General features: G+C 71.0%; 51 protein-coding genes and 1 pseudogene (1 of these 52 running past the window's edge). 24 read left to right on the top strand and 28 right to left on the bottom strand.

Translation table 11 applies throughout. The features are described 5' to 3' along the window. Window positions 1-311 precede the first annotated feature (311 nt). The 4 genes and pseudogenes from ABZZ74_RS00005 to ABZZ74_RS00020 form a co-directional block, all read left to right on the top strand. Window positions 312-548: pseudogene (locus ABZZ74_RS00005) on the top strand (hypothetical protein); the annotation flags it as partial. Between the two features lie 113 nt (window positions 549-661). Further along, a complete protein-coding gene (locus tag ABZZ74_RS00010; RefSeq protein ID WP_356760496.1) occupies window positions 662-1,735 on the top strand; it encodes an aromatic ring-hydroxylating dioxygenase subunit alpha in 1,074 nt (357 codons plus the stop codon). Further along, on the top strand, window positions 1,732-1,908 hold the full coding sequence (locus tag ABZZ74_RS00015) for a hypothetical protein (protein ID WP_356760498.1): 177 nt from the start codon (window positions 1,732-1,734) through the stop codon (window positions 1,906-1,908). The genes ABZZ74_RS00010 and ABZZ74_RS00015 overlap by 4 nt, the downstream gene beginning before the upstream one ends. Then, window positions 1,905-2,840 (top strand): PDR/VanB family oxidoreductase, encoded by a 936-nt coding sequence (locus ABZZ74_RS00020; RefSeq protein ID WP_356760499.1) that lies wholly within the window; start codon window positions 1,905-1,907, stop codon window positions 2,838-2,840. Before ABZZ74_RS00015 ends, ABZZ74_RS00020 begins: the two co-directional genes overlap by 4 nt. A 104-nt stretch (window positions 2,841-2,944) precedes the next feature. On the opposite strand, the gene ABZZ74_RS00025 is transcribed toward ABZZ74_RS00020, so the two are convergent. From ABZZ74_RS00025 to ABZZ74_RS00100, 16 genes are all read right to left on the bottom strand, one after another. Continuing rightward, window positions 2,945-5,089: a discoidin domain-containing protein gene (locus ABZZ74_RS00025; protein ID WP_356760501.1), complete on the bottom strand. Its 2,145-nt coding sequence runs from the start codon at window positions 5,087-5,089 to the stop codon at window positions 2,945-2,947. A 74-nt stretch (window positions 5,090-5,163) separates the two neighbouring features. Continuing rightward, complete coding sequence (locus ABZZ74_RS00030; RefSeq protein ID WP_356760502.1) at window positions 5,164-6,759, bottom strand: alpha-amylase family glycosyl hydrolase; 1,596 nt, start codon at window positions 6,757-6,759, stop codon at window positions 5,164-5,166. A 30-nt stretch (window positions 6,760-6,789) separates the two neighbouring features. Then, the gene (locus ABZZ74_RS00035; protein ID WP_356760504.1) at window positions 6,790-7,650 is read right to left on the bottom strand and encodes a carbohydrate ABC transporter permease; all 861 of its coding nucleotides are present in this window, start codon (window positions 7,648-7,650) and stop codon (window positions 6,790-6,792) included. Continuing rightward, window positions 7,647-8,603 carry a sugar ABC transporter permease gene (locus ABZZ74_RS00040; RefSeq protein WP_356760505.1) on the bottom strand — a complete coding sequence of 319 codons (957 nt, stop codon included), beginning with the start codon at window positions 8,601-8,603 and terminating at the stop codon, window positions 7,647-7,649. Before ABZZ74_RS00040 ends, ABZZ74_RS00035 begins: the two co-directional genes overlap by 4 nt. Window positions 8,604-8,608: 5 nt before the next feature. Then, window positions 8,609-9,961: an extracellular solute-binding protein gene (locus ABZZ74_RS00045; RefSeq protein WP_356760507.1), complete on the bottom strand. Its 1,353-nt coding sequence runs from the start codon at window positions 9,959-9,961 to the stop codon at window positions 8,609-8,611. A gap of 110 nt (window positions 9,962-10,071) precedes the next feature. Continuing rightward, window positions 10,072-11,067, bottom strand: a complete 996-nt coding sequence (locus tag ABZZ74_RS00050; protein WP_356760508.1) for a LacI family DNA-binding transcriptional regulator — start codon at window positions 11,065-11,067, stop codon at window positions 10,072-10,074. Window positions 11,068-11,134: 67 nt separating this feature from the next. Next, window positions 11,135-11,809 carry a GntR family transcriptional regulator gene (locus ABZZ74_RS00055; RefSeq protein ID WP_356760510.1) on the bottom strand — a complete coding sequence of 225 codons (675 nt, stop codon included), beginning with the start codon at window positions 11,807-11,809 and terminating at the stop codon, window positions 11,135-11,137. 42 nt (window positions 11,810-11,851) lie between these two features. Then, window positions 11,852-12,850: a proline racemase family protein gene (locus ABZZ74_RS00060; protein WP_356760512.1), complete on the bottom strand. Its 999-nt coding sequence runs from the start codon at window positions 12,848-12,850 to the stop codon at window positions 11,852-11,854. Window positions 12,851-12,859: 9 nt separating this feature from the next. Beyond that, window positions 12,860-13,750, bottom strand: a complete 891-nt coding sequence (locus ABZZ74_RS00065; RefSeq protein WP_356760514.1) for a dihydrodipicolinate synthase family protein — start codon at window positions 13,748-13,750, stop codon at window positions 12,860-12,862. Further along, window positions 13,747-15,147, bottom strand: a complete 1,401-nt coding sequence (locus tag ABZZ74_RS00070) for an NAD(P)/FAD-dependent oxidoreductase (protein ID WP_356760515.1) — start codon at window positions 15,145-15,147, stop codon at window positions 13,747-13,749. The genes ABZZ74_RS00065 and ABZZ74_RS00070 overlap by 4 nt, the downstream gene beginning before the upstream one ends. Further along, window positions 15,140-15,442: a (2Fe-2S)-binding protein gene (locus ABZZ74_RS00075; RefSeq protein WP_356760517.1), complete on the bottom strand. Its 303-nt coding sequence runs from the start codon at window positions 15,440-15,442 to the stop codon at window positions 15,140-15,142. The genes ABZZ74_RS00070 and ABZZ74_RS00075 overlap by 8 nt, the downstream gene beginning before the upstream one ends. Then, complete coding sequence (locus ABZZ74_RS00080; protein WP_356760519.1) at window positions 15,439-16,590, bottom strand: FAD-binding oxidoreductase; 1,152 nt, start codon at window positions 16,588-16,590, stop codon at window positions 15,439-15,441. Before ABZZ74_RS00080 ends, ABZZ74_RS00075 begins: the two co-directional genes overlap by 4 nt. Before the next feature lie 49 nt (window positions 16,591-16,639). Next, a complete protein-coding gene (locus tag ABZZ74_RS00085) occupies window positions 16,640-17,455 on the bottom strand; it encodes an ABC transporter permease (protein ID WP_356760521.1) in 816 nt (271 codons plus the stop codon). A gap of 11 nt (window positions 17,456-17,466) precedes the next feature. After that, entirely contained in the window at window positions 17,467-18,330 is an 864-nt protein-coding gene (locus ABZZ74_RS00090; RefSeq protein WP_133042007.1) for an ABC transporter permease, read from the bottom strand. A 3-nt stretch (window positions 18,331-18,333) separates the two neighbouring features. After that, on the bottom strand, window positions 18,334-19,527 hold the full coding sequence (locus ABZZ74_RS00095; RefSeq protein WP_356760523.1) for an ABC transporter substrate-binding protein: 1,194 nt from the start codon (window positions 19,525-19,527) through the stop codon (window positions 18,334-18,336). A 21-nt stretch (window positions 19,528-19,548) separates the two neighbouring features. Then, window positions 19,549-20,580, bottom strand: a complete 1,032-nt coding sequence (locus ABZZ74_RS00100; protein WP_356760525.1) for an ABC transporter ATP-binding protein — start codon at window positions 20,578-20,580, stop codon at window positions 19,549-19,551. A 113-nt stretch (window positions 20,581-20,693) separates the two neighbouring features. On the opposite strand from ABZZ74_RS00100, the gene ABZZ74_RS00105 reads away from it, so the two are divergent. Together ABZZ74_RS00105 and ABZZ74_RS00110 are read left to right on the top strand one after the other, a co-directional pair. Then, the gene (locus ABZZ74_RS00105; RefSeq protein ID WP_356760527.1) at window positions 20,694-21,434 is read left to right on the top strand and encodes a GntR family transcriptional regulator; all 741 of its coding nucleotides are present in this window, start codon (window positions 20,694-20,696) and stop codon (window positions 21,432-21,434) included. A gap of 38 nt (window positions 21,435-21,472) precedes the next feature. After that, window positions 21,473-22,234, top strand: a complete 762-nt coding sequence (locus ABZZ74_RS00110) for a cache domain-containing protein (RefSeq protein WP_356760529.1) — start codon at window positions 21,473-21,475, stop codon at window positions 22,232-22,234. A gap of 68 nt (window positions 22,235-22,302) precedes the next feature. On the opposite strand, the gene ABZZ74_RS00115 is transcribed toward ABZZ74_RS00110, so the two are convergent. Then, on the bottom strand, window positions 22,303-22,965 hold the full coding sequence (locus ABZZ74_RS00115) for a hypothetical protein (RefSeq protein ID WP_165954742.1): 663 nt from the start codon (window positions 22,963-22,965) through the stop codon (window positions 22,303-22,305). A gap of 223 nt (window positions 22,966-23,188) precedes the next feature. Between ABZZ74_RS00115 and ABZZ74_RS00120 the strand changes: the two genes are divergently transcribed. Both ABZZ74_RS00120 and ABZZ74_RS00125 read left to right on the top strand, forming a co-directional pair. Beyond that, on the top strand, window positions 23,189-23,842 hold the full coding sequence (locus ABZZ74_RS00120; protein ID WP_356760531.1) for a helix-turn-helix transcriptional regulator: 654 nt from the start codon (window positions 23,189-23,191) through the stop codon (window positions 23,840-23,842). 14 nt (window positions 23,843-23,856) lie between these two features. Beyond that, window positions 23,857-24,441 (top strand): toxin-antitoxin system, toxin component, encoded by a 585-nt coding sequence (locus ABZZ74_RS00125; RefSeq protein ID WP_356760533.1) that lies wholly within the window; start codon window positions 23,857-23,859, stop codon window positions 24,439-24,441. Here the strand turns inward: ABZZ74_RS00125 and ABZZ74_RS00130 are convergent. Beyond that, the gene (locus tag ABZZ74_RS00130; protein WP_356760535.1) at window positions 24,409-25,431 is read right to left on the bottom strand and encodes an alpha/beta hydrolase; all 1,023 of its coding nucleotides are present in this window, start codon (window positions 25,429-25,431) and stop codon (window positions 24,409-24,411) included. The two genes, ABZZ74_RS00125 and ABZZ74_RS00130, sit on opposite strands and share 33 nt — an antisense overlap. A 229-nt stretch (window positions 25,432-25,660) precedes the next feature. Between ABZZ74_RS00130 and ABZZ74_RS00135 the strand changes: the two genes are divergently transcribed. After that, window positions 25,661-25,888, top strand: a complete 228-nt coding sequence (locus ABZZ74_RS00135; RefSeq protein ID WP_133041998.1) for a hypothetical protein — start codon at window positions 25,661-25,663, stop codon at window positions 25,886-25,888. 18 nt (window positions 25,889-25,906) lie between these two features. Here ABZZ74_RS00135 and ABZZ74_RS00140 read toward each other — a convergent pair whose 3' ends face one another. Both ABZZ74_RS00140 and ABZZ74_RS00145 read right to left on the bottom strand, forming a co-directional pair. Then, window positions 25,907-26,596, bottom strand: a complete 690-nt coding sequence (locus ABZZ74_RS00140; protein WP_356760536.1) for a 4'-phosphopantetheinyl transferase superfamily protein — start codon at window positions 26,594-26,596, stop codon at window positions 25,907-25,909. After that, window positions 26,593-27,453: a metallophosphoesterase gene (locus tag ABZZ74_RS00145; RefSeq protein ID WP_356760538.1), complete on the bottom strand. Its 861-nt coding sequence runs from the start codon at window positions 27,451-27,453 to the stop codon at window positions 26,593-26,595. The genes ABZZ74_RS00140 and ABZZ74_RS00145 overlap by 4 nt, the downstream gene beginning before the upstream one ends. Before the next feature lie 280 nt (window positions 27,454-27,733). On the opposite strand from ABZZ74_RS00145, the gene ABZZ74_RS00150 reads away from it, so the two are divergent. The 3 genes from ABZZ74_RS00150 to ABZZ74_RS00160 all read left to right on the top strand — a co-directional run bounded on the left by ABZZ74_RS00150 (window position 27,734) and on the right by ABZZ74_RS00160 (window position 31,491). Further along, window positions 27,734-28,855, top strand: coding sequence for an ATP-grasp domain-containing protein (locus ABZZ74_RS00150; RefSeq protein ID WP_356760540.1), 1,122 nt, complete (start codon window positions 27,734-27,736; stop codon window positions 28,853-28,855). Between the two features lie 144 nt (window positions 28,856-28,999). After that, window positions 29,000-30,688 carry a carbohydrate binding domain-containing protein gene (locus tag ABZZ74_RS00155; protein WP_356760542.1) on the top strand — a complete coding sequence of 563 codons (1,689 nt, stop codon included), beginning with the start codon at window positions 29,000-29,002 and terminating at the stop codon, window positions 30,686-30,688. Window positions 30,689-30,801: 113 nt separating this feature from the next. Further along, entirely contained in the window at window positions 30,802-31,491 is a 690-nt protein-coding gene (locus ABZZ74_RS00160) for a hypothetical protein (RefSeq protein WP_356760543.1), read from the top strand. 7 nt (window positions 31,492-31,498) lie between these two features. Here ABZZ74_RS00160 and ABZZ74_RS00165 read toward each other — a convergent pair whose 3' ends face one another. The 4 genes from ABZZ74_RS00165 to ABZZ74_RS00180 form a co-directional block, all read right to left on the bottom strand. Then, the gene (locus tag ABZZ74_RS00165; RefSeq protein ID WP_356760545.1) at window positions 31,499-32,749 is read right to left on the bottom strand and encodes an alpha-L-fucosidase; all 1,251 of its coding nucleotides are present in this window, start codon (window positions 32,747-32,749) and stop codon (window positions 31,499-31,501) included. A gap of 3 nt (window positions 32,750-32,752) precedes the next feature. Next, complete coding sequence (locus ABZZ74_RS00170; protein WP_356760547.1) at window positions 32,753-35,797, bottom strand: glycoside hydrolase family 38 C-terminal domain-containing protein; 3,045 nt, start codon at window positions 35,795-35,797, stop codon at window positions 32,753-32,755. A gap of 61 nt (window positions 35,798-35,858) precedes the next feature. Continuing rightward, window positions 35,859-37,196, bottom strand: coding sequence for a 6-phospho-beta-glucosidase (locus ABZZ74_RS00175; protein ID WP_356760548.1), 1,338 nt, complete (start codon window positions 37,194-37,196; stop codon window positions 35,859-35,861). Continuing rightward, window positions 37,193-37,957: a DeoR/GlpR family DNA-binding transcription regulator gene (locus tag ABZZ74_RS00180; protein WP_356761075.1), complete on the bottom strand. Its 765-nt coding sequence runs from the start codon at window positions 37,955-37,957 to the stop codon at window positions 37,193-37,195. The genes ABZZ74_RS00175 and ABZZ74_RS00180 overlap by 4 nt, the downstream gene beginning before the upstream one ends. Before the next feature lie 128 nt (window positions 37,958-38,085). Between ABZZ74_RS00180 and ABZZ74_RS00185 the strand changes: the two genes are divergently transcribed. From ABZZ74_RS00185 to ABZZ74_RS00225, 9 genes are all read left to right on the top strand, one after another. Next, a complete protein-coding gene (locus ABZZ74_RS00185; protein ID WP_356760549.1) occupies window positions 38,086-39,102 on the top strand; it encodes a carbohydrate kinase family protein in 1,017 nt (338 codons plus the stop codon). Window positions 39,103-39,167: 65 nt separating this feature from the next. Beyond that, on the top strand, window positions 39,168-40,445 hold the full coding sequence (locus ABZZ74_RS00190; protein ID WP_356760551.1) for an extracellular solute-binding protein: 1,278 nt from the start codon (window positions 39,168-39,170) through the stop codon (window positions 40,443-40,445). Window positions 40,446-40,479: 34 nt separating this feature from the next. Further along, window positions 40,480-41,454: a sugar ABC transporter permease gene (locus ABZZ74_RS00195; protein ID WP_356761077.1), complete on the top strand. Its 975-nt coding sequence runs from the start codon at window positions 40,480-40,482 to the stop codon at window positions 41,452-41,454. Next, entirely contained in the window at window positions 41,451-42,323 is an 873-nt protein-coding gene (locus tag ABZZ74_RS00200; RefSeq protein ID WP_356760552.1) for a carbohydrate ABC transporter permease, read from the top strand. Before ABZZ74_RS00195 ends, ABZZ74_RS00200 begins: the two co-directional genes overlap by 4 nt. A 28-nt stretch (window positions 42,324-42,351) precedes the next feature. Continuing rightward, complete coding sequence (locus ABZZ74_RS00205) at window positions 42,352-43,311, top strand: alkaline phosphatase family protein (RefSeq protein WP_356760554.1); 960 nt, start codon at window positions 42,352-42,354, stop codon at window positions 43,309-43,311. After that, the gene (locus tag ABZZ74_RS00210) at window positions 43,308-46,253 is read left to right on the top strand and encodes a glycoside hydrolase family 2 TIM barrel-domain containing protein (protein WP_356760555.1); all 2,946 of its coding nucleotides are present in this window, start codon (window positions 43,308-43,310) and stop codon (window positions 46,251-46,253) included. The genes ABZZ74_RS00205 and ABZZ74_RS00210 overlap by 4 nt, the downstream gene beginning before the upstream one ends. A gap of 65 nt (window positions 46,254-46,318) precedes the next feature. Then, window positions 46,319-48,157 (top strand): LamG-like jellyroll fold domain-containing protein, encoded by a 1,839-nt coding sequence (locus ABZZ74_RS00215; protein WP_356760557.1) that lies wholly within the window; start codon window positions 46,319-46,321, stop codon window positions 48,155-48,157. A gap of 23 nt (window positions 48,158-48,180) precedes the next feature. Beyond that, the gene (locus tag ABZZ74_RS00220) at window positions 48,181-49,851 is read left to right on the top strand and encodes a PHP domain-containing protein (RefSeq protein ID WP_356760559.1); all 1,671 of its coding nucleotides are present in this window, start codon (window positions 48,181-48,183) and stop codon (window positions 49,849-49,851) included. A 35-nt stretch (window positions 49,852-49,886) separates the two neighbouring features. After that, window positions 49,887-50,720 carry a PaaX family transcriptional regulator C-terminal domain-containing protein gene (locus tag ABZZ74_RS00225; protein ID WP_356760561.1) on the top strand — a complete coding sequence of 278 codons (834 nt, stop codon included), beginning with the start codon at window positions 49,887-49,889 and terminating at the stop codon, window positions 50,718-50,720. Here the strand turns inward: ABZZ74_RS00225 and ABZZ74_RS00230 are convergent. Genes ABZZ74_RS00230 through ABZZ74_RS00245 form a run of 4 tightly spaced genes read right to left on the bottom strand, consistent with a single transcriptional unit; the run spans window position 50,711 to window position 54,492 of the window. Further along, window positions 50,711-51,166: a MaoC family dehydratase gene (locus ABZZ74_RS00230; protein WP_356760563.1), complete on the bottom strand. Its 456-nt coding sequence runs from the start codon at window positions 51,164-51,166 to the stop codon at window positions 50,711-50,713. The two genes, ABZZ74_RS00225 and ABZZ74_RS00230, sit on opposite strands and share 10 nt — an antisense overlap. Before the next feature lie 8 nt (window positions 51,167-51,174). Beyond that, entirely contained in the window at window positions 51,175-52,677 is a 1,503-nt protein-coding gene (locus tag ABZZ74_RS00235) for a long-chain fatty acid--CoA ligase (RefSeq protein ID WP_356760565.1), read from the bottom strand. Window positions 52,678-52,687: 10 nt separating this feature from the next. Beyond that, window positions 52,688-53,563 carry an amidohydrolase family protein gene (locus ABZZ74_RS00240; protein ID WP_356761079.1) on the bottom strand — a complete coding sequence of 292 codons (876 nt, stop codon included), beginning with the start codon at window positions 53,561-53,563 and terminating at the stop codon, window positions 52,688-52,690. Window positions 53,564-53,574: 11 nt separating this feature from the next. Further along, window positions 53,575-54,492: an SDR family oxidoreductase gene (locus ABZZ74_RS00245; protein ID WP_356760567.1), complete on the bottom strand. Its 918-nt coding sequence runs from the start codon at window positions 54,490-54,492 to the stop codon at window positions 53,575-53,577. A gap of 208 nt (window positions 54,493-54,700) precedes the next feature. Here ABZZ74_RS00245 and ABZZ74_RS00250 point away from each other — a divergent pair, with 208 nt between their 5' ends. From ABZZ74_RS00250 to ABZZ74_RS00260, 3 genes are all read left to right on the top strand, one after another. Further along, entirely contained in the window at window positions 54,701-55,126 is a 426-nt protein-coding gene (locus ABZZ74_RS00250) for a MarR family transcriptional regulator (RefSeq protein ID WP_356760569.1), read from the top strand. A gap of 113 nt (window positions 55,127-55,239) precedes the next feature. Next, complete coding sequence (locus ABZZ74_RS00255) at window positions 55,240-56,610, top strand: prolyl oligopeptidase family serine peptidase (protein WP_356760571.1); 1,371 nt, start codon at window positions 55,240-55,242, stop codon at window positions 56,608-56,610. Then, window positions 56,607-57,164, top strand: partial view of an IclR family transcriptional regulator gene (locus ABZZ74_RS00260; RefSeq protein WP_356760572.1) — the 5' portion only. Its footprint extends 198 nt past the window's final position; only the first 558 of its 756 coding nucleotides appear in the window; the start codon lies at window positions 56,607-56,609; its stop codon lies off the right edge, out of view. The genes ABZZ74_RS00255 and ABZZ74_RS00260 overlap by 4 nt, the downstream gene beginning before the upstream one ends.

Raw genomic sequence — 57,164 nt, forward strand, 5'->3', positions numbered from 1 at the left:
AGGCCCGTTGCACCAGCTCGCTCACCGGCTCCTGGCCGGAGGGGTGCGCGCCGTGGTCCGGCCCGGGCGCGGATCGCTGGGTGCTCGACACGGCCGTCACCTCCCGTCGCTCTCGTCCTGGGGCCGGGAGTCCGGCCCTTTTCACTGGCGCGCGAGTACCCGGAAGACCGCAGTTCACAGACGAGTGGTGGGACCGGATGCGGAGTCTTTCCGACTGACGCCATGGGCCAGCCGCAGCCGGCCGACCGGTGCGGGGCGTCGGAAAACGCTTTCCACCCGAGGAGGGCCCTCATTAGCGGGAGCGGTCGCGCCGGACGGGCGTGGGTACGGCCCTGCAGCGCGCGGTCATCGAGGCGGCGGGTGCGAAAGGATGCCACCAGATCAGATCGCACAGCGCCGGCGAGAACACGGGAAATCACCACCTCAAGCTGCGGCTCGGCTTCGCTGTTCACCCCGTCGTGCGCGACGACGACCACAAGGGCTGCTACTTCCTGCTTCCGGTGGCCCCACCCGCAGGCCCGACAACGGCACCACGGCCCCCGCCATGACCGCTCTCACCAGGCGCTTTCCAAGCACTCTTCCGTGACGCGGAAGCCGTGTTGCGCCCCCGGGCGGCCCGTCCCGACGATGTGGCCATCACCCAGAGACGGGAGCCGCATCCATGCCGCACACGACCGCCTTCGCCAGGAACCAGTGGTACGTCGCCGCCTACAGTCATGAGGTCGGGCGGGAGGAGCTGCTCGGGCGGACCATTCTCGGGGAGCCGCTCGTCTTCTACCGGACCGAGGAGGACGGGGCGCCCGTCGCGCTCGCGGACCGCTGTGTGCACCGGCGGTTCCCGTTGCACGAGAAGCCGAGCCGGCTGGACGGCGACCGGATCGTGTGCGGGTACCACGGGTTCACGTACGACACCACCGGCACCTGCGTCTACGTGCCGGGGCAGAAGCGGATACCGCGCACCGCCCGCGTCGCCTCCTACCCCGTCGTCGAGCAGGACTCGCTGGTGTGGGTGTGGATCGGCGACCCGCAGCTCGCCGACCCGCAGACCATCCCGCGCGCCAAGCACCTCGACTCCCCCGGCTGGGTCACCGTCCGCGGCATGGAGCCGATCGACGCCGACTACGGCCTGCTGGTCGACAACCTCCTCGACCTCTCCCACGAGACGTATCTGCACGGCGGTTACATCGGCACCCCCGAGGTCGCCGAGACCCCGATCACCACCGAGGTCGACGAGGGCGCCGGCATCGTGCGGGTGAGCCGGCACATGGACGACGCCGCGTGCCCGCCGTTCTACGCGAAGTCGACGGGTATCGAGGGGCGGATCACGCGGTGGCAGGACATCGAGTACCACGCTCCCTGCCTGTACCTGCTGCACAGCCGGATCGCCCCGGTGGGCGTGGTGCCCGAGGCCGACGGCAGTGACCCGAACGGCTTCCACACCGAGATCACGTACGCCATCACCCCGTCCTCCGACGGGCACGTGTACGACTTCTGGATGGTCTCGCGGGACTGGGCGACCGAGGACGCCGAGGTCACCGAGTTCCTGCGGGGCAACAACCACACCGTGGTGATGCAGGACGTCGACGCGCTCAACCTGCTGCAGAGGACGCTCGGCACCGAGCGCACCGGCTACCAGGAGCTGAGCATCAACATCGACACCGGCGGTCTCGCCGCCCGCCGCATCCTCGCCCGCCTGGTCGAGGAGGGCGACAAGCCCGTGGAGAAGGTCCTGTGAGCACCGGCGCCACCGGGGAGATCTACCGCATCGACTGGATGCCGGGCACCGACGTGCTGCACGGCACCTGTCACTGCGGCGCCGAGCACACCGCCCAGGACCCGGTCGAGATGTGGGAGTGGATGCTCGCCCATCCCGAAGGTCACCGGCCCCAGGAGAGCAGCGACTCATGACCGTGTACGAAGCCGAACTCGTCGTCGACCGCAGGGAGTTCGCGGCCGACGGCGTGCTCGCCCTCACCCTGCGCCACCCGCTCGGCGAGGATCTGCCGGCCTGGGAGGCGGGCGCCCATGTCGACGTGGTGCTCGGCCCCGGGCTGGAGCGGCAGTACTCGCTGTGCGGGGATCCCGCGGACCGTTCGGCGTGGCGGATCGCCGTGCTGCGGGAGCCGGACGGACGTGGCGGATCCGCCCATGTGCACGAGCAGGTGGGGCAGGGCGACAAGGTCCGGGTGCGCGGCCCGCGCAACCACTTCCGGCTGGAGCCGGCGCCCCGCTACCGCTTCGTCGCGGGCGGGATCGGCATCACCCCGATCCTGCCGATGCTGGCCGCGGCGGAGGCGGCGGGCGCCGAGTGGAGCCTGCTGTACGGCGGACGGACCCGTGACTCCATCGCGTTCACCGAGGAGTTGGCGCGGTACGGCGACCGGGTGACCGTCGCCCCGCAGGACGAGACGGGGCTGCTGGATCTCGCCTCCGTGCTGGCCGACCTCCCCGAGGGCACGCTCGTGTACTGCTGTGGTCCCGGGCCGCTGCTGGACGCGGTCGAGGAGCGCTGCCCGGCCGACCGGCTGCGGGTGGAGCGGTTCTCGCCGAAGGACCAACCGGCCGGTGAGAACAGCGAGTTCGAGGTGGAGCTGGCGCAGAGCGGGCGTACGGTGACCGTCGCCCCGGACGTCTCCGTGCTGGACGCCGTCCGGGCCGCCGGGGTCGAGGTGCTGTTCTCCTGCACCGAGGGCACATGCGGCACCTGCGAGACCGACGTGCTGGAGGGCACCCCGGACCACCGGGACTCCGTGCTCACGGAGGAGGAGCGGGAGAGCGGGGAGACCATGATGATCTGCGTCTCGCGCTGCCGGGGAAGGCGGCTGGTGCTCGACCTCTGACCGCCACCGCCGAAAGGAAGCGCCGCCCCCGCGCTTCGCCGAGCCGCGGACCCCTGTGGACGAGCAGATCCAGGCGGCGAAGCGCGGGGGTGCGAAGGACGTGCTCACGACGTCAGATACGCCTCCACCTCACTGAACTGCCCGGCGGGCCAGCCGGTGTTGGCGCTCACCGACAACCTGAGCCAGCGCAGGTTCGTACCGCTCGGCAGGGCGACGGTCGCCGTGTTGCCGGTCGCCGGGTCGAAGCGGTAGCCGGTGGCGCCGAGGACGGTCGAGTAGGCCGAACCGTCGGTGCTGCCGAGCACGGTGATGGTCTGGGTGCGCGCGCCCCAGGCGGAGGACGGCGGCAGCTTCAGCACCAGTCGGCGGACCGCGTAGGAGGAGCCCAGGTCGACGGTCCAGGACTGCGGGAAGGCGTTGTTGGTCGACTCCCAGTAGCTGTTCGCGTCGCCGTCGACGGCCTTGCCGGGTGTGTAGACGTCCTGTGAGCCGGTCGCGCCGGCCGGACGACCCTTGGCCAGGTTGCGGTTCGGGTCGGGGTCGGGGTTGCCCTGGCCGGGCTGCGGCCAGGTCGAGCAGTCCGCCCAGGTGCTGCTCCAGCCGGAGTTGCCGCCGCCGTCGGTGAGGACGAAGGTGCCGGAGTTCGCCGGGTAGGGGCAGTTGTAGATTCCCGCGGCGCCGACGCCCGTCGCCGTGACGTTGCGGAAGGTGGCCGAGCCCTGGGCCTCCGCCTGGACGACGACCGTACCGGTGCCCCGCACGGTCGCGCCGTCCACGGTGACGTTCCTGACCGGGTAGCCCTGTCCGCCGCCCGACACGAACTCGAAGGCGCTGTACGGGCTGTCGGTGACGGTGGTGTTGGAGATGTTCACCGTGGCATTGACGGCGCTGTCGTAGGAGTCGACGCGCAACGCGCCCATGGGGTGGCTCCAGTTGGGGTTCATGGCGCCGGTGCGGACGAGGGTGTTGCCGTCGACCGTGATCGTGCCGGCGAGCGGGGAGAAGGGGTCCAGGAACTTCTGGTTGGAGATCGCGATGCCGCTGCCGAGGGCGTTGGTGTCGTAGACCAGGTTGTTCCTGACCGCGATGTCGGTGCCGCCGTAGATCGCGATGCCGTTGGCGAGGTTCGGCTGCGAGACGGTGTTGTTCTCGAAGCTGGAGTCGGTGTCGGGCGAGTACAGCGACCACATGGCGAGCGCGTCGTCGCCCTGGTTGCGCAGGAAGTTGTTCCGGACGCGGACGCCCTTCGCGGTGCCGTTGAGGTTGATGCCGTCGGCGGTGGTGTCGAGGATGCGGCTGTTCTCGATGACGAGGTTGTCGTTGTTCCCCGTCAGCCACAGGCCGACCTTCATGTGCTGGATCCACATCCCGGAGACCGAACTGTTCGGCCCCAGCGAGCCGTTGACGAAGTTGTCCGGGTTGGAGTCGACCCGCTCGGTCACCTCGCCGATGACGGTGAAGTCCTTGATGCGGACGTTGCCGGAGGAGCTGGACTGGTCGATGAAGCGCGAGGTGTGGACCACGGAGTACCAGCTGCCGGCGCCCTGCAGGGTGACGTTCTGGACGCCGCTGAGCGAGGACGTCAGCCTGTAGTCGCCGGGCGGGATCCAGACCACTCCCCCCTGGGCGGCGGTGATCGCGTCCCGGAATGCCTGGGTGGAGTCGCCGTTGCCGCTGGGGTCGGCGCCCTTGGAGGTGACCGAGACGGAGCCCGCGGGCTGGGTGGCCGCGGCGCCGACCTGCTCGAAGTCGGCCACATCGACGGTGACTTGTGTGCCAGTCGACTGGAAGGCGACCTTGTCGCCCGGCTGGAGGTTCTGGCCGAGCAGCATGCGGGCGTTGTCGAAGAAGTGGTGCGTCTTGGCGCCCGGGATCCAACCCGTGTCGATGTACGAGTACTTGGAGGTCACCGGGAGCGTCTTGGCGAGCTTGGTGCCGTTGACGTACACGTCGAGCGAACCGGACTGGCCGTCGGGGACGCTGTAGGCGAGGTTCACGGCGTTGGCCGCGCGCGGCACGGTGAACTCGACGCGCTGGCCGGAGGTGAGACGCACGGCCTGGCGCCCCGAGGCCTCGGAAGCGAGGGTGCCCTGGGTGTAGTCGGGGCCGATCCTCGAACCCGTGGTCGTCGCGGACTCGGCCTCGACGGAGGTGAAGGGCAGGGTGGCGCCGGCGGCCGCGTGGGCGGCCGGAGCGAGGGTGACGAGCGTGCCGGCCGCGAGGGCGACGACCGCCCCGATCGCTGGCATGCGCCTGACAGATCTGGACCTGGACATGTGCCGATCCCTTCGGGGTGGGGGTGCGGGGACAGCGGGGTGCGGTCTCAGCCGCGCAGCCAGACCGCCGTGTCCGTGGGCAGCCGGCCGTCCGCGTCCAACGGGCCGCTGCTCAACAGGAGTTCGGTGTGGGGCGGGAGGACGGCGCTGTCGTCGGCGAGGTTCACGACGCACAGGGCGCCCTCCGCGCGGGCGAAGGCGAGAACGCCCTCGGGCGCGGGCAGCCAGGTGAGCGGGCCGTCGCCGAACGCCGGCCGGAGCCCGATCGCGGCCCGGTACAGGCTCAGCATCGAGGTGGGGTCGGCGGCCTGGCGGTCGGCCGCGTACTCGGGCCAGTCGGCGGGCTGCGGCAGCCAGGGCTCCCCGCCGAATCCGGCGTACGGCGCCTCGGCCGCCCACGGCAGCGGCACCCGGCACCCGTCGCGCCCCGGGTCCGTGCCGCCGGAGCGGAAGTACATCGGGTCCTCGATGCGGTCGCGGGGGATGTCGGCCTCGGGCAGGCCCAGTTCCTCGCCCTGGTAGAGGTAGACGGAGCCGGGGAGGGCGAGCGAGAGCAGGGCCGCCGCGCGGGCGCGCCGGGTGCCGAGGGCGAGGTCGGTGGGGGTGCCGAAGGCCTTCGTGGCGAAGTCGAAGCCGGTGTGCGTGCGGCCGTAGCGGGTGACCGTGCGGGTGACGTCGTGGTTGCAGAGCACCCAGGTGGCGGGGGCGCCGACGGGGGCGTGCTCGGCGAGGGTCGTGTCGATGGCCGTGCGCAGCCGGCCGGCGTCCCAAGGGCAGGACAGGAAGGAGAAGTTGAAGGCCGTGTGCAGTTCGTCGGGGCGGAGGTAGCGGGCGAAGCGTTCGGCGTCGGGGAGCCACACCTCGCCGACGAACATGCCGTCGTACTCGTCGGCGACCGCCCGCCAGGAGCGGTAGATGTCGTGGAGGTCGTCGCGGTCGACGAAGGGGTGGGGGTCGGGGGCGTCGGCGAGGTCGGGGAGGTCGGGGTCCTTGGCGAGCAGGGCGGCGGAGTCGATGCGGACGCCCGCGACACCCCGCTCGAACCAGAAGCGCAGGATGTCCTCGTGCTCCTGTCGGACGGCCGGATGGGCCCAGTTGAGGTCCGGCTGCTCGGGTGTGAACAGGTGGAGGTACCAGTCGCCGTCGGGCAGCCGCTTCCACACCGGCTCGGTGGAGCCGACGAACTGCGACGGCCAGTCGTTGGGCGGCAGTTCGCCGTGCTCGCCGCGTCCGCGCCGGAAGTGGAACAGCTCGCGTTCGGGGCTGCCGGGTCCGGCGGCGAGCGCGGCCCGGAACCACGGGTGCTGGTCGGAGACATGGTTGGGCACGATGTCGACGATGGTGCGGATGCCGAGTTCCCGGGCCTCGGCGATCAGCTTCTCGGCCTCGGCGAGGGTGCCGAAGGCCGGGTCGACGGCGCGGTAGTCGGCGACGTCGTAGCCGCCGTCCTTCATCGGCGACTGATACCAGGGGTTGAACCACAGGGCGTCCACGCCGAGTTCGGCGAGGTACGGCAGTCTGGCGCGGACGCCCGCGAGGTCGCCGGTGCCGTCGCCGTCGCCGTCGGCGAAGCTGCGGACGTAGACCTGGTAGATGACGGCGGAGCGCCACCACTCCTTGCGGGCATGGCGGGACGGTCCCACGGTGCGTGCCTTTCTGTCGGAGGGAGGGCGTCAGCCCTTGGTGCCGCCCGCGCTGATCCCGGCGATGATGTGCCGCTGGAAGACCAGGAAGAGCGCGACCATCGGGATGCTGGCGATGACCATCGCGGCGATGAGCACGGTGAGCTGGATGTTCTGCGACAGCTGGACGAGGGCCACGCTGATGGGCTGCTTGTCGGTGTCGGAGAAGACCATCAGCGGCCAGAGGAAGTCCTGCCAGACGGCGACGAGCGCGAAGATCGAGACCACCCCCAGCACCGGCCGGGACATGGGCAGCACGATCGACCAGAGCGTGCGCAATTTTCCGGCGCCGTCCATCTCGGCGGCCTCCAGCACATCGCGCGGTAGCTGGTCGAAGAACCGTTTGAGCAGATAGAGGTTGAAGGCGTTGGCGACGGCCGGCAGCCAGATGGCGAGGGGTTTGTTGAGCAGTCCCAGGTCCGCCGCGGTGAGGTACTTCGGTACGACCAGGGCCTGCGCCGGGACCATGAGGGTGGCGAGGATGCCGCCGAGGATCAGCCTGCCGAAGGCGGGCCGGAGCCGGGAGAGGGCGTAGGCGGCCGCGGTGCAGAACACCAGCTGGCAGGCCCAGGCGCCGGCCGCCTGGACGACCGTGTTCCACAGGTGCCGCGGGAGCTGCATCAGGTCCCAGGCGTCGGTGTAGCCGCCGAGGTGCCAGTGGTCGGGGACGAGGGTCGGTGGGGTCCGCGCGATCTCGTCCGGCGACTTCATCGCGCCGGTCACCATCCAGTACACGGGGAAGAGGAAGGCGAGGGCGAAGAGCAGGACGACGGCGGTGAAGACCGTCCAGTAGAGGGCCTTGCCGCGGGGGCGGGCCAGGGTCGCCGGGGAGATCAGGGTCCGGGTGCTCACGCGTCCTCCTCCCCGGAGCGGGTCAGGCGCAGGTAGACGGCGGAGAAGGCGCCGAGCAGCGCCAGGAGCATGACGCTGAGGGCGCAGGCACCGCCGAAGTCGTTGTAGAGGAAGGCGTACTTGTAGATCAGGTAGAGCACGGTGACGGTGGCGTTCTCGGGGCCGCCACCGGTGATCACGAACGGTTCGGTGAAGACCTGCATGGTGGCGATGATCTGAAGGAGCATCAGCATCAGGATCACGAAACGCGTCTGAGGGATCGTCACGTGCCGTACGCGCTGCAGCAGGTTGGCTCCGTCCAGCTCGGCCGCCTCGTACAGCTCGCCGGGGATGGACTGCAGGGCGGCGAGGTAGATCAGGACCGTGCCGCCCATGTTGGCCCAGGTGGCGACGAGGACCAGGGAGACCAGCGCGGTGTCGGCGCCGTTGGACCAGTTCGAGGTGGGCAGGTGCAGGAAGCGCAGCGCCTCGTTGGCGAGGCCGGCTCCGGGGTCGTAGAACCACTTCCACAGCAGGGCGCTGACCACCGGCGGGATCATCACCGGCAGATAGACCACGATCCTGAAGAACGCCCTCGCGTGCCGGAGTTCGTTGAGGACGAGGGCCATCACGAAGGGGATCGCGAAGCCGATCAGCAGGGCGAGGAGCGTGAAGGTCAGGGTGTTGCGCCAGGCCGCGGAGAATTCGGGGTCGTGCCAGACGCGGGTGAAGTTGGCGGTGCCGACCCATTCCGGCGACGAGCCCGGCGTGTACTTCTGGAAGGCGATCACGACGGCACGGATCGCCGGGTACCAGGAGAAAAGGGCGAAGCAGATCAGGCCGCCGAGGAGGAAGGCGTAGGCGCGCGCCTGGTCGGCGAGGCGGCGCCGTCCCCGGTCCCCTGCCGGGGACGGCGCCGGGACCGTGGGGGCGACGGCCGTCCTGGTCCGCTGCCGCTCGGCCGTCTTCGTCATGGCCGTCAGCCCCGGGCCAGGATGCCGTCGATCTTGCCGGAGGCGTCCTTGAGGAGCTGGTCGATGTCGGCATCCTTCTTGGTGAGGACGGCGGAGACGGCGGAGTCGAGGACGGAGTAGATCTGCTGGGCGTCCGGCGGCTCGATCTTCAGCTGAAGGCTGTGGTTGCCGTCGAGGAAGGCCTGGTAATTCGCCACCGGGACATTGGCGTTGGCCTTCTTGACCTGCTGGTCCTTGGCGTCGGCGGCGCCGGTGAACAGGCGCGGCTCGGGCAGTCCGACGGGGGCGTTCGCCTTCTTGGCGCGGGCGTAGTCGCCGAGGAAGCCGGTGCCCGGGGTGAGGAACATGTGGTCGAGCCACTTCAGGCCTGCGCGGATCTGGGCGGGCGTGTCGTGCTTGTTGAACATGTAGCCGTCGCCGCCGATGAGCGTGCCCTTGCCGCCGGGCATCGGACCGAGCGCGAGGTCCTTGTAGTTGCCGCCCTTCTCCTTCACGAGGATCGGGATGTTGTCCGGGGCGGAGAGGTACATGCCGAGCTTGCCCGAACCCATCATCTGCTGCACGTCGTTGATGACCAGGAGCTGCTTGCTGCCCATCGAGTCGTCGGTCCAGCGCATGTCGTGCAGGTTCTGCAGGACGGCGTGTCCCTCGGGGGTGTCGATGGTGGCCTTCTTGCCGTCGGCGCTGACGACGTCGCCGCCCTGGGAGTAGAGCTCGGCGGTGAAGTGCCAGCCGCCCTGGTTCTGGGCGCTGTAGTCGGCGTATCCGACGGTGCCGTCGCCGAGGGCCGCGATCTTCTTGCCGTCGGCGCGGACCTCGTCCCAGGTGGCGGGCGGCCGGTCGGGGTCCAGGCCGGCCTTCTGGAAGAGCTTGCGGTTGTAGATCAGGCCCATCGAGTAGCCGGTGCGGGGGACGCCGTAGATCTTCCCGTCGACGGTGTAGATGTCGCGCAGCTGCTTCTGGATGGAGTCGTAGCTCTTCAACTCCTTGATGTACGGCGTGAGATCGGCCGCCTGACGGATGTCGACGACGTGCCTGGCGTCGGTGAAGTACGTGTAGAAGACGTCCTCCATCTGCCCGCCGGCGAGCTTGGCGTCGAAGGTCTTGGGGTCCTGGCAGGGGAACGCGTCGTGCGCGACGACGTCGATGTCCGGGTGCCGCTTCTCGAAGGACGCGACGTCCTGCTCGAAGAAGCCGCGGTCGACCTTGGCGCTCTTGGGCGGCTCGCAGTTGACGGTGATGCGGGTCTTCCCGCTCGCCGTGCCGTCGTCACCGGACCCGCAGGCGGTGGCGGCGAGGGCGAGTGAGGAACAGACGCTGAGCGCGACGAACGTACGGCGGAACCCGGTGCTTCTCATCGGTGGACCCCTCGTGGCAGGAGCGGTGGGCGCCGCACACTCAAGCACCGCCGACATCCCTCCGCAAGATGTCGCGCAGAATCTGTAATTATTCGACAGCTGATGGGATCTCAGGGACGAGGAGCTTGCGCGGTCGAGCCGCGCACCACCAACTCCGGCTCGAACAACAGCTCTTCGGCGGGTACGGAACCGCCGCCGACCTGCGCGTTCAGCAGCTCCACGGCAGCGCGCCCCATGGCCTCGATCGGCTGGCGGACGGTGGTCAGGGGCGGCTCGGTGCAGTTCATCAGCGCGGAGTCGTCGTAACCGACGACGGAGATGCGGCCCGGCACGTCCAGCCCCTTGCGGCGGGCGGCCCGGATGACACCGAGGGCGAGCGGGTCGCTGGCGCAGATGAAGCCGGTGACACCGCGGTCGATCAGCCGGGATGCGGCCGCGTGACCGCCCTCGATGGAGAACATGGCCCGTGCGACATGCTCCTCGGGGAGGTCGCCGAGGGCCTGGGCGGCGGCCAGTTTGCGGGCCGACGGCACATGGTCGGCGGGCCCCAGCACCAGCCCGATCCGCGCGTGCCCGAGCGAGGCGAGATGCCGCCAGGCCTGTTCCACGGCCACGGCGTCGTCGCAGGAGACGCCCGGGAAGCCGAGGTCGTCGATGGACGCGTTGACCAGCACCACCGGGATGTTGCGCTCGGCGAGCCGGCGGTAGTGGTCGTGCGGGGCGTCGGCTTGGGCGTACAGGCCGCCGGCGAAGACGACGCCGGAGACCTGCTGTTGCAGCAGCAGGTCCACGTAGTCGGCCTCGGACACACCGCCCTTGGTCTGGGTGCACAGCACCGGCGTGAGGCCCAGCTGGGCGAGCGCCCCGCCGATCACCTCGGCGAAGGCCGGGAAGATGGGGTTCTGCAGCTCGGGCAGGACGAGACCGACGAGCCGGGCACGCTCACCCCGCAGCTGGGTGGGCCGCTCGTAGCCGAGGACGTCCAGGGCGCTGAGCACCGCCTGCCGGGTGGCCTCGGAGACACCCGGTTTGCCGTTGAGTACCCGGCTGACCGTGGCCTCGCTGACCCCGACCTTCTTCGCCACCTCAGCAAGTCGTCGCGTCATGAACGCAAGAATAGCGCAAGGAACGCAAATGGCTTGCGTAGCCGGGCCGCCTGCCGGCGACAGCGGCTCAGTGGGCGGCCCACAGGCCCCGGACGTGTCCGAGGTGACGGGTCATCACCTCACGGGTGCGCTCGGGGTCCCGGGCGAGCAGGGCGTCGAGGAGTTCGAGGTGCTCCTGCGCGGAGGCCTCCAGCCGTCCCGCCTCGACGAGAGCCGTCAGCCCGTACAGGCGCGAACGCTGCCGCAAGTCCCGTACGACTTCCACAAGATGGTCGTTCCCCGCCAGCGCCAGCAGTCCCAGATGGAACCGCAGGTCGGCCTCGACGTAGGCGATGAGGTCGCCCTTGGTGGCGGAGGTGACGATCTCCATCGCCTCGGGGCGGAGTGCCTCGACGTCGGCCGGCTCGGCGGTGGTCGCCAGGCCGACCGTCACCGGGATCTCGATCAGGGACCGGACGTGGGTGTACTCGTCGAGCTGCTTGTCGGAGACCTCGGTGACCCGGAAGCCCTTGTTGGGGACGATCTCGACCATGCCCTCCTTCACCAGCTCCAGCATCGCCTCGCGCACCGGGGTCGCCGAGACACCGAGACGCGGGGCGAGAGCCGGCGCCGAGTACACCTGGCCGGGGCGGAGTTCACCCGAGATCAGGGCGGCACGCAGCACGTCCACGACCTTCTCCCGGAAGTTGGGCTTCCTGCCGCCGAGCGACGGCAGGGCGGGGCGGCTGCGCTGCGGGGCCATGGTGATCGTCCTCCTCGGGTCACCGGACATTATGGGGCTCGCCTACAGCACGAATCCCGCGGGGAAGGGGTCTTCCGGGTCCAGCAGGTACTGGGCGGTTCCGGTGATCCAGGCGCGGCCGGTGAAGCTGGGCAGGACGGCCGGACGGCCGGCCACCTCGGTGGTGCCCAGCAGCCGGCCGGTGAAGCGGGTGCCGATGAACGACTCGTTGACGAACTCGGTGTGCAGGGGCAGTTCGCCGCGCGCGTGCAGCTGCGCCATGCGTGCGCTGGTGCCGGTGCCGCAGGGTGAGCGGTCGAACCAGCCGGGGTGGATGACCATCGCGTGCCGCGAGTGACGGGCGTCGGAGCCCGGGGCGTAGAGGTGGACGTGGTGGCAGCCCCGGATGGAGGGGTCCTCGGGGTGGACGGGTTCGTCGGCGGCGTTGATGGCGTCCATGAGTTCCAGACCGGCGGCGAGGATGGCGTCCTTGTGGGCGCGGTCGAAGGGGAGGCCGAGCTGGTCGATGGGGAGGATGGCGTAGAAGTTCCCGCCGTATGCCATGTCATATTCCACTGACCCGTCAGGCAACTCCACCTTCCGGTCCAGCCCCACCGCGAACGACGGCACGTTCCGCAGCGTCACCGCCTTCGCCGCTCCTCCCTCCACCGCCACCTCGGCGATCACCAGCCCCGCCGGGGTGTCGAGGCGGATCGTGGTCACCGGCTCGACGACCTCGACCATGCCCGTCTCCACCAGGACCGTCGCGACTCCGATCGTGCCGTGTCCGCACATCGGCAGATAGCCGGAGACCTCGATGTAGACCACGCCCCAGTCGCAGTCCGGCCGGGTCGGCGGCTGGAGGATCGCGCCGCTCATCGCGGAGTGGCCGCGCGGCTCGTTCATCAGCAACTGCTTGATCTCGTCGCGGTGTTCGCGGAAGTACAGCCGCCGCTCGTTCATGGTGGCGCCGGGGATGGTGCCGATCCCGCCCGTGATCACGCGGGTGGGCATGCCCTCGGTGTGCGAGTCGACGGCATGCAGGACGAGTTTGCTGCGCATGACGTCTCCCTACGCCAGGCCTGCGGCGACAGCCTGCTCGGTGGCGGCCCGGACCTCGGTCTCCTGCTCGGGCAGCAGCGGCATGCGTGGCGGCCGCACCGGGCCGCCGTACCGGCCGACGATGTCCATCGACATCTTGATGGCCTGCACGAACTCGACCCGGGAGTCCCAGCGCAGCAGCGGGTGCAGCTGCTCGTAGAGCTTCTTGGCGGTGGCCAGGTCGCCGTCGACGGCCGCCCGGTACAGCTGGGTGCTCGCGGCGGGCAGCGCGTTGGGGTAGCCCGCCACCCAGCCCTTGGCGCCGGCGATCGCGAGCTCCAGCAGGACGTCGTCGGCGCCGATCAACAGGTCGAGTTCCGGGGCGAGTTCGGCCAGCCGCCAGGCCCGGCGGACATCGCCGGAGAACTCCTTGACGGCCTGGACGTACCCCTCGCCGTGCAGTTTCGCGAGCAGCTCCGGGACGAGGTCGACCTTGGTGTCGATCGGGTTGTTGTACGCCACGATCGGCACGCCCGCCTTCGCGACCTCGGCGTAATGGGCGAGCACCGAACGTTCGTCGGCGCGGTAGGCGTTGGGCGGCAGCAGCATCACGGAGGCACAGCCGGCGTCACGGGCCTGCTCGGCCCAGCGCCGTGACTCCGCCGAGCCGTAGGCGGCCACACCGGGCATCACACGTGCGCCGCCGATCGCGGCCACGGCGGTCTCCACGACCTTGGCGCGCTCCTCGGGCGTGAGCACCTGGTACTCGCCGAGCGAGCCGTTGGGGACGACACCGTCGCAGCCGTTCTCGACGAGCCACGCGCAGTGTTCGGCGTACTTGTCGTAGTCGACCGTCAGGTCGTCGGTGAGCGGGAGCGCCGTGGCGACGAGGACGCCGCGCCAGGGGCGGTGGTCGGTCATGAGGGCCCTTCCTCGGTGGGGTGGTCGGGTTCGCGGGCCAGGACGCCGAGCGGCACGGGCCTGGCGAACGGCCTTCTGGACGGGGTGAGTTCGCAGCCCGCGAGTCCGGCGACCGCAGGTCCGCACACCCGGCCCTGGCACCAGCCCATGCCGGCCCGGGTCAGCAGTTTCACGGTGCGCGGATCGCCCGCGCCCAGATCGCCGACGGCCTCGCGGACGGCGCCGGCGGTCACCTCCTCGCAGCGGCAGACCACGGTGTCGTCGGTGACCTGGTCCATCCAGTGCTCGGGCGGCCGGTACACGTCGTCCAGCACTGCCGCGAACTGCCGTAGTTTCCTGCGGGACTTGAGGGCTGCGACGTCCGGGGCGGGCTCGGTGCCGGTCAGGCGTGCGGCGGCCGAGGCTCCCGCGACGTGTCCCTCGACGAGCGCGAGCGCGGAGCCGCCGACGCCGGTGGCCTCCCCCGCCGCCCAGACGCCGGGGACGTCGGTGCGTTGCTCGTCGTCGACGTGGACGCTGTTGCCGTCGAGACGGCACCCGAGGCTCTCCGCGAGGTCGGTGTGCGGGAGCAGGCCGTGGCTGACGGCGAGGGTGTCGCAGGCGATGCGGCGTGCGGTGCCGGGTCGGACACGCCCCGTCGCGTCGAGGGCGGCGACGGTGACGCCCTCCACCCGGTCGGTGCCGTGCGCCTCGACCACGGCATGCCGGAAGAGCGGGCGTACCCGGCGCCGGAGCAACCGGCTCGCGTACAGCGCGCCTTCGGCGACCTTGCCGGGCTGGGTCGCCAGCGCACGGGGCCGTCGTACGAACGTCCGAGGGTCGGCGGACTCCACGAGTGCCGCCACCTCCGTCCCCGCGTCGGCGAGTCCGGTGGCGACCGGCAAAAGGAGGGGTCCGGTCCCGGCGACCACGGCGACCCGGCCCGGGACGGCCAGTGTGCCCTTCAGCATGGCCTGCGCGCCGCCCGCGGTGACGACGCCGGGAAGGGTCCAGCCGGGGAAGGGCAGCACCTGCTCGTACCCGCCGGTGGCGAGGAGCACGGCGTCCGCGCGGACGGTGACGGGGTCCTCCTGCTCGGGGCCGAGCAGCGCGTGCACGGCGAAACCTTCGGTCAGCCGCTCGACGAACCAGACGTGATGGTCCGTCAAGTGCCGTACGTGGCCCGCTCCGATCCGGCCGCGCAGTCCGTCCCTCAGTCCCTCCCAGGTGCGCCACTGGTGGTGCAGGGCCTGGGGGTGGCGGGCGCGCAGTTCGCGGGCCGGCTGGCGGTAGAACTGGCCGCCCGCCTCCGCGGCCGAGTCGATCAGCGTGACCCGGACTCCGTGCGCGGCGGCCAGGGTCGCGGCGAGGCCCGCGGGGCCCGCGCCGATCACCGCGAGGTGCGGTCGGTCAGTCATCGTGGCCGGTCCCCTCCTGGGTACGGATCACGTCGCCCGGAGCCACCGGCACCAGACAAGCCCGTTGGTTGGGGCGGTCGTTGACGGTCACCAGGCAGTCGAAGCAGACGCCGATCCCGCAGAAGACGCCGCGTGGGCGGCCGTCGCCGCGGGTGGCGCGCCAGGCGGTGATGCCCGCCGTCCACAGCGCGGCGGCGACGGTCTGGCCGGGCAGGGCCTCGATCTCCCGGCCGTCGAGGGTGACCGTGAAGGGCGGCCCCGGGCGGGCGTCGGCCAGGTCGAGCGGCGAGCTCACGGGGCCTCCTCGGCGAAGCGGTCGGGCCGGAACGGCGCGAGGTCCAGGTCGGGGGTCTTCGCGGTCAGGACCTGCGCGATCAGATGTCCGGTGGCTGTGGACAGGCCGATGCCGGCGCCCTCGTGACCGCAGGCCTGGAAGAGGCCGGGGACGCGCGGGTCGGGGCCGATGGCGGGCAGATGGTCGGGCATGTAGGGGCGGAACCCGGTGTAGGCGCGCAGGGCCCGGACCTCGGCGAGGAAGGGGAACAGCCGGGTCGCGCCGGCGGCGAGGGAGCGCAGGGCGGGGAGGGAGAACGACCGGTCGAAGCCGACGCGTTCGCGGCTCGCGCCGATCAGGATGGGTCCCGCCGCCGTTCCCTCCACGACCGGCGAGGTCTGCAGCGCGGCCGAGTCGCTGGCCACGTCGGCCACGTAGTCGGCGGCGTACACCTTGTGCCGGACCCGGCGCGGAAGGGGCTCGGTGACGAGGACGAAGCCGCGGCGCGGGAGGACGGGCAGGGTGGTGCCGGCCAGGGCGGCGATATCGGCTCCCCAGGTGCCGGCCGCGTTGACGAGGGAGGGGGCGTGGATGTCGCCCCGGTCGGTGCGGACGCCGAGGACCGTGCCGTCGGGGCGGCGCAGTACGTCCGTCACGGTCCGGCCGGTGTACAGGCGGGCGCCCGAGGCCCGCAGCAGATGGGCGGCGGCCAGGGCGGGCATGACCTGGCAGTCCTGGGGGTAGTGCACGGCACCGGGCAGGCCCGGGGCGAGGTGGGGTTCGAGGTCGTAGAGGTCGCCGCCCGCGACCGGCTGCGCGACGACCCCGGCCGCGCGCTGTCCGGCGGCGAAGCGCTCCAGGGCGGTGAGGCCGCCGGGGGACGTGGCCACCACTACGCCACCCTTGGCCTCGTACTCGATCAACCGGCCCAGTTCCTCGGCGAGTTGACCCCAGAGGCGGAGCGAGAGGAGGGCCAGGTCCAGCTCCGGTCCGGGCTCCTTGTCGGAGACGAGGAGGTTGCCCTCCCCCGCGCCGGTGGTGCCGCCGGCCACCGGACCGCGGTCCACCACGACGACGTCCAGGCCCGCTCGGGCCGCGTACAGGGCACATGCGGCGCCCGTCATGCCGGCGCCGACGACCACGACATCGCAGGTCAGTGGCTGGCTCACGCCAGTACTATGTCACATACCACTGGGCGGGGGGAATGGTGCGCGTCCCTCAGACCCGACTCCCCCCAGCCGTGTCCCCCGCCAGCCGCTGAGCCGCATAGATGGGTACGACCGACACCAGCACCAGCACCGCCGCCACCACGTTCACCACCGGCGCCTGCTGCGGCCGGGTCATGTTCTCGAAGATCCAGATCGGCAGCGTCTCGATCCCCGGTCCCGCGGTGAAGGTGGTGACCACGATCTCGTCGAAGGAGAGCGCGAAGGCCAGCAGCCCACCGGCCAGCAACGCCGACCGCACCAGGGGAAAGGTCACGTCGACGAAGGCACGGAAGGTGTCCGCCCCCAGATCCATCGCCGCCTCCTCGTACGACCCGGAGGTGCGACGCAGCCGCGCGACCACGTTGTTGAAGACCACGACGATGCAGAAGGTGGCGTGCCCGACGATCACCGTGAACAGTCCGAGGCCGACCCCGAGGGGCGCGAGCACCGTGCTGAACGCCGAGTTGAGGGCGATGCCCGTGACAATGCCGGGCAGGGCGATCGGCAGGACGACCACGAAGGAGATGGTGTCGCGGCCGAAGAACCGGTGCCGGGCGACGGCGAAGGCGATCAGCGTCCCGAGGACCAGGGCGATCGCACTCGCCCCAAGTCCGGCCTTCACCGAGACCCAAAGAGCCGCGCGCGCACCGGAGTTGTGCCAGGCGACGGACCACCAGTGCGTGGTGAGACTCGGCGGCGGCCAGCCGGCGCTGCGGTCGGGGTTCAGGGAGTTGACGACCACGAGCAGCAACGGCACGTAGATCACGGCGAATCCGAGCCCGGCGGCGACGCGCAGCGCGATGCGCGCGGGACGGGAGAGTTGCACGGCGGGCTCCTCTACAGGCTGCTCAAGGCGCCCGTGCGGCGCATCGCCAGCAGGTACAGCACGATGACGACCACCGGGACCGTGCCGAGCGCGGCGGCCATGGGCAGGTTGAGTTCGATGTTGGAGTAGACGAGATTGCCGATCAGCTGGGTCTTGCCGCCGACGATCTGCACGGTGATGTAGTCGCCGAGACTCAGCGAGAAAGTGAAGATCGAGCCGGCGGCGACGGAGGGCAGCACCATCGGCAGCACCACCGACCGGAACGTCCGCCAGCTGCGGGCGCCCAGGTCGGCCGAGGCGTCGAGGAGGCCCGCGGGCAACTGCTCCAGCGCCGTATGGATCGGCAGGATCATGTACGGCAGCCACAGGTACGTCAGGGTCAGTACGGCGGCGGGCAGGCCGAAGCCCGGGCCGCTGAGCCCGAACGGCCTGAGCATCCAGTCGGCGAGCCCGCCCTCGGACAGGATCAGCCGCCACGCGTACACCTTCACGAGGTAACTCGCCCATAGCGGCGTGAGGATGGCGACGACCAGCAGCGGACGCCACCTCGGCCGGGCCACCCGGGCGGTGTAGAAGGCGAGCGGGAAGGCGATCACCGCGCACAGGGCGGTCACGGCCAGGGCCACGCCGACGCTCCGCAGGATCACCTCCCGGTAGACGGGCGTGGTGAACAGCTCGTGGAAGTTGTCGGTCGACCAGACCTTCACCACCTCGGAGGTGAAGGAGTTCGTCGTCCAGAACGCGGAGACGAACAGTACCGACAGGGAGCCGAGGTAGAGCACGGCCAGCCACAGCAGCGGGGCGGTCAGCAGGAGGGACAGCCTGAGGCGGGGGCGGCGGTGCAGCGCCCCCGCGGTCCGCGTCAGCAGGGCCATGCCTCAGCCCTTGATCTCGGTCCAGGCCTGGACCCACTTGGCGTACGGCACGCACTTGACGTCGGTGCGGCCGTCGAGGCACTGCTCGATGGGGGTGTTCCAGAAGGCGATGTTCTTCCAGTAGCCCTCGTCGGCGGCGTGGAAGGTGGTGCAGAAATTCTTGTCGCCGGTGAGGTCGCAGGCCTTGGAGTTGGCGGGTGCCTCGCCGAAGTACTCGGCGACCTGGGCGTTGACCTTCGGGGAGACGATCCAGTTCATCCACCGGTAGGCGCAGTCGGGGTGCTTGGCCTTGGAGTAGATCATCCAGGTGTCGGACCAGCCGGTCGAACCCTCCTTGGGCACGAAGGCCTTGACCTTGGCGCCCTCGCCGGCGGCGAGGTTGGCGATGACCTGCCAGGTGGTGCCGACGACGGAGTCCCCGCTCTTGAAGGCGGAGATCTCCTTCAGGTAGTCGCTCCAGTACTCGCCGATGCTCGCGTTCTGCTTCTTCAGCAGGCTCACCGCGGCGTCGAACTGCTTCTGGTCGAGGGCGTAGGGGTCCTTGATCTTCAACTCCGGCCTGGTGGACTTGAGATACAGCGCGGCGTCGGCGATGTAGATCGGGGAGTCGTACGCGGTGACGTGGCCCTTGTACTTGGCGGCGTCGTCGAAGACGGCTGCCCAGGAGGTCGGTGCGGGGGTGACCTTCTGGGTGTTGTACATCAGCAGGTTGGCGCCGCGGCCGTGCGGGATGCCGTACATCTGGCCCTTGACGGAGTTCCAGGCGCCGTTCTTCAGGCCGCTGAAGATGTCCTTGTAGTTCGGGACGAGCTCGGTGTTGACGGGGGCGGCGTCGCCGGAGGCGATCAGGCGCAGGGAGGCGTCGCCGGAGGCCGAGACGGCGTCGTACTCGCCGGTCTTCATCAGTTTGACCATCTCGTCGGAGCTGGCGGCGACCTTGGAGTTGACCTTGCAGCCGGTCTGCTTCTCGAAGGGGGTCACCCAGTCGACCTTGGGGTCGTTGGAGCCGTTCTCGACATAGCCGGCCCAGGCGATCAGGTTGACCTGCCCCTCGGACTTGCCGAGCTTCGACAGGGGTTTGAGGTCAGGGGGGTTGAGGCCGGTGGAGGACGAACCGCCGGATCCGGAGCCGCAGGCGGTGGCGGCGAGCAGCAGCGCGGTGGCGGCCGCGAGGTGGAGAGTTCGGGTGAGGCGCACGACGTTCTCCATGGGTCGGGGTCAGTCGGGGACGTGGACGGTGTGGCGACGGTGCCAGCTCAGGCGCACCCGGGTGCCGCGGTAGGCGGCGACGTCCTCGGCGGAGGTCTCCAGGTTCTGCTGGAGGGCGGTGAGGCGGCCGCCGGCGTCGAGGTCGACGAGGAAGCGGGTGGCGTCCCCGAGGTAGACGACCTCGGCGACGGTGCCGACGGCGCTCGCGTGCTCGGGCTCGTCGGCCCCGGCGGACTCCTTCAGGACCCGGATCTTCTCGGGGCGGACGCTGTAGACGCCGGGGGCGCCGACGACGCGCTGGGCGGACTCGCCCTCCAGCAGGTTGGAGGTGCCGACGAAGGAGGCGACGAAGGCGGTCGCGGGGCGCTCGTAGATCTCGGCGGGGGTGCCGACCTGTTCGACGCGGCCCTGGTTGAAGACGGCGATGCGGTCGCTCATCGTCAGGGCCTCCTCCTGGTCGTGGGTGACGAGCACGAAGGTGATCCCGACCTCGCGCTGCAGCGCCTTGAGTTCGACCTGCATCTGCTCGCGCAGTTTGAGGTCGAGGGCGCCGAGGGGTTCGTCGAGGAGCAGCACGCTGGGGCGGCCGACGAGGGCGCGGGCGAGGGCGACGCGCTGGCGCTGGCCGCCGGAGAGCTGGGCGGGCCGCCGCTTGCCGAAGCCCTCCAGGCGGACCTCGCTGAGTGCCTTGCGGGCCCGGACCAGCCGCTCGGCCTTGGGGACCCCGCGGACCTTGAGGGAGTAGGCGACGTTCTGTTCGACGGTCATGTGCGGGAAGAGGGCGTAGTCCTGGAAGACGGTGTGCACGTCCCGTTCGAAGGGCGCGAGGCCGGTGACCTCCTGCCCGCCGAGTTCTATCCGTCCGCCGGTGGGGCTCTCGAACCCGGCGATCATGCGCAGGACGGTGGTCTTGCCGGAGCCGGAGGGGCCGAGCAGGGAGAAGAACTCACCGTCCTGGATCTCCAGGTCGATCCCGGCCACGGCGGTCGTCTCCCCGAAGGACTTCCGCAGATCCTGCAGCCGGATCGCACTTCCCTCCATGCACGGGAACCTTTCTGGTGCACGCGTACGTTGTACGGAAAGATATGAAGTCATAGTTCAAAGCTCAAGGCCCCCTCAGGGTAAAGCTTGAGTCAACGTGCAAGGTGGTGGCCGTGATCCAGCAGCAGATGACGGGCGGTGCCCGCAGGGCCGTCTTCACCCCGGTGGACAACCGGGCGCGCGTGGACGCGGTCGTCCGCCGGATCGGTGACGCCATCGAGCTGGGCCTGCTCGCCGACGGGGAGCAGTTGCCCGGCGAGAGCGAACTGGCCGGGCAGCTCGGCGTGTCCACGGTGACCCTGCGGGAGGCGTTGATGGCCCTGCGCCAGCAGGGACTGCTCACCACCCGCAGGGGCCGCGGTGGCGGCTCCTTCGTCTCCCTGCCCGAAGTCCCCGGCGAGGAACGCCTGAAGGCGCGCCTGCGCGGCTGGGGCACCGAGGAGCTGCGCGACCTCGGCGACCACTGGGCCGCCCTGTCCGGTACGGCGGGCCGCCTCGCCGCCGAGCGCACGGAACCCGACGACCTTCTGCAACTACGGCGTACGGCCGAGGAGTTGGCGCAGGCCGAGGACGCGGCTGCGCGTGGGCGGGTGTACGGGCGCTTCCATGTGGAGCTGGCGGCGGCCGCCCAGTCGGCCCGGCTCACCCGCGAACAGGTGGCCCTGCAGACGGAGGTGGGGGCGCTGCTGTGTCTTGTGCTCGCGGACGACGAATATCGTGAAGAGGTGGCGGACCGTCACCGCTCCGTAATCTCGGCCGTGCAGGATGGGGCTCACCAAACGGCCAGGGAACTGGCCGAGCGGTGCGTGCAGGAGTCGACGGCACGGCTCATCGCCCTGCGTCTGACGCTCTAGCCGCGCACCGCGTCCGGTCCCGTCCGGGGGAGGGTGGCATGAGCCTGGCGACGGCGGCGCTCGGCACGGCGCCGGAGGAGTCAGTCGCGGCCGAGGTGGGATCCGAGCTGGAGAGCGTGTTCGACGCCGTGTCCGCCACCCGCGCCGAGACCACGGCCCTGCTCGCCCGGGTGGCCGCCGACAACCGCCGCCCCGCCACCGTGGACCTCGCCGCCCTGCGCCCGGGCCTGCATCTGCGGCTGGCCCGGAACGCGCTGGTGTCCGGGGTCGGCTTCGTCGCCGCGCCGGGCCTGCTGGGCGACGTACCGGCCTGGCTGGAGTGGTGGCAGTCGGGCGCGGAGGGGGACGTACGGCCGCTGCTGCTCGACCTCGACCCGGACCACTCGGCGTACGCCGACTACACGCACTGGGACTGGTTCGCCCTGCCCCGGGACACCGGCGAGCGGGCGGTGGCGGGACCCTATGTCGACTACCTCTGCTCCGACGAGTACAGCCTCACCCTGTCCGCGCCGGTGGAGACGGAGGGCCGTTTCGCCGGTGTGGCCGCGGCCGACGTGTACCTGCGTCACTTCGAGGCCGCCGTGCTGCCGCTGCTGCGCCGGCTGCCGGGCCCGGCGCACCTGGTGAACGCCCGCGGACGGGTGGCGGCCTCCGCCGACCCCGCCCATCTGGCCGGCTCGCTCACCAAGGGGCCGGACTTCGCCGCCGTGCTGGAGAGCGCGCGCCCGGCCCGGCACGACGGCATGCGCCTGATCCCGTGCCGAGGCGTCCCACTCGTGCTGGTCACCTCCCCGCGCTGACGCGGGCGGCCACCCACCCCCCTCTCCGACCCGGCACCGCCGGCGACCTGAACGCCGGCGGGGCCCGGTCAGGTCTCGGTGTCCGGCACCACCCTCAGGTGCGCCGCCGTACGGCGTGCGGTGCGGGTCCGGGGGCGCTCGCGCCGGGCCTCCCGCAGGACGAACGTCATGCGCGTGTACCCCATCTCCCGCAGCGTCTCGGGCGTCTCGTCCACCACGCGGCAGTCGGTGGCGCCCCAGCGCGGGTCGGGATGCAGCAGCGGCCGTACGGCGCCGTCGTTCGCGGCGGCCCGCTCCCCCATGACCCTCAGCCAGTGCGGCAGGCCCTGGCGGTAGGCGGCCTCCATGATCGGGTCCTGGGCGATCTCCCGGCGGATGGCCTGCAGCCCGTGGTCGTGGGTGTGGCACTCGACTGCGGCGGCGAAGTGGGCCAGCATCGGCAGGCACCAGCTCGACTCGTGCTCACCGAGGACGCTCGCCGCGTCGGGATGGAAGAGCACGAACCGGAGGAGGTTGTCGCCCGGCATGGCCGTCGGGTGCGGGCCCACCTCACGGAAAAGTGACGCGAAAGCGTTGTTCGTCAGAACGACGTCCCAGCGGTGGTCGACGACGACGGAGGGGAAGGGCACGGCCTCCAGGAGGGTGGCGTAGTCCTGCAGATACGCCTGGGCCTCGGGACTCTCGGGGACGGGCCGCGGTGCCGGCCGCTGCCCTCCTGCCTGATACGCCATCGGGAGGTCACCCCTCTTGCCTCTGCGGCCTTCACGCGGCGCCTTGATCCTGCGGCCCCGGCAGGAGCCATGTCAACTATCGTGGCATTCCATGCCTGTTGACGGCTGAAATTGGCCACAGTTGTGGCGACACCTGGATGTGAGTTCGAACGACCCGGTAATCTCCGTCAAGTTCACGGCATCCGCTTGTGAGCAGCCTGTGCGAAACGTAGGAGATCTGTCGGTGACGGAAGGCTTCGAGGCTCCGGGCACCACGCCGGCGACCGCCGCGCTCCCGGCCGTCGTCGCTCGCGTCGGCACGCTCGCCGACCGGCTCGGCGTAGCGCACGCCGAGGTCTTCCACACCGGCCGCCTGTCCAGCGCCTCGGGCGTGCCCGAACCGGTCGTCCAGGCCCTCCTCGCGGGCCGGCCCGCGGGCGAACCCGACGTCCAGGCCCGCTTCCTGCAGCGGCTCGACCTGCTGCGCCGCACCCGGCTGAAGCCCAACGGCCGCAAGTACACCCAGCAGGAGATCGCCGACGGCGCGGGCATGTCCCGTCAGCAGGCCGGCGCCCTGATCAACGGCGACCGCCGCCCCACGATGGAGCACTGCGACGCCCTGCAGCGCTTCTTCCGCGTGCACGCCGGCTTCCTCACGGCCGAGGACCCCGAGGCGCTCACGGTCGCCCTGCAGGGCACCGAGCAGGAGCTGTTGCAGCGGCTCGCGGAGCGGGAGGCGGCGTCGGCGGACGAGGACCCGCTGGAGAAGCTGCTGCAGGACCACGGTGTGCGCGGGATCGCCTGGCGGGCCGCCCAGCTGCCCACCGACCAGCACCGCGACAAGGTGGCGGAGTGGCTGGACATGCTCCTGGAGAGCGTCAAGCGGCCCGAGTCGTGAGCCGGGGGCGGCGCGTGGGCATCGGCAAGGACATGCGCCGCCTGTGCGGCGAACTGGTCACGGCACTCCCCCTGCCCGTCCCCGCCTCCCCCACCGGCCCGCACACCGCCCTGTGCGAGGCGATGAGCCGGCGCCGCGGACGCCCGGTCCAGTTCCGTACGGCCGTCTTCCCGCCCGGCACGGCGAGCGGCCTGTGGCTGGACATGACGGACCGGGACCTGGTCGTCGTCGAGGAACGCACCGCCCCCGACCACCAGTTGGTGATCCTGGGCCACGAACTGTGGCACATGCAGGCCGGCCACGGCGGCCACCATGTCGACGGCGCAAGGGTCGCCGCCCGCCTCCTGGACGACGACATCGATCTGCGGGCCACCGTGCGCACGGTCGCCGCGCGCAGCCACTTCGACCAGGCCGACGAGCAGCAGGCCGAGACCTTCGGCCTGCTGCTGGCGAGCAAGTGCCGCACCCTGCTCACCGGTTCGGGTCACCGGGCGCCGGTGCAGCGCGACCACCTGGCGGGCCGCATCGAGGCCTCCCTCGGCTACCTGGGCCCGCAGAGCCAGCCGTCACGTCGCGCTGCGTTCGCTGGCCTCCCGTAGGTTCCGGTCCCCGGTGCGCTCCCTGCCGTCGTGGAGGCGGCCCTCGACGAGCAGGTCCCGCCAGTGCTCACGGCTCCAGTCGGCCGGCGCGGTCGTGGCCGTGAACTCCTCGACCAGGGAGACGAAACGTGCCGGGTCGCTGTGGAAGGGGAAGTGGCCGGCGCCCTCGAAGATCTCCAGTCGGCTGCCCGGCATCGCCTCGTGCGCCCCGTACGCGTGCCGCACCGGCACCACGCTGTCCCGGTCCCCCCACATCAGCATGGTCGGCATGCCCTCGGTCAGATAGCAGCGGTCGAGCATGGTCACGACCTGCCCCCGCCAGTCCACCACCGCCCGCAGCGTACGGATGAAGGCGTTGCGGGAGGTCTCGTCCGGGAGGGCGTCGACGAGGTCGACCAACTCGGCGGCGTCCTGCCCGAGATCGGTGTCCATGAGCTTCATCAGCCGCACCGCGAGCCCCACTTGCATCCGCATCCCCGGCAGCCGCAGCGCGGACAGCATCACATGGGCGCCCGGCAGCGAGACCAGCCGCAGCACGGGGTTGACCTCCCGCCCGACCCCACCGGCACTGACCAGGATCAGCCGCTCGGTCCGCTCCGGGAACTGGTAGGCGAACTGCATCGCCACTCCCCCGCCCAGCGAGTGCCCCACCAGGGTCGCCGATTCGATGCCGAGCGTGGTGAGCAGGTCCCGGACGCCGTTGGCGTACGCGGCCACGGAGTAGTCGGCGCGCGGCTTGTCGGAGGCGCCGTGGCCGAGCAGGTCGGGGGCGATGACGGTGTGGGTGCGGGCCAGGTCGGGGATCAGCTCGGCCCAGGTCGCCGAGGAGTCGCCGATGCCGTGGACGAGAACCAGGACCGGGCCCTCGCCGGCCATCCGGAAGGCACGCCGGTATCCGTGCACCACGCGGTACCGCAGCCCCAGTTCGTCCTCGCCGACCGAGCGCAGCCGCACGGCCCGTGCCGGGCGCCTTCCCGAGACGTCGACCATGCCTCGCCTCCCGTTCCACGGCCGCCCGCAAGCGGCCCGAAAGCCCTTGCCCTCCAGCGTAGAACCCCATTCCCACCAGGGGTTTCGAGGAGGTTTCGGCTCCGCTAAGCGAGCGAACGGCCCCGTCGCCGGACCCGATTGTCAGTGGCGGGCGGCAAGCTGGAGTCGCACCCCTCCATACCGGGGTGCGCAGCGACCGAGCCGAGACGCGACACGGGGAGAGCCGACGATGCCCACCGCTGTACTGACCGACCGCGAGCGCACCGCAGTACAGGCGTATCTGCGGCTGCTGCACACCGTACGAGCCGCCTTCGACGGGCCTCCCGGCGAGGCCCGACCACCCGTGGTGCCGCCCTCGGTGCTGGCCGAGGCGGAGCAGGCGCTGGCGGACGCGGGCCTGACGGGCAACGAGGAGGAGTTCTTCCGGCTGTTGCAGAGCTGGTGCCCCGAACCGTGACAGCCCCGCTCCGCGGGGTCAGTCCGCGGTGTGCGGGACCGTGACCGTGGTCGCCACCAGCCCCCGCCGGACGCTCCAGCGGCCCTGGAAGCGGTTGATCCGTCGGCCGCCCACCAGGGGCCCGGGGACGAGGAGTTCGGCGCGGAAACCGCCGTGCGGCGGCCCGTCGCCCGCGTCGACGAAGACCTCGATGTCGGCCTCGGTGAACTCCAGCCACCGCCCGGTGAGGGGGAACCACGCCTTGTAGACGGACTCCTTGGCGCTGAACAGCAGCCGGTCCCAGTGGACTTCCGGGTGCTCGTCGGCGAGCCGGCGCAGCCGGTCCGCCTCGCCGGGCAGCGACACGGCGTCCAGGACACCGTCCGGCAGGGGCCCGTGGGGTTCGGCGTCGATGCCGAGGGAGGCCAGGTCGGCTGCGCGGACCAGGGCGGCCGCGCTGTAGCCCTCGCAGTGGGTCATGCTGCCCACCAGGCCGGCGGGCCAGACCGGCGCGCCGCGCTCGCCGGGCAGCACGGGCCGCGGCGGCACACCGAGCTTCTCCATGGCGCGCCGCGCGCAGGCGCGCACCAGAGCGAACTCGCGCCGGCGCTTGGGCACGGCCTGCGCGACGACCGCCGCCTCCTCGGGGTACAGCGGGGCGGGCTCGGTGCCGTCGTCGCCGTGCACCTCCACGACCACGACCTCGTGCGGCAGCAGCTCCTCGATCACCCGGCCCCGACCTCCCTCGGCAGTACGCGGCGCGGTCCGCCCGGCGGATGCGGCCGCTTGCGCCACTCGCGGGGGTAGCCGACGGACACCTCCTCGAAGCGGACCCCCTCGTGCCAGGTGGTCCGCGGGATGTGGAGGTGACCGTAGACCATGGTCTCGACGCGGAAGCGGCGATGCCAGTCGGCGGTCAGCTCCGTGCCGCACCACATGGCGAACTCGGGGTACCACAGCACGTCACAGGGGTGCCGGTCCAGCGGGTAGTGGTTGACGAGGACGGTGGGCAGGTCGGCGGGGAGTTCGGCGAGCCTGCGCTCGGTCTCGGCGACCCGGGCCCGGCACCAGTCCTCACGGGTCGGGTGGGGGTCGGGGTGCAGGAGGTACTCGTCGTTGCAGACGATGCCGGTGCCGTGCGCGTACCGCAGGCCCTCCTCCTTGGTGGCGCAGCCGGCCGGCAGGAAGCTGTAGTCGTACAGGAGGAAGAGCGGGGCGACGGTCACGGGCCCGTCCGGGCCCTCCCAGACGGGGTAGGGGTCCTCCGGCGTGGTGACGCCGATGTCGCGGCACATCTCGACGAGGTGCTCGTAGCGGGCGACACCGCGCAGGGTGACCGGGTCGCTGGGGTGGGTCCACAGCTCGTGGTTGCCGGGCGCCCAGACGACCTTGGCGAAGCGGCCGGCGAGGGTCTTCAGGGCCCAGCGGATGTCGGAGACGGTCTCCGAGACGTCACCGGCGACCAGCAGCCAGTCCTCGTCGGTCTCCGGGCGCATCGCCTCGACCAGGGCGCGGTTCTCGGCGTATCCGATGTGCAGATCGCTGATAGCGAGCAGCCGTCCGGCACCACCGGCCCTCGACGTCACCGCTCGCCCCCTCCGCACATCGCACGCCCGAGACACCCCACGCCCGAGAGTCCCACCAGAGCACATTCACCGCGCGCGGACAAGGCGGCACCGGTCCGTCCACGGGTCCGGCGAATCCGTAACACGCACGTTGCACGCGGGGCCCCGGGAAAGCCGTATGATCGCCCCAACACCAACGCCACGGACTCCCTTCACAGGGGCGGTTTGGTGACCCTCCAACTCCCCTGCCCGGGCACGGGCTGCTCCGCCGTGCCCGCGAACCGTGAAAGGACGGCCCTGCATGGTCTCTCGCGTACGCGTCTGGCTCAACCGCACGTACGCGGAGAACGTGTTCTTCATGGATCAGCTGCGGCGAAATCCGAGTGATCGGGCGGTCGAGATCCACGCGACCCACGGTGACGCCGACTCGCCCGTGCTGGCCGCCGCCGACACGGCCGACCTGGAGCCGGAGGGGCTCTCCCCGGCCGCCTACGTGGAGTTCGCCCTCGACCAGTGCGCCAGGCGGAACATCGACGTCTTCGTGCCGCGTCTGCACCAGTCCGCGATCGTGGCGCACCGCGCCGACTTCGAGGCCGTGGGTACGGCCCTGCTCGCGCCGCCGCCCGAGGCCGTCGCCGTGTTCGAGGACAAGGTGACCGCCTACGAGGCCGTGCAGGCGATCGGGGTGCCGGTGCCGTCCTGGTGGCGGGTGCGGACGGCGGACGAACTCCTCGCCGCCGTCGAGGAGTTGGAGGCCGCCGGGCACAAGGCGTGCTTCAAGCCCGCGTCCGGCGCGGGCGGGGTGGGCTTCCGGGTCGTCACCCGGGCGCCCTTCTCGATGGCGCACCTCACCGGGTTCCCCAGCCCCTATGTGCCGCTCGATCTGGTGGTGGGGGCGCTGGAGCAGGCCGAGGAGCCGGTCGACTGGATCGTGATGCCGCGGCTGGAGCAGCCGGAGGTCTCGGTGGACTGCCTCACCGGGCCCGACAACCGGGTGCGGCTGGCCGTGGGGCGGACGAAGAACGGCCGTCGGCGCGGGTTCACGTTGCACGAGCAGTGGCTGGAGCCGGCGCGGCGGATCGCCGAGGGGTTCGGGCTGCACTATCTGTCCAATATCCAGTTCCGGATGTTCGGCGACCGTCCGGTCCTGATGGACGTCAACACTCGGCCGGCCGGCGGCCTGCACCAGCTGTCGCTGTGCGGGGTCAACGCCCCGTGGGCCGCTGTGCAGTTGGCGCTCGGTGAGGATCCCGGGGAGATGGTGCCGCCGTTCCTCGGGCAGGACTACACGGTGGTCTCCGGGCCGCGGCCGCTGCGGCCGGTGTCGATTCCCCAGCAGCGGATGGAGGAGACGGAGACCCTGCTGCCGGCGTTGCCCGCGCCCGTCGAGCCGGTTCAGGCCGCGGCTTCCGTCCTGCGCTGAGCCCCCGTCCACAGGTATGGACCAATTCTGTCGTTCACCTTGACAAGAGGATTGGTCCATACCAACTTTGTTGCGCACCCCCTGCAGTTCTCTCTGTACCGCTCTCTGCACTCCCGAACACCCCCATTCCTTCAGGGAGATCGCGTGCGCAACACACTCAGACGTTCCCGACGTCGGCTCCTCGCACTGGTCGGTTCCGCGGCTCTCGCGCTCGCCGGAGCCATCGCCCTTCCCGGCACGGCCCAAGCGGCCAACATCCTGACCAACCCCGGCTTCGAGTCGGGCGGTCTGTCCCCCTGGACCTGTACCGGCAACCTCGGCTCGGTCGTCTCCTCCCCCGTGCACGGCGGGTCCAAGGCCCTGCAGGGCGCGGTGTCGGACAGCGACAACGCGCAGTGCAGCCAGACCGTCTCGGTCCAGCCCAACACGACGTACAGTCTCAGCGGTTGGGTGCGCGGCTCTTACGTCTACCTCGGCGTGAACGGCGGGGCCTCGACGTGGACCACCTCGCCGTCGGCGTACAGCCAGCTGTCCGTGTCCTTCACGACCGGCGCCTCGCAGACCAGCGCGACGATCTACGTCCACGGCTGGTACGCGCAAGGGACCTACTACGCCGACGACATCAGCCTCGACGGACCCGGCGGCGGTGGCGGCGGCTCGGACACCCAGGCACCCTCCGCGCCGACCGGCCTGACCTCCACCGGCAAGACCTCCTCCAGCGTGTCGCTGAAGTGGAACGCCTCGACCGACAACGTGGGCGTCACGGCGTACGACGTCTACAGCGGCTCGAACAACGTGCTCAGCGTCTCCGGTACCTCCGCGACCGTCAGCGGGCTCTCGCCCAGCACCTCCTACACCTTCACCTTGAAGGCGCGGGACGCGGCCGGGAACGTCTCGGGGGCCTCCAACGCCGTGAGTGTCACGACGGACGCCGGGACCGGTGGCGGAGGCGGGTTCAAGCAGGCAGCGCCCTATCTGTACGAGGGCTGGGGGGATCCGCCGAGCCCGAGCACGGTGATGAGCGCGACCGGCATCAAGTGGTTCACGATGGCCTTCGTGCTGGACTCCGGCGGCTGCACGCCGGCCTGGGACGGCAGCCGGCCGCTGACCGGGGGCGCCGACCAGAGCGCGATCAACGCCGTCCGGTCCGCGGGCGGTGACATCGTGCCCTCGTTCGGCGGCTGGCAGGGCAGCAAGCTCGGCGCCAACTGCTCCTCCGCGAGCGCCCTCGCCGGCGCCATCCAGAAGGTGATCAACGCCTACGGCCTCAAGGCCGTCGACATGGACATCGAGAACACCGACGAGTTCGAGAACGAGGCCGTGCAGGCGAGGATCCTGACCGCGCTGAAGACCGTCAAGGCCAACAACCCCGGCCTCAGGACGATCGTCACCTTCGGCACGTCCACCACCGGGCCGACGTACTACGGCAACCGGCTCATCGAGCAGGCCCAGTCGCTCGGCGCCAACATCGACGTCTTCACGATCATGCCGTTCGACTTCGGCGGCGGCTCGGACATGTACGGCAACACGGTGAACGCGGCCGAGGGGCTGAAGGCCAAGCTGAAGTCGACCTTCGGCTGGGACGACGCCACCGCGTACGCGCACATCGGCATCTCGGGCATGAACGGGCTGTCCGACCAGCAGGAGAACACCACTCCGGCGATCTGGACCCAGATCAAGGACTGGGCCAACTCCCACCACATCGCCCGGCTCGCGTTCTGGGCGGTCAACCGCGACCGGCCGTGCCCGGGCGGCGGCGTGGTGAGCAACTGCTCCGGAATCAGCCAGAACACCTGGCAGTTCACCTCGATCACGGCCGGTTTCACCGGCTGACGACGGCTGGAAGCAGGGCTGGCGCCCGGGCCCCCGCGGCGGGAAGAATCCTTCCCCGCCGCGGGGGTTTTCCCGTGGTCGGGGGTGACGGCGGATTCGGGGGCTGCTCAGAGGTGAGAAGAAGCATCGCTGCCTGTGGGTGTCTGCTGCTCCTTCTGACGGCCTGCGGAGGGGCCCCCGACGAGAAGAGGCTGGGGCCCGGCCTGAGCCAGACCGACTTACTGGCCTCGATCGTCAACGACCGGAAACAGCTCTTCGACGGTTCCCTCGCCTACGCACCCTCCGTCTCGGTGCCCGTCGGAGGCAGCCTGAGATACGACGTCGTCCTCACCGCGCGCGGCGAGACGTCGCGGCGCGCCACGCGGACCGCCGTTCAGACACGGGTCTTCCGGGTGGGCGGGATGCAGGGCGCCCGGCTGACGCCGTACAGCCGACAGGTGAGGACGGTCCTGCTGTCCGAGGCGAGGCAGCCCATCGCCCGGCCGGGCGATTCCGCGCTGTGGGAGTGGAGCGTGTCCGCCGACGAGCCGGGCGACTACGAACTCGGCCTCACCGTCATCACGTACCAAGGGGGGACGAAGCGCGCCCTGGAGACGCTCAACCCGCCGATCGACGTCCATGTGAAGGTCCGCGACACCTGGTCCCACCGCTTCACCTCCATGCGGGACTGGCTGTTCACGGCGGCGGGCATCGCCGGCGCCCTGGTGGGGATCTACGCGCTCCGGGCTCCCCTGGCCGAACTCGTGCGGGAACGGCGGGAAGCCCGGAAGCGGCGTGACGAGAGCCGGGACGGCTATCTGTGAACGGTCGTCAGAAGCGCCCCGACCCCCGGTACAGCTCCAGCTCCCCCTCCAGCTCCACGGCCAGCACCGTGGCGAAGGGGTCGAGGTCCGACTCCCCCGGCGGGTCGATCCACAGCACGCCGACCGCCTCGTGCAGTCCGCCCACGACCCGGTGGCCGAGTTCGGTGCCGGTGCCCAGGACGGTCACCCGGCGGACCCCCGTCGCGAGGCCCCGGACGCCGATCTCCGCCCGCGGGGCGTCGAACAGGGTGAGATAGAGGGTGCGACGGTCGGCGGAGAGGGTGCTCGGGCCGTAGTGGTGCCCGGCCGGCAGCCCGCGCACCGTCCCGTACACCGCCTCCGCGTGCCGGCGGATCCACTGCCCCAGGCCCTCCAGCCGCTCGACCTGCGGCTGCGGGATGGTGCCGTCCTCCATCGGGCCGACGTCGAGCAGCAGGTTGCCGCCCCCGCCGATGGTCTCGGTGAAGTAGCGGATCAGCTGGGCGAGCGACTTGTGGTTGTGGTCCCGGTGCTGGTACCCCCACGAGTCGTTGATCGTCAGGCACAGCTCCCAGGGACCGTCCGGCGGCACGATCGGGGCGCCCTGTTCCGGCGTCGCGTAGTCGCCCTCGCTGAGCATCCGGGCGTTGAAGACGACGTGCGGGACGTACGACCTGATCAGCGCGGCCAGTTCGGGGATGCGCCACTGCTCCTCGCTGCGGTCCCACTCACCGTCGAACCACATCAGGTCGGGACGGAAACGGGAGGCGATCTCCGTGATCTGGCCGTCGCGGTAGGCGATGAACCTCTCCCACGCCTCAAGGTCCTCGTCCTCGGCCGCCACTTCGGAGTAGCGGTTGTCCTCCAGCTCCGGCGGACGCCCCGGCTTGCGCGTGGAGGCGTAGTCGGGGTGGTTCCAGTCGGAGTGGGAGTAGTAGAGGCCGACCTTGAGGCCCTTCTCGCGCAGGGCGTCGGCGTAGGGGCCGATGTAGTCCTTGCCGAGGTTGAGGTCCCCGTACGCGGTGTCCCACAGAGCCACACCGTCGTGGTGACGGCTCGTCAGGACCGCGTACCTGGCCCCGGCGCGGGCGAACAGGTCCGCCCAAGCCCTCGGGTCATAGTTCGCGCCGGTGAATCGCTGCAGCTGGGACATGTACTGCTCGTGCGGCACGATGTCGTCGTAGAACGACCAGGACTCCTGGACGCCGTCGACGGCATAGATGCCCCAGTGCACGAAGATCCCCAACTTGGCGTCGGTGAACCACGGTTGCATGGCCATCGCTCAGCCCCTGCGCAGCCGGAGCGTCAGGATCTGGAAGGGGCGCAGGGAGACCGGGACGCCGCCGTCCACGACCTCCGCGTCCTCCAGGGACCGCTCCAGCAGGTCGGTCACCTGGGCGCCGGTCAGCGGGAAGCCGGTGCGCAGGACGCCGCTCGCGCGGCCGCCGCGGGACTCGTAGAGCCGTACCACCACGTCACCGGACTCGTCGTCGGCCAGCTTGACCGCCTCGACGGTGACGCCCTCGCCGGCCACGGACACCACCGGCTCCGGCTCGCCCGCCGAATCGGCCACGCGCAGCGGGAGGTTGAGGGCGTAGCCCTCGGCCACCGCGTCCTCGATGCTCGCGCCGGGCAGCAGGGAGTAGGTGAGGCGGTGGCGGCCCTGGTCGGCGCCCGGGTCCGGGATGCGCGGGGCGCGGACCAGGCTGAGGCGGACCGTGGTGGTCGTACCGCCGTCCTCACGGACCGTGCGGGAGACGTCGTGGCCGTAGGTGGAGTCGTTGATGACCGCGACGCCGTAGCCGGGTTCGCCGACGTGCACCCAGCGGTGGCCGGAGACCTCGAAACGGGCCGCCTCCCAGCTGGTGTTGGTGTGCGTGGGCCGCTGGATGTGGCCGAACTGGATCTCCGCGGAGGAGTGCGGGGCGCGGATGTCGACCGGGAAGCCGGCCTTCAGGAACTTCTCCGCCTCGTGCCAGTCGATGTCCGTCTCGAAGTCGATGCGGGCACTGCCGGCGCGCAGCGTGATCGTCTGGACGATCTTCGAGCCCTTGCCGAAGGAGCGCGTGACGCGGATCGAGCCGAGCAGCGGGTCCTCGTCGGCGATCTCCACCGCGTCGGCGTCGAGCAGGTCCGTGTAGCGGTTCTTGTAGTGCTTGTCGACGTCCCAGGCGTCCCAGTAGTTGGGCAGGTCGGTGTGCAGGCGGAGCAGGTTGCCCGCCTCGGCGAGGACCTCGCGGCCCCCGGCGCGCAGGTCGCGGACGGAGGCGAGGGTGCCGTCCTCGGCGACCTCGACGCGCACCAGGCCGTTGTCGAGCACGCGGCCGTTCACCGTGACGGGGGCCGGGGGTTCGGCCGCCGCGACCGGCGCGCTGCCGCCGGCCGGTACCTCGACGAACGTCGGGAAGCCCGTCGCCGTGCGGATCACCTCGGCGCGGTCGAAGGGGCTGGTGTTGAACACCCGGGTGCCGCCCGCGCCCAGCGCGGCCACAGCCTCGGCGGTCAGCGCCTCCAACTCCTCGGCGACGCGCGCGTATTCGGCCTCCGCCTCGCGGTGCACCCAGGCGATCGAGGAGCCCGGCAGGATGTCGTGGAACTGGTGCAGCAGCACCGTCTTCCACAGCCGGTCCAGCTTCTCGTACGGGTAGGTGTAGCCCGGTGCGTGCAGCGCGGCGGTCGTCGCCCACAACTCGGCCTCGCGCAGGCGGTGTTCGGAGCGGCGGTTGCCCTGCTTGGTGCGGGCCTGGGAGGTGTAGGTGGCGCGGTGCAGCTCCAGGTAGAGCTCACCCACCCACACGGGGGCGTCCGGGTACTCCTCGCGGGCCTTGGCGAAGAACTCGTCCGGGTGCTCGACGACGACCTTGGGCGAGCCCTCCAGGTCGGCCAGCCTGCGCGCGCGTTCCATGATCTCGCGGGTGGGGCCGCCGCCGCCGTCGCCCCAGCCGAAGGGGGCGAGGGAACGGGTGGCGTTGCCCTTCTCTGCGTAGTTGCGGACCGCGCGGGACATCTCCTCGCCGCTGAAGCGGGCGTTGTAGGTGTCGACGGGCGGGAAGTGGGTGAAGATGCGGGTGCCGTCGATGCCCTCCCACCAGAAGGTGTGGTGGGGGAAGGTGTTGGTCTGGTTCCAGGAGATCTTCTGGGTCAGGAACCACTCGTTGCCGGCGAGCTTGGCGAGCTGCGGGTAGGCCGCGTTGTAGCCGAAGGAGTCGGGCAGCCACACGCCCTTGGTCTCGACGCCGAAGTGCTCGATGAAGAACCGCTTGCCGTGGATCAGCTGGCGGGCGATGGCCTCGCCGCCGGGCAGGTTGCCGTCGGACTCGACCCACATGCCGCCGACCGGCGCCCACTGGCCCTTCTTCACGGACTCCTGGATGCGGGCCCAGACCTTCGGGTAGTTGTCGCGCACCCACTCGTACTGCTGCGCCTGGGAGCAGGCGAAGACGAACTCCTCGTACTCGTCGGCCAGCGAGGTGACGTTGGAGAAGGTGCGGGAGGTCTTGCGCTTGGTCTCGCGGATGGGCCACAGCCACGCGGAGTCGATGTGCGCGTGGCCGACGCCGGAGACGATGTGGGCGCTGGCGTTGGCGGGCTTGGCCAGCACCGGCTTCAGCGCCTCGCGCACGGCGGCGGCCGAGCCGGAGACGTCGTCCAGGTCCAGCAGGTCCAGCGCGCGGTCCAGGGCGTGCAGGATCTCGTGCCGGCGCGGGTCGTGCTCGCCGAGCTCCGCCATCAGCTCGCGCAGCACCTGCAGGTCCAGGTCGAGGTGCCAGACCTCCTCGTCGAGGACGGCGATGTCGGCGCGCTTGAAGGTGTAGAGGGGCTTGTCGCCGGCGGTGAGGACGTCGCCCAGCGGGGTCGGCTCGGCGAAATTATTGGCGAGGATGTCCGGGTTGGAAGCGGCCTCGACCAGGTAGTGGATCTCCTCGCCGCCCGTGGCCGGGTTGGCGATCGGCACGTACTGGTTGAGCGGGTTGACCGCCTTCAGGGGAGTTCCGTCGGTGAGGTGGACGAGGGCCTCGGCCTGGTTGCCGGGCCAGTCGCCGACGAAGCCGAGGTCGATGACGGCCTCGACGCGCCGGCCGGCGAACTCGGCGGGCACCTGCCCACGCATCCGGAACCAGGTGGTGCCCCACGGCGGACCCCAGGGGGTGTCCATGGCGAAGGGGGCGTACGGCGCGGCCGCGGCCTCCTCGAAGGAGACCGGCTCCCCGGGGGCCTGCCAGGCCTCCACCTCGAAGGGGACGGTGGCCGCGTAGACCGCGGGCTGGATGCGCTGGGTGTGGAGGCGCTCGGCGCGCTCTTCGATCCGGCGGCGTTCGTCGTGCATGAAAGGTCTCCAGGGGGAAGGCGGGGAGAAAGCGAGGAGAAAGCGCTTTCCGCGCGGGAGCTTACTTGAGGTAGGCCAGGCCGGGGTGAACGGCCGTGTAGCCCTCGACCAATCGTCTCGCCACGTTGACGGAGTCGACCAGGGGATGGAGGGCGAAGGCCTTGACGGCCGTCGTCCGGGAGCCGGACTCGGCGGCGGCGAGCACCTCGCGCTCGACGGCCTTGACCGCGCAGACCAGCCCGGTGGCGTGGTCGGGCAGCGGGGCCACGGAGACCGGGTGCGCGCCGTTGGCGTCGACCAGGCAGGGCACCTCGATGACGGCGTCGGTGTCGAGGACGGAGAGCGTGGTGCGGTTGCGGACGTTGAGGATCAGGGTGGTGCGCTCGTCGCGGGCGATGGCCCGCATCAGGGCGAGGGCGACCTTCTCGTAGCCGCCGGAGAGGTCGTCGGGCTCGCGTTCCCCGGCGCCCGCGGTCTCCCGGTTCTCGGCCATGTACGTCGCCTCGCGCTCGGCCCGGGTGCGGTCCCAGGCGGCGAGGGCCTGGGCTCCGGGGTCGCGCATCTCCTCGTAGAAGTGGGCCTGCTGGTCGCGCAGGAAGGCGCCGCGGGTCTTCTCGGCCTGCTGGTAGGCGCGGACGGCCTCGCGGTTGAAGTAGTAGTAGTGCAGGTACTCGTTCGGGATCGCGCCGAGGGACTGCAGCCAGTCGGTGCCGAAGAGCTTGCCCTCCTCGAAGGAGCCGAGCAGGTCGGGGTCGGCGAGCAGCCGGGGCAGCTCGTCGCGGCCCGCGATGTGCAGGCCGCGCACCCAGCCGAGGTGGTTGAGGCCGACGTAGTCGATCCACGCCTCCCTCGGGTCGGCGCCCAGCACCCGGGCGATACGGCGGCCGAGGCCGACCGGCGAGTCGCAGATGCCGATGACGCGGTCGCCGAGGTGGCGGGACATGGCCTCGGTGACCAGACCGGCCGGGTTGGTGAAGTTGATGACCCAGGCGTCCGGGGCGAGCCGGGCCACCCGACGGGCGATGTCCACGGCGACCGGGACGGTCCTGAGGCCGTAGGCGATGCCGCCCGCGCCGACCGTCTCCTGGCCGAGGACGCCTTCCGCGAGGGCCACCCGCTCGTCGTCCGCCCGTCCCTCCAGACCGCCGACCCGGATCGCCGAGAACACGAAGTCGGCGCCGCGCAGGGCTTCGTCCAGGTCGGTCGTGGCGGTCACCGCGGGGGCGTCCTCGACGCGGGCGGCCTGCTCGGCGAGGACCCGGGTCACCGCGGACAGCCGGCCGGCGTCCAGGTCGTGCAGCACGACCTCGGTGACCCTGCCCTCGCCGCGGTCGCCCAGGAGGGCGCCGTACACGAGCGGCACGCGGAACCCGCCGCCGCCCAGAATCGTCAGCTTCACTCTTGCACCTTTCCTGCCTCGACCACCTCGACGCCCGCCTCCTCCAGGGAGGAGCGGGTCGCCGGGTCGGCCGGGGCGTTCGTGACCACCACGTCCAGGTCCTCGGGACCACAGACCTTCGCCATGCCCGTACCCGGGAACTTGGCGGCGTCGGCGAGCAGGACGACCTTGTCGCTGGCCTTGATCATGGCCCGCTTCACCGGCACCTCGACGACCGTCGTATCCATCACCTGCCCACCCGGACGCACTCCACTGGTGCCCAGGAAGAGCCAGTCGGCGTGGAGCTGGCGCAGGTTGTCCTCGGTGAGGAAACCGACCAGGGAGCGGTACTCGCGGCGGAGCATGCCACCGAGCAGCACCAGCTCGATGCCCTCGTCGTCGGCGAGCTCCTCGTAGACCACCAGGTTGCTGGTGATCACCGTGAGGCGGCGGCCGTGCAGCTGGCGGGCGAGCCGGAAGGCGGTGGTGCCGATGTCCAGCAGCACCGACTGGCCGTCCGCGACCATGGCGGCGGCGCGCTCGGCTATGGCGTCCTTCTCGGCCACGCGCACCTCGGCGACCTCGGCGAAGGGCTGGTCGCCCTCCTCCACGACGGCGCCGCCGTGCACACGCGTGAGCATGCCGTCCTCCTCGAGCTTGACCAGGTCGCGCCTGATCGTGGCGGGGCTCACACCCAGCTGCTCGGAGAGATCGGTCACGGACGCGGGGCCACCGGAGCGCAGGGCCCGCAGGATGAGTTGGTGTCGTCGTTCTGCCAGCACGGCGTGCACACTACTCGTCATCTTCAATCAAATCCATGCTCAGTTCTGCTCGGGTATTGACCAATCTCCCGGAGCAGCGCACGATTCCCGTCATCGAAATTGACGAGTTTTGACGAGAGGCACTTCGCGTGGACGACGACAGGCCCGACGTGCTCCTGACCGGGCTGCTCTTCTACGACCTCGTCCTCACCGGGCTCGGGAAGCCGCCGACCCCGGGTGAGGAGATCTGGACGGCCGGCATGGGCTGCGGCCCCGGCGGCATCGCGAACCTCGCGGTGGCCGCGTCCCGCTTCGGTCTGCGCACCTCCCTCGCCGCGGTCTTCGGCGACGACTTCTACGGCGAGTACTGCCGGGACGTGCTGTGCGACCAGGAGGACATCGACCTCTCGCTCTCCCGCACCGCGGACGGCTGGCCCACCCCGGTCACCGTCTCGCTGGCCGCCGGTCACGACCGGGCCCTGGTCACCCACGGCCAGGAGCCGCCGTACTCGCAGGACGTGCTGATGGGCGACCCGCCCGAGGCGCGCACCGCCCTCGTGCACCTCGAGGCCGAGCCCCGCGAGTGGCTCGCCAAGGCCGCCGCGAACGGCACACAGATCTTCGCCGACGTCGGGTGGGACCCCACCCAGGAGTGGTCGAAGGACCTTCTGGACCAGCTGGCCCTGTGCCACGCCTTCGTCCCGAACGAGGCCGAGGCGATGGCCTACACCCGCACCGACAGCGCGGTCGCGGCCCTCGGCACGCTCTCCGAGCTGGTGCCGGTGGCGGTCGTCACCCGCGGCGGGGACGGCGCGGTGGCCGTCGACCAGACCACCGGCGAGTACGCCGAGGTCCCGGCCCTGGACGTCGACGTCCTGGACGCGACGGGCGCCGGAGACGTCTTCGGCGCGAGCTTCGTCGCCGCCTCCCTCGGCGGCTGGCCGCTGGAGGAACGGCTGCGGTTCGCCGTCCTCGCGGCCGGACTGTCCGTCCAGCACCACGGCGGCGCCCTCGCGGCCCCCGGCTGGTACGGCGTCGACCGCTGGTGGCGCTCGCTCACCGACCCCGGCCTGCGCAAGACGTACGGCTTCCTCGCAGACCGTCTGCCGGCGGACGTCGGGCCGCCGGTGCGCCACGCCCCGGTCACCCCGCCCCGGCAGCACTGACCCTCACAACGCCCCCACAGTCCAACGCCCCTCAGCACCACGAACAGGAACAACAGGAGTGACCCGTGGACCTTTCACGTAGAGGCTTCCTCCAGGCCGCCGCGCTGACCGCGGCCGCGTCCGGACTGACCGTCGCCTGTGGCGGCAGCTCCGGTTCAGGCGGCACCAAGAACGGCAAGAACCTCACCTTGTGGTACTGGGGCGGCGCGCTCAGCGACAAGGTGGTCGCGGAGGCGAAGACCCACTTCGCCTCGGCGGTCACGCTGACCACCGCGTCCATCGGCGGCGACTTCAAGCAGAAGCTCACCACCACCCTCGCCGCGGGCACCTCCGTGCCGGACATCACCGGCATCAAGGGCGAGGACATCGCGTCCTTCCTGCCCAACGCCAACCGTTTCCTGGACCTGAACGACCTGGGCTTCAAGAAGCTCTCGCCCCAGTACCTGGAGTGGAAGACCAAGCTCGCCCAGACCAAGGACGGCAAGCAGATCGGCTTCCCGATCGACATCGGCCCCACCGCGCTCTTCTACCGCGAGGACTTCTTCACCAAGGCCGGGGTGGACCCCGACCCCGCCAAGGTCGCCGCCCTGGTCAAGACCTGGGAGGACTACTTCCAGCTCGGCACCGAGCTGCAGAAGAAGAACCCCGGCACCTACCTGGTCAACAACCTCGGCTCCATGTTCGACATGACGACCGGCCAGGGCACCCAGCGGTTCATCGACAAGAACAACCACTTCATCGGCGACCAGGACCACATCCGCGCCGCGTGGACCACGTCGGTGCGCCCCTACACCCTCGGCCTCGACGCCAAGATCAACGACAACACCTGGAACGCCGCCGTCGGCAAGACCCTCCTCACCGAGCTCGGCGCCGCCTGGCACGCGCTGGACATCGAGCAGGCCGCGCCGCAGACCAAGGGCAAGTGGCGGGTGTGCCCGATGCCCGTCGGACCGGCCAACCAGGGCGGCTCCTACCTGGCCCTGCCCAAGCAGTGCCGCAACCCCGAAGAGGCGTTCAAGATCATCAGCTGGATCCTCAGCCCCGCCAACGACGCCCGCGGCTTCACCGACGCCGCGATCTTCCCCGCCGCCCCGGCCGCCTACACCACGCCGGCCATGACGGGCCCCGACGCCTTCTTCGGCGGACAGAAGATCATCGAGGTCTTCGGCCCGGCCGCCAAGGCGGTGCCGCTCGCCTACGAGGCCCCGGCCGACGCCGCCGTGATGGCCCCCTACAAGACGGAACTGACCAACATCGAGGCCAAGGGCAAGAAGCCCGACGACGCCTGGAAGGACGCGGTCAGCCAGGCCAAGCAGATCGCCAGGCGACTGGGGGTGAACTGAGGTGTCGTCACCTCCGGTCACCGGCCCCGCCACGGTGCCCAAGCACCGTGGCGGGCCGGGCCCGGCCCGGTTCCGTCCGCGGCGCGTCACGCCCGCGGGCACCGTTCGGCCCAAGCGGCGCGGACCGCTGTCGTACTGGCGGCAGTACCTCGCGATCTCGCCGTTCTACCTGATCTTCGCCGCGTTCTCGTTCTTCCCCGTCTTCTACTCGCTGTACCTGGCCTTCCAGCGCTGGGACGGCATGGGCACCATGCAGTTCGTGGGCCTGCAGCAGTTCCGGTTCCTGTGGGACGACCCGGTCTTCTGGCTGTCGATCCGCAACACCCTGGTGATCTGGGTGCTGTCCACCGTGCCCACCCTCTTCGGCGCCCTGATGCTGGCGACGCTGCTGCACTCGGTGCGCCGCTTCAAGGGCTTCTACCGCATCGCGCTCTACGTGCCGAACGTCACGTCGATCGTCGCGGTGGCGATCTTCTTCGGCGCGGTCTTCAGCAACAACTTCGGCCTGGTCAACGCGATCCTGGGCGTGGTCGGCATCTCCCCGGTGCCGTGGCTGAGCAACCCGTGGCTGATCAAGGTGGTCATCTCGCTGCTGATGACCTGGCAGTGGACCGGCTACAACATGATCATCTATCTGGCCGGTCTGCAGGCGATCCCGACCTCGATCTACGAGGCGGCGAAGATGGACGGCGCGGGACCGATCCGCACCTTCTTCCAGATCACCATCCCGATCATGCGGCCGATCATCCTGTTCACGGTCATCATCTCGACCATCAACGGCCTTCAGAGCTTCAGCGAACCCCAGGTCCTGTTCGCCAGCAACGCCGCCAACGCCAACCTCGGCGGCCCGGGCCAGGCGGGTCTGACGACGCTTCTGTACTTCTACCAGTCGGCCTTCCTCAACAACGACTACGGCTACGGCGCGGCCATCGTGTGGGCCTTCTTCGTACTGATCATCATCCTCGTCGCCGTCAACTGGCGCATCACCACACGGGGGAGGAAGGCATGACGGCAGTGGACACCACGCGGCCGGCCACCGGCGGCGGCAGGCGACTGCGCCGCCCCAGGGGCCTGACGGCGCACATCATCCTCGGCGTGGCCGTCCTGATCTCGGTCTTCCCGTTCGCGTGGACGATCATCATGGCGACCAACACCACGCAGGACATCTACAAGAGCCCGCCGAAGTTCACCTTCGGTTCCCATCTGCTGGAGAACATCCGGCATGTGCTGAACACCATCGACTTCTTCGGGTCGATGCTCAACACGGTGATGGTCGCGACCGTCACCACCGTCCTGGTGCTGTTCATCGACTCCCTGGCGGCCTTCACCTTCGCCAAGTTCGACTTCCCCGGGCGCAAGCTGCTCTTCGGCACGCTGCTGCTGTTCATGATGCTGCCGCTGCAGCTGGCGATCCTGCCGCAGTTCATCCTGATGTCGAAGATCGGCTGGGTGGGGATGCTCAAGGCGCTGGCCCTGCCGTCCCTGGCCAACGCCTTCGGCATCTTCTGGCTGCACCAGTACATCCAGAACGGCGTGCCCGACGAACTCCTCGACGCCGCGCGCATCGACGGCGCCGGGTTCTTCCGGCAGTACTGGAACATCGCGCTGCCGATGATCAGGCCGGCGCTGTCGTTCCTCGCCATCTACGCCTTCGTCAACTGCTGGAACGACTACATCTGGCCGCTGGTCGTGCTGACCAACCCCGGCCATGTGACGCTCCAGGTCGAGCTGGCCCAGCTCAACGTCGGCCACACCACCGACTACAGCATGGTCATGGCCGGTGTGCTGATGGCGGCGCTCCCGCTGGTCATCGTGTTCAGCATCTTCGCCCGCGGGTTCATCGCGGGCGCCACCGAGGGAGCCGTCCAGGGCACCTGAGCCGGTGCCGTGAGAAAGGGGGTGGGCGGTGACGTACGAGATCGGCGGACGCGGCCGGGTGCTCGTCGTGGGCATGGACGGTCTGCGCTACGACCTGCTGGCCCGTTCGCCGGAGGCGGCGCCCGTGCTGCACGCCCTGATGGCCATGGGCGCCCACGGCAGCAGCCTGCTGCCCTACGGCGAGGTGGACGGCCAGGCCCCGGACGGGCCGTCCACCAGCATGGCCTACACCGACTCCGGGCCCGGCTGGTCGTGCGTGCTGACCGGGGTGTGGCCCGACCGGCACGGGGTGCGCGGCAACGACTTCGCCGGCGCCGACTACGCCCGCTACCCCGACTTCCTGACCCGGGCCGTCACCGCCCGGCGCCGGCTGCGCACCGCTGCCGTGGTGTCCTGGCCGGAGCTGATCCGGCGCGGCACCCTGGGCCCCGCCATCGGGCGCCGGGTCCGCTACGACGGCGAGTCGGACGGCTACGCCACCGCGGACCGCCTCGTCGCCCGCACCGCGGTGCGCTGGCTCACCCAGGACGACCCCGACGCCGTCTTCGTGTACTTCGGCGCCACCGACGAGGCCGCCCACGCCACGGGCCCGCACAGCCTCGCCTACGAGCAGGCCCTGCTCACCCAGGACATCCACCTCGGGTGGCTGCTGGCCGCCATCGAGACCAGGCGCGCCGAGCCCGCCCGCGCTCGGGAGCGCTGGACGGTCCTGGTCACCACGGACCACGGGCACCTCGACACCGGTGGGCACGGCGGCGACACCCGTGCCGAGCGCGAGGTGTTCGTCGTCCTCGCCGAGCCCGGCATGCCCGGCGGCACCCGGCTCGACACACCCCGCCTCGTCGACATCGCCCCCACCGTCCTGGACCGGCTCGGCGTCCCCGTCGACCCCGCCTGGGGCCTGCAGGGCCGGGTCCTGCACGGCCACGGCCACTCCTGCCACACCTCGAACTCCCCCCTCCCACCCCCGACTTCGGAACGGTCATGACCGACGCACCCCGCGGACCCCGCCCCGTCGACCCCCTCGTCGCCCTGCGCCCCTGGGAGGCTCCCGAACTGACCTCCTGGGGGCGTCTGCCGATGAACGCCGTCGACCGGCGCCCCGGAGCCCTCTCCCTGGACGGCGACTGGCGTTTCCAGTTGCTGCCCGCTCCGGACGCGCCGGTCGGCGGTCACTGGTCCACGGCTCAGGTCCCCGGCGCCTGGACCCTGCAGGGCACGGACGACCTGCCGCAGTACACCAACGTCCGCATGCCGTTCCCCGACTTCCCGCCCGGTTCGCCCGACGCCAATCCGACGGGCGTGTACGAGCGTGAGGTGGACGTGCCCGGCGAGTGGGCCGGACGCCGGATCGTGCTCCAGGTCGGGGCCGCCGAGAGCGTGCTGCTGGTGCACGTGGACGGGCGGCCCGTCGGTGTCTCCAAGGACTCCCATCTGGCCGCCGAGTTCGACCTGAGCGAGGTCGTGCGTCCCGGTGAGCGGTCCGTGCTGCGGCTCACCGTGGTCAAGTGGTCGGACGCCTCGCACATCGAGGACCAGGACCAGTGGTGGCACGGAGGCGTGACCCGGTCGGTGCTGCTGTACGCCACCGACCCGCTGCATCTCGCCGACGTGACCGTGCGCGCCGCCCACGACGGTGAGCTGCGCATCGACTGCCGGGTGCGCGACGCGCGCGGCGCGCTGCCCGACGGCTGGTACGTCAGTGGTGAGCTGGAGGGGCGGGAGCTCACCCAGGACAGCGAGTTCGACCGGGTCAACATCGAGGACGACCGCGTCTCCGACTTCCTGGGCGAGGCCCGCATCCACACGGTCGTCCCGGACGTGTGCACCTGGAACGCCGAGACGCCCGAGCTGTACGACCTCACCGTCCGGCTGCACCGCCAGGACGGCACGGTCGCCGACAGCTCCCACCACCGCGTCGGCTTCCGCGACGTCGAGATCGCAGGCCGGGACCTGCTCGTCAACGGCGAGCGCGTCTTCATCCGGGGCGTCAACCGGCACGACTTCCACCCGCTGACGGGCAGGACTCTCTCGCGGGAGGACATGCGCGCGGACCTCGTCCTGCTCAAGCGCTTCGGCTTCAACGCGATCCGCACCTCCCACTACCCGAACGACCCCACGCTCTACGACCTCGCCGACGAGCTCGGCTTCTACGTCGTCGACGAGGCGGACATCGAGTCCCACGACCACGCCCACGAGATCGCCGACGACCCCCGCTATCTGAACGCCTTCGTGGACCGGGTCTCGCGCATGGTCCTGCGCGACAAGAACCACCCGTCGATCATCATCTGGTCGCTGGGCAACGAGTCCGACTACGGCGCGAACCACGACGCGGCGGCCGGCTGGCTGCGCCGCCACGACCCGACCCGGCCGGTCCAGTACGAGGGCGCGGCCAAGCTCGACTGGGCGGCGACCGACGACGCCTCCGACATCGCCTGCCCCATGTACGCCCCGCTGGAGGACTGTGTCGCCCACGCCCTGTCCGGCCGGCAGACCAAGCCCCTCATCCAGTGCGAGTACTCCCACGCGATGGGCAACAGCAACGGCACGCTGGCGGACCATTGGGCGGCCATCGAGTCCACGCCGGGGCTTCAGGGCGGGTTCATCTGGGAGTTCTGGGACCACGGAATCCTGCAACGCGTGAACGACGGCCAACCCGCCGGGCGCGCGGGCGCCGGGCTGTACGACAACGGTGTCGCCGCGCCCGGCCACCGCTGGGCGTACGGCGGCGACTTCGGCGAGACCATCCACGACGGCGCGTTCATCGCGGACGGCGTGGTCTTCCCGGACCGCACCCCGAAGCCCTCCCTGTACGAGCACCGGGAGATCGCCGCCCCGGTGCGCATCGAGTGCTACAAGCACGAGGGCATCGTCCTCGCCAACCACCAGCACTTCCGCGGCCTGGACTGGCTGACCGGCACCTGGGAACTGTCCCTGGCGGACGGCCGTACGCTGACCGCGCCCGCCGAACTGCCCGCGCTGCGGCCCGGCGAGACTGCGGCCGTGCCGCTGCCCTTCGAGGTGCCGCGGGACGGCGGCGAGGCCTGGCTGACACTGCGGGTCACCGTGGCCGAGGACCAGCCGTGGGCGCCGGCGGGCACCGAGCTGTGCGTGCCGCAGGTCCGGCTGCGCGGGCCCGAGGCACGTCGGGACACCGTCGTGAACCGGCCCGTCGAGGTCGACGACGAGGGCCTGCTGGTCCACTCCCTGCTGGCCTCCGCCCCCGCGCTGTCGCTGTGGCGGGCGCCCACGGACAACGACGAGCTGGGCGGCATGGCGCTGCGCTGGCGGACCTGGGGACTGGACTCGCTGGTGCGCAAGGTCGTGTCAGTACGGCGGGACGGCGGCCGGGTGAGCGTGGACGCCGAGTACGCCGGCACCGTCGGGGTGGTGCGGCACCGGCAGGTGTTCACGCCGGTCGAGGGCGGCGTCCGCGTCGACGAGGAGGCCGAACTGCCCGAGGAGTTCGACGACGTCGCCCGGGTCGGGTCGGTGTTCGAGACCGCGCCGGGCCTGGATCTGCTGGACTGGTTCGGACCGGGCCCCTGGGAGTCGTACCCCGACCGGGCCTTCGGTGCGCCGGTCGGCCACCACTCCGCCCCCGTCGACGAGTTGTTCACCCCTTATCTGCGTCCCCAGGAGAGCGGCGGCCGGCACGGCGTACGGCACTTCACGCTGTCGGCGCCGGACGCGACCGGCCTCGCGGTGGTGCTGGACGAGCCGCGGCAGGTCTCCGTCACCCGGCATCGCGCCGCGGACCTGACGTCCGTCACCCACCACGACGAGCTGGTGCCGCGCTCCGGCTGCGTGGTGCACATCGACGCGGCACACCGGGGGCTGGGCACGGCCTCGTGCGGCCCCGACACCTTCCCCGAGTACCGCATCCCCGCGGGCGTCCACCGCTGGAGCTGGACCCTGCGCGTTCTGTAGAACTCCCCCTTTCCTCGCCACCTTCCCCTTCGCCACCTTCTCTTCGCCACCTTTACGGAGCACACGTGTGTACTTCGCATGACCACAACCAGGGCGAGGCCGCGCAGGCCGGTGCCGGAAGACGCAGATTTCTGCGGGCGACGGCGCTGCTCGGCGCCGCCGCCACGGCCGCCGCCACGACCGGGGTCGCGCTGCCGGCCGTGGCCGAGGCCGCCGAGAAGGGCGGTCGGCGGCCGGACACGGACAGCCGCCGCTTCACGCTCGCGGTGATGCCCGACACCCAGTACCTCTTCGACGGCCCCAGCATCAACCCGGCGCCCATCGAGGCGTCCCTGCGCTATCTGCTGGAGCACGCCGAGGACGACAACATCGTCTTCCTGTCCCACCTCGGCGACCTCACCCAGAACGGCGCGGAGGCCGAGTTCGCCGCGATCAGCCAGGCGTTCGGGATACTCGACCGGCGGGGCGTGGGCTACAGCGTGCTGGCCGGCAACCACGACGTGCGGTCCTCCACGGACGACCAGCGCGGTCCCACCCCGTACCTGGACGCGTTCGGGCCGCAGCGTTTCAAGAGCAAGTCGACGTTCGGCGGCGCCTCCTCGGACGGCTACAACAGCTATCACCTGTTCCGTGCGGCCGGCCGGGAGTGGCTGGTGCTCGCGCTGGACTGGCGGCTGTCGGCGAAGGGGTACGCCTGGGCCAAGGACGTCCTGGCCCGGCACCCGAAGACGCCCGTCATCCTGACCACGCACGAACTCGTGGTCCAGGACGACCAGTTGTCTGACTACGGCCAGCAGCTGTGGGACCAGCTGGTCGCGGACCACGACCAGATCTTCCTCACCCTCAACGGCCACTACTGGCCCGCGGGTCGCGCCACGCGCAAGAACGCGGCCGGCAACGAGGTGCATCTGCACCTGACGAACTACCAGAACCGCTACTTCGGCGGCGCGGCGATGATCCGCCTCTACCACTTCGACCTGGACCGGAACGTCATCGACGTGGAGACGGTCTCGCCGTGGATCCTCGGCCGGGCGGGGAAGGGCCTGAACGAGCTGGAGCGGCAGGAGATCGAGCTCAGCGGCGACGCCGACCGCTTCTCGGTCGACATCGACTTCGCGGACCGCTTCTCCGGCTTCGACCCGGTACCGGTGCGCCCGGCGCGGCCCGCCTCGCAGCTGCTGGTCCGGGGCACGGCCGCCTACTGGCGGTTCGACTCGGCGGTCTCCGGCACGGTCCGTGACCTGTCCGGCAACGGCAACGACCTCACCGTGGTCTCGGTGGGCGGCGGCACCCTCGGCTGGTCGGCCGACCACCACCCGGACCAGCCGGGCCACGGCAGCCTGGAGTTCACCGGCTACAAGTCGCCGCTCAAGGGTGCCTACCTGCGGACCGTCGACGGCGCGCCGCTCAACTCGGCGACCTTCAAGGACGGTTACACCATCGAGGCGTTCTACCGGTTGCCCGCCGACTGGAACGCCTCGCACAACGCCTGGTCCGGACTGGTCAGCCGCACCGGCCGCAACGGCTCGGTGGGCACCGTCACCGACGACCCGGACGAGCCGCTCGCCACGCTCTCCATCTCCGACGGCCCGGGCCCGCAGTGGGCCGTCCACCCGCTCAACCAGCAGCAGCTGGCCACCAACTGGGGCGACGAGACCGACCCGGAGATCTGGTGGCACCTCGCCGTCGTCAACGACGGCAAGCACACCACGATGTACGTGCAGGGCTGCCCGGTGGCCCGCAACCCGCACGCCGCCGCGGTCGGCATCGCCTCGTCCGGGAAGCCGTGGCTGCTCGGCGGCTACGAGTACGCCGACAAGATCGACCAGATCCTGTACGGCCGCCTCGGCGACGTCCGGATCGTCTCCCGGGCGCTGCCCGTCTCTTCCTTCATGACCCACTGACCCCCGTTACGAGGATCATCTTCATGACCGAGCAGCAGCTGCCCTCCTGGGCCGATCCCGGCGTCTCCGCCGCCGAACTCGACGCCCAGGGCATGTCGAGACGTGGACTCCTGCGCCGGGCCGGCCTGTTCGGCGCCGCGTTCGCGCTCGGGTCGGTGGCGACCCCCGCGTTCGCCGCGTCCGGCCGGGGCCTGGGCGGCGAGGACCCCCGCCTCGCCTACCTGGTCGGCGACCACCACGTGCACTCCGTGTACAGCCACGACGCCAAGTACACGTTCTCCCAGCAGGCCCAGGCCGCCGCGAAGTACGGCCTGGACTGGATGGTGTTCAACGAGCACTCCAACTTCGGGCACGCCCACTACGGCGCCAGGATGGAGCACGCCGAGATCCTCAAGGCCCGCTCCGAGAACCCGCGCCAGCTCATCTTCCAGGGCCTGGAGTGGTACATCCCGGCCGCCGAGCACTGCACGGTCTTCGCGGCGCCCGGCCCCCACGAGACCGACCTGCTCACACAGTTCGAGCTCGCCTACGACGGCAAGCTGCTCGGCTACACCGACGGCTCCGCCACGGGCACGGACACCGCCCGCAACGAGGCGCACGCCGTCGCGGCGATCAAGTGGCTTGCGGAGCAGCGCCGTTCGGGATACGTCGACGACGTCCTTGTCCTCGCCAACCACCCGCTGCGGCTGGGCATCGACTCGCCGCACGAGATGCGCAACTGGCGGGACGCGGCCCCCGAGATCATGATCGGCATGGAGGGCGCGCCTGGCGCCCAGGGCGCCGCCATCCCGTCCCTGCGCGGCGCCACCTCCATCCGCGGCGAGTACGAGAACAAGCCGTCCGCGCAGTCCTGGGCGGGCTACCCGGCGGACGCCTATCTGACGTACGGCGGCTTCGACTGGGCCACCGCGACCGTCGGCGGCCTGTGGGACGCGATGCTCGCCGAGGGCCGCCTCTTCACGATCACCACCAACTCCGACAACCACCGCACGGTCTTCGACACCTGGAAGAACGGCGACTGGCCGGCCGGGCAGAACTTCGACAACACCGGCAGGCTGCCCGACCCGGTGAACACCGACACCCCGCAGCCGGGCAGCGACTTCTGGCCGGGCGAGTTCAGCCGCACCCACGTCGGCGTGACCCGCTACGGCTACCGCGCCGTGATGGTGGGCCTGCGCGCGGGCCGGGTCTGGCTGGACCACGGGCATCTGCTCGACGGACTGGACGTCCGGGTGAAGCGGGACTGCGACGCCGGCCGGGGCGTGACGCTGGGCGGCCGGCTGCGCGTCCGCAAGGGCGAGAGGATCACGCTGTACGTCACCGTCACGACCGCCTCCCGGGCCAACCCGCAGGGCATCCTCCCCGAGTTGGCGCACGTGGACGTGATCCGGGGCGCGGTGCGCGGCCCGGTGACCGACCGGGACACCTGGAAGGCCCCGGACACCAGGGTCGTCCAGAGCAGGGACGTCTCGGGCCGCAAGGGGACGTACACGCTGCGCATCCCGCTCACCGCCGGGGACGAGTCCTTCTACGTCCGGTTGCGCGGCAGCGACGGCAACCGGCACGGTGCGGGCTACCTGGGCGCGTCCGTGGACCCGCACGGGCCGATCCCGCACGAGCCCGGAAACGGTGACCCGTGGGCGGACACCTGGTTCTACTCGAACCCGGTCTTCGTCGACGTGGTGGGTGGCTGAGCCGCACTGATCGATGACGTCGTACCGTGGGCCGCATGAACGGTGAGGAATCGTCCTTGCGGCCCCAGTCCCTGCTGCTCACCTTCCTGGGCGACCAGGTGCTGGGACGGGACGTCTGCGTCTACTCGGGCAGCGTGATCGACGTGTTCGAGCGGGCCGGCGTGGGCGAGCAGGCGACGCGGTCGACGCTGACCCGGATGGTCAAGCGGGACCTGCTGCGGCGCCAGCGCGAGGGCCGCCGTATGTACTTCGGGCTCACCGAGCACTCCACGGCGGTCCTGCGCGACGGCGAGCGGCGCATCTGGCAGACGGGCGCCGTCAACCGGGACTGGGACGGCACGTGGACCCTGCTCGGTTTCTCGCTGCCGGAGTCCTGGCAGCGCCAGCGTCACGACCTGCGCTCCAAGCTCACCTGGAGCGGTTTCGGCCCGCTGTTCAGCGGCCTGTGGCTGGCGCCCGGCGAGGTCGACGTCTCGGAGCTGGTCTCCGAGCTGGGCCTGTCGGCCCATGTCAAGGTCTTCCGCGCGCACGCGGACGCCGGCACAGACATCGGCGCGATGATCGAGGAGACCTGGGACCTGTCCGAACTGGGCGCCGGTTACCAGGAGTTCGTGCAGCGCTGGCAGCCCTGGGAGACCGCGACCGCGGCCCCCGAGGACGCCCTGGCCCGGCGGCTCGTCCTCCAGGCGGAGTGGCTGCGGATCATCCGCCGCGACCCCCGTCTGCCGGTGAAGCACCTGCCCGACGACTGGCCGGCGGAGCAGGCGGAGAAGACGTTCCGGGCGGTGTACGACCAGCTCACACCGCCCGCCCGGGACGCCGCCGAACGCCTCCTCGACCTGGTGCCGGTCCGCCCCGATCAGGCGTAGAAGCGGGACAGGCTCTGCAGGACGGCGGCCGGCTTGGTGCCGCCCTCGATCTCGATGGTGCCGTCGACGGTGATCTGCACCCCGCCCGGCACCTCCTCGACCTCCGCGAGCCGACCGACCAGGCGGATGCGCGAGCCGACCTTCACCGGCGAGGGGAAACGGACCTTGTTCAGGCCGTAGTTGACCTTCGTGGTGACGCCCTGGACGTCCAGCAGCTCGGTGAACAGGGGGATGAAGAGGGAGAGGGTGAGGTAGCCGTGGGCGATCGGAGCGCCGAAGGGGCCCTCGGCGGCCTTCTCCGGGTCCACGTGGATCCACTGGTGGTCGCCGGTGGCGTCGGCGAAGGTGTTGATCCGCTCCTGGGTGACCTCGATCCACTCACTGGTGCCGAGGTCGCTGCCCGCGAGCTTCTTCAGTTCGTCGATGCCGTTCACGGTGATGCTCATGGAGTTCCTTAACTGTTGCCGTACCGGTTGCGGACACGGGACTTGAGGAGTTTCCCGGAGGCGGTGCGCGGCAGTTCGTCCGCCAGCACCACCGACTTCGGGATCTTGTACTTGGCGAGACGTCCGGCCAGCGAGGCCAGCACCTCGTCGGGGTCCACCCGGACGCCCTCGCGCGGGACGACGACCGCCCGCGGCACCTCGCCCCACTTCTCGTCGGGCACACCGATGACCGCGCACTCGACGATGCCGGGGTGGGCGAGGAGCAGGTCCTCGATCTCGGCGGGGTAGATGTTCTCGCCGCCGGAGATGATCATGTCCTTGATGCGGTCGACGATGTGGACGTACCCGTCCTCGTCGATCCGGGCCGCGTCCCCGCTGCGGAACCAGCCGTCCGCGAAGGAGGCGGCGGTCTCCTCGGGCAGCCCCCAGTAGCCGGGCATCACGTGCGGTCCGCGGACCACGACCTCGCCGGTCTCGCCGACGTCGACCGGTGCGAGGTCCGGCCGGACGACCCGCACGTCGCTGAAGAAGTGCGGCACACCCGCCGAGCCCGCCTTGCTGACGGCGTGCTCCGCGTCCAGGAACAGCGTGCCGGGGGACGCCTCCGTCATGCCGTACCCCTGCAGGAAGGTCAGCCCCCGCTCCTGGTACGCGGCGATCAGCGGTGTCGAGACCGGGGAGCCGCCGCAGGTCAGGATGCGCAGGGAGGACAGGTCCGCGTCGGGCCAGCGCGGGTGCCGGGCCACCTGCTCGAACATGGTCGGCACGCCGAACATGAAGGTGATCCGGTGCTCCTCGATCAGGTCGAAGGTGGCGTTCGGGTCGAAGGCCTCGACCAGGACGCAGGTGCCGCCCTTCAGCAGCACCGGCAGCGTCAGCATGTTCAGGCCGGCCGTGTGGAACAACGGCGCGGAGACCAGGGCGCGTTCGTCGGCGATCAGGTCGGTGTCGACCAGCACGTTGACGGCGTTCCAGGTCAGGTTGGCGTGGGTGAGCATGGCGCCCTTGGGGCGGCCGGTCGTCCCCGAGGTGTACATGATGATGCAGGTGTCGTCGGGGGCGACGGGCTCGTCGACCGGTTCGGCCGGGGCGCCGTCGACCGCCGCCTCGTACTCCGGGCCCACCTCGACGTACGCCCGTACGTCGGTGTCGCCCGGCAGTCCGGCGACCAGACCCGCGTGCGAGGGGCCGTAGACGAGCGCCTTCGCGCCGGAGTCGGCGAGCTGGAAGGCGATCTCCGGGCCCGCGAGGCGGGTGTTGAGCGGCACGAACACCGCGCCCAGCGTGCCCGCCGCGAACAGGGTCTCCAGGTAGGAGGGGTGGTTCGGGCCGAGGTAGGCGATGCGGTCGCCGCGCCGGATGCCGCGCGAGCGCAGGGCGTGGGCGAGGCGGGTGGTGCGGTCGTACAGCTGCGCGTACGTCAGCGAGGTGCCGCCGTGGATCAGGGCGGTGCGGTGCGGGGTCTTGCGGGCCCGGCGGGCGGGCCACGATCCCAGTCCCTCGTTGCGCATCTACGGCCCCTTACGGCTTGGTCAGCCCGAGCAGGCGGGCGGCGTTCTCCTTGAGGATCCTCGGCTTGACCTCGTCCTTGATCGACAGCTTCTCGAAGTCGGCGAGCCAGCGGTCGGGGGTCAGGACGGGGAAGTCGGAGCCGAAGAGGACCTTGTCCTTCAGCAGCGTGTTCGCGTACTGCACGAGCTGCGGCGGGAAGTACTTCGGCGACCAGCCGGACAGGTCGATGTGCACGCCCGGCTTGTGCGTGGCGACGGCGAGGGCCTCGTCCTGCCAGGGGAAGGACGGGTGCGCCAGGATGATCCTCAGATGCGGGAAGTCGGCCGCGACGTCGTCGACGTGGAGCGGGTTGGAGTACTTCAGGCGGATGCCGCCCCCGCCGGGGACGCCGGCGCCGATGCCCGTCTGACCGGTGTGGAAGAGGGCGATGGTGCCCGTCTCCTCGATCACCTCGTACAGGTCGTACGCCACCGAGCGGTCGTTGGGGAAGAAGCCCTGGATGCTCGGGTGGAACTTGAAGCCCTTGACCCCGTACTCCTCGACCAGCCGCCGGGCCTGCTTCACGCCCGCCTTTCCGCGGAAGGGGTCGATGGAGGCGAAGGGGATGAGGACGTCCGAGTTGGCGGCGGCGGCCTCGGCGACCTCCTCGTTGGGGACGGGCGCGGTGCCGGTCGCGGACTCGGCGTCCACCGTGAAGATCACGGCTGCCATCCTGCGCTCCCGGTAGTAGGCGGCCGTCTCCTCGAGGGTCGGCTTCCGCTTGCCCTCGACCTTGAAGTACGCGGAGGAGGCGTCGTGCAGATCGTCGTCCAGGGAGGAGTGCCCCTTGGAGGACACCTCCGCATGGGTGTGGACGTCGATCGCGACCAGGTCGTCGACGTTCATCGAGGGGGACATCACGCCTCCGGGAACTTGGGCGCCGGGATGCCGACGCTCTGCGGCTCCGCGCCGAGGGAGGTGGCCCAGACGTCGGCCAGGCCCTGCGGGGTCCAGCCGCCGTCGGCGTACGCCGCCTTGATCTCCTGCGGATGCGACCAGAGTGCCACCTTGTCGCCGCCGATGCCGATGGCCTGGCCGGTGATCTGGCGGGCGGCCTCGGAGGCGAGGAAGGGCACGAGGGCAGCGCAGTCCTCGGGGGTGCCGAAGCCCTCGCCCTTGCGCAGGAAGTCCGGGAAGGGCTGCCCGTTCCTCAGGGCCTCGACGTACGGGGCGAAGGCGGGGATGGTCTCGGTCATCGCGGTGGCGGCCACCGGCACGATCGCGTTGACGGTGATGTTCGCCCGGCCCAGCTCCATCGACCAGGTGCGGGCCATGGCGGCGATGCCGGCCTTGGCGGCGGCGTAGTTCGTCTGCCCGAAGTTGCCGCGCTGGCCGGCCGGGGAGCCGACCAGGATCAGGGTGCCGCCCTCGCCCTGCTCGCGCATGCGGACGGCGGCGGCGCGGGCGCAGGTGAAGGTGCCCTTGAGGTGGGTGGTGATCACCGCGTCGAAGTCCTCGTCGGTCATCTTCCACAGCACCTTGTCGCGCAGGATGCCGGCGTTGGTGACCAGGACGTCCAGCCGCCCGAACTCCTCGACGGCCCGGTTCACCAGCCGGTCCGCGGCCTCGGAGGTGCCGACCGGGACGACCTCGGCGACGGCCCTGCCGCCCGCCTCGGTGATGGACTTCACGGCCGCCTCGGCCACGGCCTCGTCCACGTCGTTGACGACGACGGAGGCGCCGTGGGCGGCCAGGGCGTGCGCGTAGGCCAGTCCGAGGCCCCGGCCGCTGCCGGTGACGACGGCGACCTTGCCGGTGAGATCGATGCTGGACACGGGTTGAGTCCCTTCAACATGGGCTGCGGCTTCGAGATCGAAGCTAAGAGCAATAATTGTTGACGTCAATAGTTGTTAGCGACCTCCGGGTGGGACATGCTGGAATCTGCACCGAGAGGCACCCCTCCACGGGGCCGAGACCAGGGAGCCCGCCATCAGCCGACAGCACGCCAAGAACGCAGCCTCGATCGACGCCGACGAGCCCTGGATGCGCGGTCTGCACGCAGACACGGGCTATCTGCTGTACCGGCTCGGTCTGCGCTCGGGGCAGTTGTTCAACACCTTCCTGCAGGAGTCGGGGCTGCGGCTGCGGCACTACGCCGTCCTGCGCTTCCTCGCCGGCTCCGAGGGGGCCCTGCAGCGCGAGCTGAGCACCCGGCTCGGGTACGACCCGAGCGCGATCGTCGGCCTGGTCGACGACCTGGAGAAGCTGGGCTTCGCCGAGCGCCGCCCCTCCCCCGACGACCGCCGCAGCCGCATCGTCGTCCTGACCGGGGACGGCCGCGCCTTCCTGCGCGACACGGACGAGGCGGGCCTGCGCGTGACCAACGACCTGCTGGGCCCCCTGGATCCGGCCGAGCGGGAGACGCTGCACACGCTGCTGCTGCGGATCGCCGAGGACGGACTGGGCTGAGTCGTGCGCACACTCGACCGCAGTCAATGTTGTGCAAGTTGTTGACTGCCGAAGCGAGAGTGCCTAACTTCACCGGGGTTTCGTCCCGCACGCCCCACCGGAAGGGACCTCACGTGAAGACCCGCATCCGCCTCGCCGCGCTGACCCTCACCCTGGGCGCGGCCGCCGCCGTACCCGCCCAGGCGGCCACGGACGCCCATGTCGAAGGCCGGCTCCCCTCGGGCGCCTCGTACTCGATGGACGTGCCCGCCCACTGGAACGGCACCGTGCTGCTCTACAGCCACGGCTACCGCCCCGCCGGTGCGCCCAACCCGGCGCAGGACTCCCCCGACGCCACCACCGCCGGCAAGCTGCTCGCCGAGGGCTACGCGCTCGTCGGCTCCTCGTACGCCACGACCGGCTGGGCGGTGACCCAGGCGGTACCGGACCAGCTCGCCACCCTCGACCTGTTCACCGCGGAGTTCGGCACCGCCCGGCGGACGATCGCCTGGGGCACCTCGTACGGCGGCCTGGTCACCACGACCCTCGCCGAGCGGCACGCGGACCGCTTCGACGGCTCGCTGTCGATGTGCGGGCTGGTCCAGGGCGGGGTCGCCAACTGGAACAGCACCCTCGACCCCGTCTTCGCCCTGCGGACCCTGCTCGCGCCCGGCGAGAACATCCCGCTCACCGGCTTCGCCGACCAGGCGGCGGCCGTGAGCGCGGCCAAAGCCCTCTCCTCAAAGGTCTCCGCGGCCCAGCAGAGCGCCGCCGGCCGCGCCCGCATCGCGCTCGCCGCCGCCCTGCACAACATCCCCGGCTACAACGCCCCCTCGCAGACCGAACCGGGCCCGACGGACCGGGACGGCCAGGAGCGCAACCAGTACGCGGCCGTATCCGGTCTGCTGCAGTTGGCCGCCTTCAGCTGGCGGCAGGAGGCGGAGAGCCGGGCCGGGGGCAACATGTCCTGGAACACCGGCGTCGACTACACCACGATGCTGGGCCGGTCCCCGCTGTACAAAGAGGTGACGGAGCTCTACAAGGAGGCGGGAGTGTCCTTGCGCACCGACCTCGCGGCGCTGAACCGCGCCCCCCGGATCTCCGCCGACCCCGCGGCCCTGCGGTGGATGCGGCGCACCAGTGTGTTCGGCGGGCGGCTGAGCGACCCGCAGCTCGACATCCACACCACCGGCGACGCACTGATCCCGGTCCAGGCCGAGAGCGCCTACCGGCGGGCCGCCACCGCGGCCGGCTCCGGCCGGCTGCTCAGCCAGGCCTATGTCGACGGCCCCGGACACTGTGCCTTCACGTCCGGCGAGATGCTCGGGGCGCTGCACACCCTGGAGCACCGCCTGGACACGGGCCGCTGGGACACCTCACCGGCGGTCCTCAACTCCCGTGCCGCGCAGGAGGATTCGACGTCCGCGGCACGGTATGTGAACTACCGTCCGGCCCCCTACCCCCGCCCCTACGACCTCGCGCACCCGGGAGACGCCCGGCCATGACCCTCCGCTCCGCGCCCGACCGGCTGCTGTCCGTGCTCGCCGCGTTCGACCACGAGCACCCGGCGCTGTCCCTGACGGACATCAGCCGGCGGGCCGGGCTGACCCTCACCACCGCGCACCGCCTGGTCGGCGCGCTCACCGACTGGGGCGCGCTGGAGCGGGACGCGTCCGGCGTCTACCACGTCGGGCTCCGGCTCTGGGAGGTCGCGGCACTCGCCCCGCGCGGTCTCGCACTGCGGCAGATCGCGCTGCCGTACCTGGAGGACCTGTACGAGGCCACCCACGAGAACGTGCAGATGGCGGTGCGGGACGGGAGCGAGGTCGTCTACATCGAGTGGCTGTCGGGGCGGTCGGCGGTCGGCGTGCACATCCGGGTCGGGGCGCGCTGGCCGCTGCACGCCACGGGGGTCGGGCTCGCGCTGCTGGCGCACGCGGACCCGGACTCCCAGGACGAGTACTGCGCGGGCCCGCTCGCGTCCTTCACGCCGTACACCATCACCGACCCGGCACGGCTGCGCCGGGTGCTGGCCGAGGTACGGCGCACGGGGGTCGCG

This window comes from Streptomyces sp. NPDC006476 (genome assembly GCF_040612015.1).
Taxonomy (GTDB): Bacteria; Actinomycetota; Actinomycetes; order Streptomycetales; family Streptomycetaceae; genus Streptomyces; species Streptomyces griseorubiginosus_B.

Excerpts from the sequence above, each read along its gene's own strand:
- ABZZ74_RS00230 (WP_356760563.1), bottom strand. The coding sequence starts at position 51,166 with ATGAGCATCACCGTGAACGGCATCGACGAACTGAAGAAGCTCGCGGGC.
- ABZZ74_RS00250 (WP_356760569.1), top strand. The coding sequence starts at position 54,701 with ATGCGCGGTCTGCACGCAGACACGGGCTATCTGCTGTACCGGCTCGGT.
- ABZZ74_RS00150 (WP_356760540.1), top strand. The coding sequence starts at position 27,734 with ATGGTCTCTCGCGTACGCGTCTGGCTCAACCGCACGTACGCGGAGAAC.
- ABZZ74_RS00050 (WP_356760508.1), bottom strand. The coding sequence starts at position 11,067 with ATGACGCGACGACTTGCTGAGGTGGCGAAGAAGGTCGGGGTCAGCGAG.
- ABZZ74_RS00115 (WP_165954742.1), bottom strand. The coding sequence starts at position 22,965 with ATGGCGTATCAGGCAGGAGGGCAGCGGCCGGCACCGCGGCCCGTCCCC.
- ABZZ74_RS00045 (WP_356760507.1), bottom strand. The coding sequence starts at position 9,961 with ATGAGAAGCACCGGGTTCCGCCGTACGTTCGTCGCGCTCAGCGTCTGT.
- ABZZ74_RS00010 (WP_356760496.1), top strand. The coding sequence starts at position 662 with ATGCCGCACACGACCGCCTTCGCCAGGAACCAGTGGTACGTCGCCGCC.
- ABZZ74_RS00170 (WP_356760547.1), bottom strand. The coding sequence starts at position 35,797 with ATGCACGACGAACGCCGCCGGATCGAAGAGCGCGCCGAGCGCCTCCAC.
- ABZZ74_RS00130 (WP_356760535.1), bottom strand. The coding sequence starts at position 25,431 with ATGGTCGACGTCTCGGGAAGGCGCCCGGCACGGGCCGTGCGGCTGCGC.
- ABZZ74_RS00165 (WP_356760545.1), bottom strand. The coding sequence starts at position 32,749 with ATGGCCATGCAACCGTGGTTCACCGACGCCAAGTTGGGGATCTTCGTG.
- ABZZ74_RS00055 (WP_356760510.1), bottom strand. The coding sequence starts at position 11,809 with ATGGCCCCGCAGCGCAGCCGCCCCGCCCTGCCGTCGCTCGGCGGCAGG.
- ABZZ74_RS00220 (WP_356760559.1), top strand. The coding sequence starts at position 48,181 with ATGACCGAGCAGCAGCTGCCCTCCTGGGCCGATCCCGGCGTCTCCGCC.
- ABZZ74_RS00070 (WP_356760515.1), bottom strand. The coding sequence starts at position 15,147 with ATGACTGACCGACCGCACCTCGCGGTGATCGGCGCGGGCCCCGCGGGC.
- ABZZ74_RS00060 (WP_356760512.1), bottom strand. The coding sequence starts at position 12,850 with ATGCGCAGCAAACTCGTCCTGCATGCCGTCGACTCGCACACCGAGGGC.
- ABZZ74_RS00025 (WP_356760501.1), bottom strand. The coding sequence starts at position 5,089 with ATGCCAGCGATCGGGGCGGTCGTCGCCCTCGCGGCCGGCACGCTCGTC.
- ABZZ74_RS00100 (WP_356760525.1), bottom strand. The coding sequence starts at position 20,580 with ATGGAGGGAAGTGCGATCCGGCTGCAGGATCTGCGGAAGTCCTTCGGG.
- ABZZ74_RS00240 (WP_356761079.1), bottom strand. The coding sequence starts at position 53,563 with ATGAACGTCGACGACCTGGTCGCGATCGACGTCCACACCCATGCGGAG.
- ABZZ74_RS00235 (WP_356760565.1), bottom strand. The coding sequence starts at position 52,677 with ATGCGCAACGAGGGACTGGGATCGTGGCCCGCCCGCCGGGCCCGCAAG.
- ABZZ74_RS00090 (WP_133042007.1), bottom strand. The coding sequence starts at position 18,330 with ATGGCCCTGCTGACGCGGACCGCGGGGGCGCTGCACCGCCGCCCCCGC.
- ABZZ74_RS00200 (WP_356760552.1), top strand. The coding sequence starts at position 41,451 with ATGACGGCAGTGGACACCACGCGGCCGGCCACCGGCGGCGGCAGGCGA.
- ABZZ74_RS00135 (WP_133041998.1), top strand. The coding sequence starts at position 25,661 with ATGCCCACCGCTGTACTGACCGACCGCGAGCGCACCGCAGTACAGGCG.
- ABZZ74_RS00020 (WP_356760499.1), top strand. The coding sequence starts at position 1,905 with ATGACCGTGTACGAAGCCGAACTCGTCGTCGACCGCAGGGAGTTCGCG.
- ABZZ74_RS00110 (WP_356760529.1), top strand. The coding sequence starts at position 21,473 with ATGAGCCTGGCGACGGCGGCGCTCGGCACGGCGCCGGAGGAGTCAGTC.
- ABZZ74_RS00210 (WP_356760555.1), top strand. The coding sequence starts at position 43,308 with ATGACCGACGCACCCCGCGGACCCCGCCCCGTCGACCCCCTCGTCGCC.
- ABZZ74_RS00065 (WP_356760514.1), bottom strand. The coding sequence starts at position 13,750 with ATGACCGACCACCGCCCCTGGCGCGGCGTCCTCGTCGCCACGGCGCTC.
- ABZZ74_RS00040 (WP_356760505.1), bottom strand. The coding sequence starts at position 8,603 with ATGACGAAGACGGCCGAGCGGCAGCGGACCAGGACGGCCGTCGCCCCC.
- ABZZ74_RS00225 (WP_356760561.1), top strand. The coding sequence starts at position 49,887 with ATGAACGGTGAGGAATCGTCCTTGCGGCCCCAGTCCCTGCTGCTCACC.